General features: G+C 65.5%; 43 protein-coding genes and 10 pseudogenes (1 of these 53 running past the window's edge). 20 read left to right on the top strand and 33 right to left on the bottom strand.

Annotation, left to right across the window (positions count from 1 at the left end):
• The 6 genes and pseudogenes from phaC to OR16_RS00220 all read left to right on the top strand — a co-directional run.
• Positions 1-748, top strand: a pseudogene (gene phaC, locus OR16_RS00240) (class I poly(R)-hydroxyalkanoic acid synthase); it begins 1,057 nt to the left of the window's first position.
• A 118-nt stretch (positions 749-866) separates the two neighbouring features.
• A complete protein-coding gene (locus tag OR16_RS00235) occupies positions 867-2,048 on the top strand; it encodes an acetyl-CoA C-acetyltransferase (RefSeq protein WP_006155940.1) in 1,182 nt (393 codons plus the stop codon).
• Between the two features lie 127 nt (positions 2,049-2,175).
• On the top strand, positions 2,176-2,916 hold the full coding sequence (locus tag OR16_RS00230; RefSeq protein ID WP_006155939.1) for a 3-ketoacyl-ACP reductase: 741 nt from the start codon (positions 2,176-2,178) through the stop codon (positions 2,914-2,916).
• Positions 2,917-3,312: 396 nt separating this feature from the next.
• Positions 3,313-3,864, top strand: a complete 552-nt coding sequence (gene phaR / locus OR16_RS00225) for a polyhydroxyalkanoate synthesis repressor PhaR (protein ID WP_006155938.1) — start codon at positions 3,313-3,315, stop codon at positions 3,862-3,864.
• 169 nt (positions 3,865-4,033) lie between these two features.
• Entirely contained in the window at positions 4,034-4,165 is a 132-nt protein-coding gene (locus tag OR16_RS47130) for a hypothetical protein (protein WP_272942808.1), read from the top strand.
• A 253-nt stretch (positions 4,166-4,418) separates the two neighbouring features.
• The gene (locus tag OR16_RS00220; RefSeq protein WP_043417858.1) at positions 4,419-5,399 is read left to right on the top strand and encodes a tRNA dihydrouridine synthase; all 981 of its coding nucleotides are present in this window, start codon (positions 4,419-4,421) and stop codon (positions 5,397-5,399) included.
• Between the two features lie 46 nt (positions 5,400-5,445).
• Here the strand turns inward: OR16_RS00220 and OR16_RS00215 are convergent, their stop codons facing one another.
• The 9 genes and pseudogenes from OR16_RS00215 to OR16_RS43315 form a co-directional block, all read right to left on the bottom strand.
• The gene (locus OR16_RS00215; RefSeq protein WP_006155936.1) at positions 5,446-7,935 is read right to left on the bottom strand and encodes a TonB-dependent receptor; all 2,490 of its coding nucleotides are present in this window, start codon (positions 7,933-7,935) and stop codon (positions 5,446-5,448) included.
• Positions 7,936-8,054: 119 nt separating this feature from the next.
• Positions 8,055-9,062 (bottom strand): siderophore ABC transporter substrate-binding protein, encoded by a 1,008-nt coding sequence (locus tag OR16_RS00210; RefSeq protein ID WP_043417836.1) that lies wholly within the window; start codon positions 9,060-9,062, stop codon positions 8,055-8,057.
• Complete coding sequence (locus OR16_RS00205; RefSeq protein WP_006155934.1) at positions 9,059-9,724, bottom strand: ABC transporter ATP-binding protein; 666 nt, start codon at positions 9,722-9,724, stop codon at positions 9,059-9,061. Before OR16_RS00205 ends, OR16_RS00210 begins: the two co-directional genes overlap by 4 nt.
• Positions 9,721-10,671, bottom strand: a complete 951-nt coding sequence (locus OR16_RS00200) for an iron chelate uptake ABC transporter family permease subunit (protein ID WP_006155933.1) — start codon at positions 10,669-10,671, stop codon at positions 9,721-9,723. Before OR16_RS00200 ends, OR16_RS00205 begins: the two co-directional genes overlap by 4 nt.
• Positions 10,668-11,609 carry an ABC transporter permease gene (locus tag OR16_RS00195; RefSeq protein ID WP_043417835.1) on the bottom strand — a complete coding sequence of 314 codons (942 nt, stop codon included), beginning with the start codon at positions 11,607-11,609 and terminating at the stop codon, positions 10,668-10,670. The genes OR16_RS00200 and OR16_RS00195 overlap by 4 nt, the downstream gene beginning before the upstream one ends.
• A pseudogene (locus OR16_RS00190) lies at positions 11,609-13,376 on the bottom strand (ABC transporter ATP-binding protein). Before OR16_RS00190 ends, OR16_RS00195 begins: the two are co-directional and overlap by 1 nt.
• On the bottom strand, positions 13,370-14,032 hold the full coding sequence (locus OR16_RS45060) for an ABC transporter ATP-binding protein (RefSeq protein WP_237716865.1): 663 nt from the start codon (positions 14,030-14,032) through the stop codon (positions 13,370-13,372). The pseudogene OR16_RS00190 and the gene OR16_RS45060 overlap by 7 nt, the downstream one beginning before the upstream one ends.
• Before the next feature lie 190 nt (positions 14,033-14,222).
• Positions 14,223-15,092: an ABC transporter transmembrane domain-containing protein gene (locus OR16_RS45055; RefSeq protein WP_237716863.1), complete on the bottom strand. Its 870-nt coding sequence runs from the start codon at positions 15,090-15,092 to the stop codon at positions 14,223-14,225.
• Complete coding sequence (locus OR16_RS43315) at positions 15,089-15,283, bottom strand: hypothetical protein (protein WP_141639807.1); 195 nt, start codon at positions 15,281-15,283, stop codon at positions 15,089-15,091. The genes OR16_RS45055 and OR16_RS43315 overlap by 4 nt, the downstream gene beginning before the upstream one ends.
• 108 nt (positions 15,284-15,391) lie before the next feature.
• On the opposite strand from OR16_RS43315, the gene OR16_RS45050 reads away from it, so the two are divergent.
• The 6 genes and pseudogenes from OR16_RS45050 to OR16_RS00160 all read left to right on the top strand — a co-directional run bounded on the left by OR16_RS45050 (position 15,392) and on the right by OR16_RS00160 (position 20,961).
• The gene (locus tag OR16_RS45050; RefSeq protein WP_237716862.1) at positions 15,392-15,718 is read left to right on the top strand and encodes a TetR/AcrR family transcriptional regulator; all 327 of its coding nucleotides are present in this window, start codon (positions 15,392-15,394) and stop codon (positions 15,716-15,718) included.
• 41 nt (positions 15,719-15,759) lie between these two features.
• Positions 15,760-16,032 carry a hypothetical protein gene (locus OR16_RS45045; protein ID WP_237716861.1) on the top strand — a complete coding sequence of 91 codons (273 nt, stop codon included), beginning with the start codon at positions 15,760-15,762 and terminating at the stop codon, positions 16,030-16,032.
• A gap of 436 nt (positions 16,033-16,468) precedes the next feature.
• Positions 16,469-17,824: a 30S ribosomal protein S12 methylthiotransferase RimO gene (gene rimO, locus OR16_RS00175; RefSeq protein WP_043417857.1), complete on the top strand. Its 1,356-nt coding sequence runs from the start codon at positions 16,469-16,471 to the stop codon at positions 17,822-17,824.
• Positions 17,825-17,927: 103 nt separating this feature from the next.
• Positions 17,928-18,973 (top strand): annotated as a pseudogene (locus OR16_RS00170) (acetyl-CoA C-acyltransferase).
• A gap of 37 nt (positions 18,974-19,010) precedes the next feature.
• Positions 19,011-19,637 (top strand): hypothetical protein, encoded by a 627-nt coding sequence (locus OR16_RS00165; RefSeq protein ID WP_006155930.1) that lies wholly within the window; start codon positions 19,011-19,013, stop codon positions 19,635-19,637.
• A 97-nt stretch (positions 19,638-19,734) separates the two neighbouring features.
• Positions 19,735-20,961, top strand: coding sequence for a cystathionine beta-lyase (locus OR16_RS00160; RefSeq protein ID WP_006155929.1), 1,227 nt, complete (start codon positions 19,735-19,737; stop codon positions 20,959-20,961).
• A 91-nt stretch (positions 20,962-21,052) separates the two neighbouring features.
• Here OR16_RS00160 and serB read toward each other — a convergent pair whose 3' ends face one another.
• Positions 21,053-21,967: a phosphoserine phosphatase SerB gene (gene serB / locus OR16_RS00155; RefSeq protein WP_006155928.1), complete on the bottom strand. Its 915-nt coding sequence runs from the start codon at positions 21,965-21,967 to the stop codon at positions 21,053-21,055.
• A gap of 498 nt (positions 21,968-22,465) precedes the next feature.
• Between serB and OR16_RS00150 the strand changes: the two genes are divergently transcribed.
• Positions 22,466-22,918, top strand: coding sequence for a VOC family protein (locus OR16_RS00150; RefSeq protein ID WP_006155927.1), 453 nt, complete (start codon positions 22,466-22,468; stop codon positions 22,916-22,918).
• Positions 22,919-23,148: 230 nt separating this feature from the next.
• Positions 23,149-24,320: pseudogene (locus OR16_RS00145) on the top strand (MFS transporter).
• Positions 24,321-24,447: 127 nt separating this feature from the next.
• On the opposite strand, the pseudogene OR16_RS00140 reads toward OR16_RS00145, so the two are convergent.
• From OR16_RS00140 to OR16_RS00120, 5 genes and pseudogenes are all read right to left on the bottom strand, one after another.
• Positions 24,448-25,331, bottom strand: a pseudogene (locus OR16_RS00140) (quinone oxidoreductase family protein).
• Between the two features lie 123 nt (positions 25,332-25,454).
• Positions 25,455-26,447 carry a Bug family tripartite tricarboxylate transporter substrate binding protein gene (locus OR16_RS00135; protein WP_006155925.1) on the bottom strand — a complete coding sequence of 331 codons (993 nt, stop codon included), beginning with the start codon at positions 26,445-26,447 and terminating at the stop codon, positions 25,455-25,457.
• A 63-nt stretch (positions 26,448-26,510) separates the two neighbouring features.
• Positions 26,511-27,427: pseudogene (locus OR16_RS00130) on the bottom strand (3-keto-5-aminohexanoate cleavage protein).
• A gap of 55 nt (positions 27,428-27,482) precedes the next feature.
• Positions 27,483-28,331 (bottom strand): TauD/TfdA dioxygenase family protein, encoded by an 849-nt coding sequence (locus OR16_RS00125; protein ID WP_006155922.1) that lies wholly within the window; start codon positions 28,329-28,331, stop codon positions 27,483-27,485.
• Positions 28,332-28,496: 165 nt separating this feature from the next.
• Complete coding sequence (locus OR16_RS00120) at positions 28,497-29,075, bottom strand: RBBP9/YdeN family alpha/beta hydrolase (RefSeq protein WP_006155921.1); 579 nt, start codon at positions 29,073-29,075, stop codon at positions 28,497-28,499.
• A gap of 54 nt (positions 29,076-29,129) precedes the next feature.
• Here OR16_RS00120 and OR16_RS00115 point away from each other — a divergent pair, with 54 nt between their 5' ends.
• Positions 29,130-30,167, top strand: coding sequence for an AraC family transcriptional regulator (locus OR16_RS00115; protein ID WP_043417855.1), 1,038 nt, complete (start codon positions 29,130-29,132; stop codon positions 30,165-30,167).
• 223 nt (positions 30,168-30,390) lie between these two features.
• On the opposite strand, the gene OR16_RS00110 is transcribed toward OR16_RS00115, so the two are convergent.
• The 4 genes and pseudogenes from OR16_RS00110 to mfd form a co-directional block, all read right to left on the bottom strand.
• Positions 30,391-31,779 (bottom strand): amidohydrolase, encoded by a 1,389-nt coding sequence (locus OR16_RS00110; RefSeq protein WP_006155919.1) that lies wholly within the window; start codon positions 31,777-31,779, stop codon positions 30,391-30,393.
• An 81-nt stretch (positions 31,780-31,860) separates the two neighbouring features.
• On the bottom strand, positions 31,861-33,213 hold the full coding sequence (locus OR16_RS00105) for an MFS transporter (RefSeq protein WP_006155918.1): 1,353 nt from the start codon (positions 33,211-33,213) through the stop codon (positions 31,861-31,863).
• Positions 33,214-33,291: 78 nt separating this feature from the next.
• Complete coding sequence (gene argE / locus OR16_RS00100) at positions 33,292-34,497, bottom strand: acetylornithine deacetylase (protein WP_006155917.1); 1,206 nt, start codon at positions 34,495-34,497, stop codon at positions 33,292-33,294.
• A 141-nt stretch (positions 34,498-34,638) separates the two neighbouring features.
• Positions 34,639-38,101, bottom strand: a pseudogene (gene mfd / locus OR16_RS00095) (transcription-repair coupling factor).
• Positions 38,102-38,373: 272 nt separating this feature from the next.
• On the opposite strand from mfd, the gene ispD reads away from it, so the two are divergent.
• A complete protein-coding gene (gene ispD, locus OR16_RS00090; RefSeq protein ID WP_050982835.1) occupies positions 38,374-39,174 on the top strand; it encodes a 2-C-methyl-D-erythritol 4-phosphate cytidylyltransferase in 801 nt (266 codons plus the stop codon).
• Positions 39,175-39,257: 83 nt separating this feature from the next.
• Complete coding sequence (gene ispF / locus OR16_RS00085; protein ID WP_006155915.1) at positions 39,258-39,767, top strand: 2-C-methyl-D-erythritol 2,4-cyclodiphosphate synthase; 510 nt, start codon at positions 39,258-39,260, stop codon at positions 39,765-39,767.
• Between the two features lie 35 nt (positions 39,768-39,802).
• Here ispF and OR16_RS00080 read toward each other — a convergent pair whose 3' ends face one another.
• The 6 genes from OR16_RS00080 to ompR all read right to left on the bottom strand — a co-directional run bounded on the left by OR16_RS00080 (position 39,803) and on the right by ompR (position 45,843).
• Positions 39,803-40,384 (bottom strand): GNAT family N-acetyltransferase, encoded by a 582-nt coding sequence (locus OR16_RS00080; protein WP_006155914.1) that lies wholly within the window; start codon positions 40,382-40,384, stop codon positions 39,803-39,805.
• A gap of 223 nt (positions 40,385-40,607) precedes the next feature.
• The gene (locus OR16_RS00075; protein ID WP_006155913.1) at positions 40,608-41,129 is read right to left on the bottom strand and encodes a carboxymuconolactone decarboxylase family protein; all 522 of its coding nucleotides are present in this window, start codon (positions 41,127-41,129) and stop codon (positions 40,608-40,610) included.
• 141 nt (positions 41,130-41,270) lie between these two features.
• Positions 41,271-41,819: a peroxiredoxin gene (locus OR16_RS00070; protein ID WP_006155912.1), complete on the bottom strand. Its 549-nt coding sequence runs from the start codon at positions 41,817-41,819 to the stop codon at positions 41,271-41,273.
• Positions 41,820-42,118: 299 nt separating this feature from the next.
• The gene (locus OR16_RS00065; RefSeq protein ID WP_043417830.1) at positions 42,119-43,420 is read right to left on the bottom strand and encodes an MFS transporter; all 1,302 of its coding nucleotides are present in this window, start codon (positions 43,418-43,420) and stop codon (positions 42,119-42,121) included.
• A gap of 337 nt (positions 43,421-43,757) precedes the next feature.
• On the bottom strand, positions 43,758-45,107 hold the full coding sequence (locus tag OR16_RS00060; RefSeq protein WP_006155910.1) for a sensor histidine kinase: 1,350 nt from the start codon (positions 45,105-45,107) through the stop codon (positions 43,758-43,760).
• Between the two features lie 13 nt (positions 45,108-45,120).
• Complete coding sequence (gene ompR, locus OR16_RS00055) at positions 45,121-45,843, bottom strand: two-component system response regulator OmpR (protein ID WP_006155909.1); 723 nt, start codon at positions 45,841-45,843, stop codon at positions 45,121-45,123.
• A gap of 256 nt (positions 45,844-46,099) precedes the next feature.
• Here ompR and OR16_RS00050 point away from each other — a divergent pair, with 256 nt between their 5' ends.
• Positions 46,100-46,438, top strand: coding sequence for a hypothetical protein (locus tag OR16_RS00050; RefSeq protein ID WP_237716860.1), 339 nt, complete (start codon positions 46,100-46,102; stop codon positions 46,436-46,438).
• A 104-nt stretch (positions 46,439-46,542) separates the two neighbouring features.
• Here the strand turns inward: OR16_RS00050 and OR16_RS47125 are convergent, their stop codons facing one another.
• From OR16_RS47125 to hpnD, 4 genes and pseudogenes are all read right to left on the bottom strand, one after another.
• Complete coding sequence (locus tag OR16_RS47125) at positions 46,543-47,010, bottom strand: SMP-30/gluconolactonase/LRE family protein (RefSeq protein ID WP_272942807.1); 468 nt, start codon at positions 47,008-47,010, stop codon at positions 46,543-46,545.
• A 7-nt stretch (positions 47,011-47,017) separates the two neighbouring features.
• Positions 47,018-47,332, bottom strand: a pseudogene (locus OR16_RS47120) (SMP-30/gluconolactonase/LRE family protein); the annotation flags it as partial.
• A 203-nt stretch (positions 47,333-47,535) separates the two neighbouring features.
• Positions 47,536-48,810, bottom strand: a complete 1,275-nt coding sequence (locus tag OR16_RS00040; protein ID WP_006155907.1) for a Zn-dependent hydrolase — start codon at positions 48,808-48,810, stop codon at positions 47,536-47,538.
• A 110-nt stretch (positions 48,811-48,920) separates the two neighbouring features.
• On the bottom strand, positions 48,921-49,757 hold the full coding sequence (gene hpnD / locus OR16_RS00035) for a presqualene diphosphate synthase HpnD (RefSeq protein ID WP_006155906.1): 837 nt from the start codon (positions 49,755-49,757) through the stop codon (positions 48,921-48,923).
• A gap of 511 nt (positions 49,758-50,268) precedes the next feature.
• On the opposite strand from hpnD, the gene OR16_RS00030 reads away from it, so the two are divergent.
• Both OR16_RS00030 and OR16_RS00025 read left to right on the top strand, forming a co-directional pair.
• On the top strand, positions 50,269-51,471 hold the full coding sequence (locus tag OR16_RS00030) for an efflux RND transporter periplasmic adaptor subunit (RefSeq protein ID WP_006155905.1): 1,203 nt from the start codon (positions 50,269-50,271) through the stop codon (positions 51,469-51,471).
• A 9-nt stretch (positions 51,472-51,480) separates the two neighbouring features.
• Positions 51,481-54,398 (top strand): annotated as a pseudogene (locus tag OR16_RS00025) (efflux RND transporter permease subunit).
• A 52-nt stretch (positions 54,399-54,450) separates the two neighbouring features.
• Here OR16_RS00025 and OR16_RS00020 read toward each other — a convergent pair.
• The 4 genes and pseudogenes from OR16_RS00020 to OR16_RS00005 all read right to left on the bottom strand — a co-directional run.
• Entirely contained in the window at positions 54,451-54,861 is a 411-nt protein-coding gene (locus OR16_RS00020; RefSeq protein ID WP_006155902.1) for a DUF3830 family protein, read from the bottom strand.
• A gap of 32 nt (positions 54,862-54,893) precedes the next feature.
• Positions 54,894-56,121: pseudogene (locus OR16_RS00015) on the bottom strand (amidase).
• A gap of 103 nt (positions 56,122-56,224) precedes the next feature.
• Positions 56,225-57,208 carry an ABC transporter ATP-binding protein gene (locus OR16_RS00010; protein ID WP_043417846.1) on the bottom strand — a complete coding sequence of 328 codons (984 nt, stop codon included), beginning with the start codon at positions 57,206-57,208 and terminating at the stop codon, positions 56,225-56,227.
• A 67-nt stretch (positions 57,209-57,275) separates the two neighbouring features.
• Positions 57,276-57,671 (bottom strand): oligopeptide/dipeptide ABC transporter ATP-binding protein (locus OR16_RS00005; protein ID WP_006155899.1); only part of this gene is annotated, 396 nt, incomplete at its 5' end.

The following is a 57,671-nucleotide window of genomic DNA, read 5'->3' as shown; positions in this document are numbered from 1 at the left end:
TGCTGACCACGCTGCTCGATTTCGCCGATACCGGCGTGCTGGATGTATTCGTCGATGAAGCCCACGTCAAGCTGCGCGAAAACACCCTGGGCGGCGCGGCGGGCACGCCCTGCGCGCTGCTGCGCGGTGTGGAGCTGGCCAACACGTTCTCCTTCCTGCGTCCCAACGACCTGGTCTGGAACTACGTCGTCGACAACTACCTCAAGGGCAATACGCCGGTTCCGTTCGACCTGCTGTTCTGGAACGGCGACGCCACCAACCTGCCGGGCCCCTGGTATTGCTGGTACCTGCGCCATACTTACCTGCAGAACGAGCTCAAGGTAAGCTCAAGGTGCCGGGCAGGCTGACCGTGTGCAACGCGCCGGTGGACCTGGGCAGCATCGACGTGCCGACCTACGTCTACGGCTCGCGTGAAGACCACATCGTGCCGTGGATGTCGGCCTACGCCTCGACCGCGTTGCTCGAGAACAAGCTGCGTTTCGTGCTGGGCGCGTCGGGCCATATCGCCGGCGTGATCAACCCGCCGGCCAAGAAGAAGCGCAGCCACTGGACCAACGACAAGCTCCCCGCTTCGGCGCAGGAATGGCTCGACGGCGCCACCGAGCATGCCGGCAGCTGGTGGCCGGACTGGGCGGCCTGGCTGGCCAAGCAAGCCGGCGCGCGCAAGGCGGCCCCCGCCGAGTACGGCAACAAGGACTACCACGCCATCGAGCCGGCACCGGGCCGCTACGTCAAGGCGAAGGCATAGGCATAGGCATAGGCATAGGCATAGGCATAGGCATAGGCATAGGATTTGTACGGGCCGGCGCCCTGCGGGGCCGGCCTCTTTCACCCCTTATCTGCATCCAACTCGAGAGGACCTCCCAATGACTGACATTGTCATCGTATCCGCTGCCCGTACCGCGGTGGGCAAGTTCGGCGGCTCGCTCGCCAAGATCCCCGCGCCCGAGCTTGGCGCCATCGTCATCAAGGCTGCGCTTGAGCGTGCCGGTGTCAAGCCCGAGCAGGTCAGCGAAGTGATCATGGGCCAGGTGCTGGCGGCCGGCTCCGGCCAGAACCCGGCACGCCAGGCCGCGCTGAAGGCCGGCCTGCCCGTGATGGTGCCGGCGATGACCATCAACAAGGTCTGCGGCTCCGGCCTGAAGGCCGTGATGCTGGCCGCCAACGCCATTGCCGCAGGCGATGCGGAGATCGTGGTCGCCGGTGGCCAGGAAAACATGAGCGCCGCACCGCATGTGCTGCCGGGCTCGCGTGACGGCTTCCGCATGGGCGACGCCAAGCTGATCGACAGCATGATCGTCGACGGCCTGTGGGACGTCTACAACCAGTACCACATGGGTGTCACCGCCGAGAACGTTGCCAAGGAATACGGCATCACGCGCGAAGCGCAGGACGAATTCGCCGCCGGTTCGCAGAACAAGGCGGAAGCCGCCCAGAAGGCCGGCAGGTTCGACGAGGAAATCGTGCCGGTGCCGATTCCCCAGCGCAAGGGCGATCCGGTCATGTTCGCTACCGACGAATTCGTGCGCCACGGTGTCACGCAAGACGCGCTGGCTGGTCTCAAGCCCGCCTTTGACAAGGCGGGTACCGTGACCGCCGCCAACGCCTCGGGCCTGAACGACGGCGCCGCCGCGGTAGTGGTCATGTCGGCAGCCAAGGCCAAGGAACTCGGCCTGACCCCGCTGGCCACGATCCGCGCCTACGGCACCGCCGGTGTCGATCCCAAGGTGATGGGCATGGGCCCGGTGCCCGCGTCCAAGCGCTGCCTGTCGCGCGCCGGCTGGAGCGTGGAAGAGCTTGACCTGATGGAAATCAACGAAGCCTTCGCCGCCCAGGCCCTGGCCGTGCACAAGCAGATGGGCTGGGATACGTCCAAGGTCAACGTCAATGGCGGCGCCATTGCCATCGGCCACCCGATCGGTGCGTCGGGCTGCCGCGTGCTGGTCACGCTGCTGCACGAAATGAAGCGCCGCGACGCCCGCAAGGGCTTGGCATCGCTGTGCATCGGCGGCGGCATGGGCGTGGCGCTGGCGGTGGAACGCAAGTGACGAGCAAGTGATGATTTGCCTGACTTGCCGCAACGGATAAGCGTGCAAGCTGGTCTGAGGGGTGTGCTGGCGGGGGGAGGGCTTCTCGCCGCCGGCGTCAATAAAAACTAGCCATCAAGGAGTAGATATGACTCAGCGCATTGCATACGTAACAGGCGGCATGGGTGGCATCGGAACAGCCATCTGCCAGCGTCTGGCCAAGGATGGCTACAAGGTCGTGGCCGGTTGCGGCCCGAACTCGCCGCGCCGTGAAAAATGGCTCGAGCAGCAGAAGGCCCTGGGCTTCGATTTCGTCGCCTCGGAAGGCAATGTTGCCGACTGGGATTCGACCAAGACCGCGTTCGACAAGGTCAAGGCCGAAGTGGGCGAGGTCGACATCCTGATCAACAACGCCGGTATCACGCGCGACGTGGTGTTCCGCAAGATGACGCGCGCCGACTGGGATGCCGTGATCGACACCAACCTGACCTCGCTGTTCAACGTGACCAAGCAGGTGATCGATGGCATGGCGGATCGTGGCTTTGGCCGCATCGTCAACATCTCGTCGGTCAACGGCCAGAAGGGCCAGTTCGGCCAGACCAACTACTCCACCGCCAAGGCTGGCCTGCACGGCTTCACCATGGCGCTGGCGCAGGAAGTCGCGACCAAGGGCGTAACCGTGAATACGGTGTCGCCGGGCTATATCGCCACCGATATGGTCAAGTCGATCCGCCAGGACGTCCTGGACAAGATCGTCGGCACGATTCCGGTCAAGCGCCTGGGCGCACCGGAAGAGATTGCCTCGATCTGCGCGTGGCTGGCATCCGAAGAGTCGGGTTTCTCGACGGGCGCGGATTTCTCGCTGAACGGCGGCTTGCACATGGGGTAACGGACGGCGAGCCATCCCGGTTTTCCTGGATGGCTTTTTGTCTTGGGAAGGTCCTCTGCGGAGGACCTTTTTTCATTCTGCGGGCTTTCGGCAAGCCTCTTTCCCCGCAGCAATATTGCATCGCACACACCGCACCGCACCAGAGTGCGGGCGCGGCGCGGGATGGCGGGCCCCAAAACACCCGCAATCCTTTACCCCGTGCGGGTTTTCCTTAACGGGTCCGGCTTTCAATAGTGCCTTGTTGGGCATAGAATCAGGGCAGCGGCTAGCCCGCACCAAAATAGATCATGCGTTGCAGGTCGACACGTTGTATCCCCCGCTGGCGGTCCCTAATTGCGCACCGCACAGCGTGCGGTGCAGCAGCATGCAACAGCGACGATAAAAGGATAGAGCACGATGGCTACCACCAAGAAAGGCGCAGAGCGACTGATCAAGAAGTATCCAAACCGCCGGCTCTACGACACGCAGACCAGCACCTACATCACGCTAGCCGACGTCAAGCAGCTCGTGATGGATACCGAAGACTTCAAGGTGATCGACGCCAAGTCTGGCGATGAGCTCACGCGCAGCATCTTGCTGCAGATCATTCTCGAAGAAGAGACGGGCGGCGTGCCGATGTTCTCCAGCTCCATGCTGTCGCAGATCATCCGCTACTACGGCCACGCGATGCAGGGGATGATGGGCACCTACCTGGAAAAGAACATCCAGGCCTTCATCGACATCCAGAGCAAGCTGGCCGAGAACTCCAAGGGCCTGTACTCCGGCGAGCCCTTCAGCCCCGATATGTGGTCCCAGTTCATGAACATGCAGGGGCCGATGATGCAGGGGATGATGAGCAACTACATCGAGCAGAGCAAGAACCTGTTCGTGCAGATGCAGGAGCAGATGCAGAGCCAGGCCAAGAACATGTTTGGCACGTTCCCGTTCAACCAGCCGGACAAGAAGTAAGCTGGCGCGCGCCGCCGTGGCATGGCGGCGCGATACCGCATGGCAGGGCGACAGCGCAGCTGTTTGGTTGCCCGGGCCTGTCCAGGATGAGCCCAGGCGTCGGGCGCCCCCCCCACGGGCGTACAGTCACTAGCCCCCCCGACACCGCGTATTCCACCATCGGAATTCCATGTGGCCCGCTTTGCTCAAAGCGGGCTTCGTGCCACTTGATTGGCTGGCCGACGTGTCGGCACTCGTGAATATCGATCCGGCTCCCGGCACCCAAGAATTGAAGATCCCGGCCGACGTCTTGATCGGCTGACCTGCCTCGCCCGTCGATCGGTTAAAATCCCCGCATCCGGGTAGCGCGCAGCATCATCACGCTGTCCACCCCTCTCAAATGTGGCGATTCATACAGCGGACTCGCCTAGTACAGCGCGAATCCCAATGCCCTCCGCAATCCAAGACACAGGCCACGCGCCTCCCGCCGAGGCTATGCCCGTCCCGGCGGTCGGTTTCGGGTTCTTTCCCGCCTGTCGCCAGGAAAAGTGCTCGCCAGCCGCGCCCGCTTCCGCATGAGCCGGCTGTTCCTTGCTCCCATGGAGGGGCTTGCCGACTACGTGTTGCGCGACGTGCTGACCGCCACGGGCGCGTACGACGGGTGCGTGTCCGAGTTCGTCAGGGTGACGGGCTCCCTGCTGCCCGAGCGCGTCTACGAGAGAGACACCCCCGAGATCCTCGACGGAGGCCATACCCCCAGCGGCACGCCGATGGTGATCCAGTTGCTGGGGAGCGATCCTGAATGGTTGGCGGTGAATGCCGCCCAGGCAGCCCGGCTATCGCCGCATGGCGTGGACCTGAATTTCGGCTGCCCGGCCAAAGTCGTCAACCGGCACGGCGGCGGGGCCATGCTGCTGGCGGATCCCGAACTGCTGAACCGGATCGTTGCGTCCGTTCGCGCCGCGGTGCCTGCCAGCATTGCCGTGACCGCAAAGATGCGGCTTGGTGTGTCCGATACGGCGCTGGCGATCGACTGCGCCACGGCCCTGGCCGAAGGGGGCGCGGCGTCCCTGGTCGTGCATGCCAGGACCCGGGATCATGGCTACCGGCCGCCGGCCCACTGGGAATGGATCGCGCGTATCGATGCGGCGGTGGACGTGCCGGTCACTGCCAACGGCGAAGTCTGGACGGTGGCCGACTGGGAGCACTGCCGGGCGGTCAGCGGCTGCGCCGACGTGATGATCGGGCGGGGTGCCGTGTCGGATCCATTCCTGGCCTTGCGGATACGCGGGCTGATGGACAGGACGCCCTCTGCCGAGGAATGGCCGTTGGTGCTCCGCCATATCGCTGGCTACCTGAAGAAGCTGCAGGCCAATGACGATTGCGCTCACGAGCACGGACGCGTCAAGCTGTGGCTCAGCTACCTGAAACGGACCTGGCCGCAGGCTGCCGAGCTGCATGCAGCCATCCGGCGCCTGCAAGGGGCGCGGGAGGTTCAGGCGGTGATCGAGAGCGCCCTGGAGGGCATGCTGGCGACATCACCCTCGTTACATTAGGCGCACGAGCAGACGCGACCATCAGAGGCGTATGCGCGCGCATCGTTCAGAAGTCCATCGTGGCCGAGAGAATGAAGGTGCGCGGGGCGCCCAGGGCCAAACTGGACAACAGCGGCATTCCCCAATAGGCCTTGTTTGTTACGTTGGTGACGCTGGCCCGCACGGTCAGCGGATGGCTGGAGACCTTGGTGGCATAGCGTGTGCCCAGGTCATACACCGTGTGGCCCGGCACCGACAGCGAGTTGTCGGCACTGATGTATTGCTTGGATACGGCGGTCGCATTGGCGGTCAGCGTCAAGCCTGGCACGGCGGAGGTGTCCCACTCCACGCCCAGCTTGCCTTGCAGCTTCGGTACACCGGTTGCCTGCTTGCCCTGGTTGATACCCCCGGCAGTCTTGGTGAGCTTGGGGTCCACATAGGCGATGCCACCCATCAAGCGCACGCCGGGCAGCGGCGAGCCGAAGAAGCCCCACTCGACCCCCCGGTTGCGCTGCTCTCCGCCAAAGGAAAAGACGTTGGTGGAAATGTCGGTGTAGCTGCTTGGCCGCTCGATTTCATACAAGCTGACCGTGTGGGCGAATTCGCCGAGATCGAGCTTGAGGCCGATTTCCTTCTGCTTGGTCTTGGACGGCGGAAACAGCTCTCCCGCATTGGCGGCAGTTGCCGGCGCGGTCTGGCCCTTGCTCAACCCTTCAATATAATTGCCGTACACGGAAATATGGTTCGTGGCCTTGACCAGCAGCGCGGCCGCAGGCGTCATGGCGCTTGCGTCATAGCGGGCACTGCGCGCCCCGGTCGTGAGGCTGAAGGTATCGGTGAGCACTTCCTGGTGACGCACGCCCAGCGTCAGTTGCACCCTGTCCTGTGCAAAAGACAGGGTATCCGCTACGCCGTAGCTGGTCAGGCGCGTTTCCGTGTGGAGGGTCGGCGGCCAACGCGTTGCGGCGGCTGGGCCCCAGACCGGGTTGTAGATGTTGGTGGTCCAGTCCGCGCCCGGGACCGATCTGCGGCCATAGTCCCTTTCAGTGTCCGAGTAGTGCGTGACGTTCAAAGCCCATTGATGCTTGACGCTGCCGGTTTGGAACTTGCCCTTCAATCCAGCTTCCCCCGATGTCTTTTCAATATCGAAGGCCAGTTGGCCCATGCTGTGCCGAACATCTCCCGCCGCGTTGAGCACCTGGGCCGACATCGTACCGTTGTACTTGTAGTTGGTCCTGCTGGTGCCGAAGGCTGCATAGGCCGTCAGTTGTTCGCTCACGTCGAATTCGCCGCGGACGATCGCACCCTTGTCCCTGGTGTTGACGAAGGACCAATCCGGGTTCAGCAGGGTTTCGGGCCTGGGTGGCTTGGGCACTGCCACGCCGGGGGCCAGATTGATGCCTCGGGTCACGCCGTCCACGCGGTCATCGCTGCTGTAGAGGTCGGCAGAGACGCGAGCGCGCTCGCCCCGCCAGTCCAGCCCGAGGGATGCGAACTGGGTTTTCTTTTCCTGCAGGTTGACCGCTCCCTCTCCATCCCGATAGACCCCGTTGAAGCGAATGCCGAACTGCTTGTTCTCACCAAAGCGCCGCCCAAGGTCCACGTGTCCGCCGAACTGCGCATTGGACATGTAGGTCGCCGTCAGTCGCGTCAGCGGCTCATCGCCCGCGCGCTTGGGCACCAGATTGACGGTGCCGCCCACCGAGCCACCCGGAGGCATGCCGTTGAGCAGGGCCGATGGGCCTTTCAATACTTCGATACGCTCGAACATTTCGGGGGTGGTGCGGTAGTACGGCGCCATGCCGAACAGGCCGCCGATGGCGATATCGCTGGTGTTGGAGGCGAAGCCGCGGATGGAGTAGTTCTCGCTCCAGGCGCCGGTGACGCCGTTGCTGAACACGGTGGGATCGGTGGCGGCGATCACCTCGGTGATGTCCTTGGCCTGCCGGTCTTCGATGAACTTGTCCGTATAGCCGATGGTGGAAAACGGCGTTTCCATGAAATCCTTGTCGCCCAGCAGCCCCACGCGGCTGCCGGACGCCACCTGCCCGCCGGCGTAGGCGTCGATCGCTGAGCTCGCCTGTACCGTCACCGCCGGTAACGTAACCCCACTTTCAGCTGCTTGACTTTGCGTCTGTTGGGCCGTCCGGCTTAGCGTGTAGCAGCCGTTGGCCTCGCGCACTGCCTGCAGACCGTGCCCGCGTAGCAGTTCGGTGAAGCCCTCGCGCACGCTGTAGCTGCCGGACAGCCCCTGGCTATTCTTGCCTTGGAGCAGGCTCGCATCCACGGTCAGTTCGACACCGGCCGCAGCGGCATAGGCATTGAGCGCCTCGCCCAGCGGGCCGGTCGGCACGTTGAAGCGGCTCCGGGCATCCACCGCCTGGCCGGTGCTTTGTGCGAGTGCCGGCGGGGCGGCCAAGGCCAGGGCGCCCACGGTCAGCCCCAGCAGCAGCATCGTCGGCACGGCGGTGGCGGCGGCGCGGTTCAGGGCAAAGGCGGGATGGGGGCGCACCGCCTGCTGTGCAGGTCGCGTGATGCGATGGTGACGTTTGGTCATTACAAGCTCTTCTCCGTTGAGATTGGGTTGGTTTTCAGCACGTCTTGCGAGTGAGAAAGCTATGGCGAATACGAATCATTACGTTTTTGGCTTAGGGCTAGGGACCGGCCCGGAACAGATCAGTGCTGATAGCCCTTGATGACGTCGTCGATCACGAGCTTCAAGGAGGTCGGGCTGGCGGCGGTGACGTACCACGCTTCGGCATCAACGAAGACCACACGGCCGTTCTTCCAGGCGTTGGTCTGCCGCAGCAGCGGGTTGCCCATGCTCCCGGCATCCATGACCGGACGGCGCTCCATCACGGCCGTCCGGTCCACCACGAAAATGATGTCGGGGTTGGCCTGTTGGATGAATTCGCTGGAAATCGGCTGGCCATGCAGGCCGGTCTCGACAGTCGGGCTGGCCGGTTTCACGCCCAGGGCATTGAAGACGAACCCGTAGCGGGAATGCACGCCAAAGGAACTGAAGGCGCCGTTGTTGTGCAGAACGACAAGCGCCTTCTCGAGACGGCCCTGGGTCATGCGCCTGGCCTCCTCGACCTTGGCGTCCAGTTCAGCCGCTTTCTGCCGGGCGAGTCCTTCCTTGCCAAAGATTCGCCCCAGGGTCATGAGGTGGTCCTTGATGACCTCGATGTGCTTGACCTGGCTATCCCGGTAGTCCACATCGAAATGAATCGTCGGAGCGATCTCGCTCAGTTCCTTGTAGTGGTTCGCCTGGAGCGAGGTGATCAGGATCAGTTCAGGCCTGGCCGCATGAACCCGCTCCAGATTGGGCTGAACGATCGAGCCCAGATCCTGAACGTCCGGGGCGTCCTTGTACCTGGCGAGGAAGTGCGGGACGAAATCCTTCGGCATGCCAACGACAGGGACACCCAGTTGGTCGAGGAAATCGACTTCATTCATGTCGAGGGCGGCCGCGCGTTGCGGAAGGTGCTCGACGACGGTCGTTCCCAGCTTGTGCTGGACCGTGACGGGCGCGAACGCTTCCCGCGCAGGCCGGTTGGCAGAAGCCGGCTGTGCGGTTGCCTTTGGCGGTTCGGCTGGTTTCTGGTCGCACCCCTGCACCGCGACGGTGGCGGCCATCAGCAGGGCTAACGCCCAACGCCTGTTTCTGTGATTCCGGGTCATTTTAGTTCTCCTGATGGATTGAAGTAGTTGCATACGCATCCTCGCTCACTGCGCACGATTTCGAAGTCCAGTCCATACAGTTCCTGCAGCCGTGTCTCGGTCACGGCCTCCACGACGGGGCCGCAGAAGCGAACCATGCCGCCCTTCAATGCGACGATGTGATCGGAGTAGTTGGCAGCGAAATTGATGTCGTGGATCACCAGGATCACGGTGCGCCCGTGCTCGTCACACAAGCGGCGAAGCGCGCGCATGATCTGGACGGCATGCTTCATGTCGAGGTTGTTGAGTGGCTCGTCCAGCAGCAGAACATTGGTCTGCTGGGCAATGGTCATCGCCAGGAAGGCCATCTGGCGCTGCCCTCCGCTGATTTCGTCGATGTAGGTCCCGCGCAGCGCTTCCAGCGACAGGAACGCGATGGCCTCGTCGATCGCGCGGTGGTCCTCGGGGGTGAGCGCACCGCGGCTGTAGGGGAAGCGCCCCCCGATCAGGATGTCGCCCTGGGTCGGCTCCAGCAGGCGCGCGATCATCATCAGCAGCGTCGTTTTGCCTGCGCCGTTGGGGCCGATGAGAGAAGTCACGCGCTGCGCCGGGAATTGCGCGCTGACGCCTGAAAGGACGGACTTGGCGCCGTAGGCCTTGTGAATGTTGTGAACGGTGATCATGCGATGCCTCGGGTGCGAACCATCAGCGCGAGGAAATATGCGCCACACACCAGGTTGACGAGAATGCTGACGGTGGTCTTGTAGTTGAAGACGTGTTCGACCAGGAGCTGGGCCACGATGAAGATGCCGATGGCGATCGCGCAGCCTATGGGCAGCGTGACCCGATGCCTGGAAGTCCGGGCCATCGCATAGGCGATGTTCGCAACGAAGATCCCCATGAAGGCCGTGGGCCCGAGCAGGCTGGTCGAGACTGCCACGAGAGCCGCGATCAGCGCGAAGTAGAGCCTCACGTACCGCTGGTAATCGACCCCTAGGGAAATGGCCTGGTCGCGGCCCAGCGAGAGCACGTCGAGGATCGGCAGGGTCTTCAGCCCTGGCAGGCACACGGCCGCGGCCAGAAGGGCCGAATAGAGCAACTGCTCGGGTTGTGCCCTGTTGAAGGATGTGTAGCTGAAGCCCTGGAGAACGGCGAACTCGCCCGGGCTGATCCTGAGCTGGACGAACTGTGTGACAGTGCCGATCACCATGGTCAGCACCAGTCCCAGCAGGAGGAGGAAATACACGTTGTACCTGCCGTTGCGCAAAAGCCACCGATGGATGGCCCACGAATAGGCGAGCATCAACAGGATGGAGAGGAAAAAGTTGCCGCTCTGGCCGAGTACCACCTGGCCATGCGTGCCCATGGCCAGGATCAGCAGCGACTGCAACAGCAGATAGACCGCCTCGTACCCCATGATCGCTGGCGTCAGAATCCGGTTGCCCGCGATGGTCTGGAACGTGATCGAGGAGAAGGCGACGCAGATTCCGCCGATGACGATGGCGGCCAGCCGGGCGAGCCGTTTGGGAATGACGTAGTCGAGGTCGAATCCGGATCGCACGAGGACGAAAGCCGCGGCCAAGGCGATGACCGCCATCCAGAGGGCATATCGGGGGGGCGCGCGCCTCATTTCTTCTTCCAGATGATGAGCACGAGGAACAGCACGCCGCCGACGCTGCCTGCGGTCAGGCCGATGGGCACCTCGAACGGGTAGATGAGCAGGCGGCCGAGAATGTCGCAGGCCAGCAGCAGCGACGCGCCGCCCAGAGCGACGATCGGCAGCGTCCGGCCCAGGTTGTCGCCGTGATGCAGCGCGACCAGGTTGGGGATGACCAGCCCGACGAAGGGGATCGCGCCGACGGTGATGACCGTAGCGGACACGGTGACCGCCACCAGCATCAGCCCGAGCGCCGCCGTTGCCGAATAGCTCAGCCCCAGGCTGGTGGCCATGCCTTCGCCCATGCCGAGCACGGTGAAGCGGTGCGCATACAGGTAGGCGAGCGCGACGATCGGCAGGATCAGGTAGATGATCTCGTAGTTGCCCTGGACGACCTTGGAGAAATCGCCGAGCAGCCAGCCCTGCATGCTCTGCAGGATGTTGTAGCGGTAGGCGTAGAACTCGGCCACGGCACTCAGCACGCTGCCGTACATGAGGCCGATGACCGGCACGAGGACGGTGTTCCTGAATTTGATGCGGCGGATGATCGCCACATAGGCCAGGCTCGCGGCGAAGCAGAAGACCAGCGCGAACAGCATCCGGCCCATCGTGCCGCCGGCGGGCGCCAGCGTCATCGACACCAGGATGCCGAGCTTGGCCGCATCCAGTCCGCCCGAGGTGGCCGGTTCGACGAACTTGTTGCGCACGATCTGCTGAAGGATCACGCCGCAGACGGACAGGCCTACGCCGGTCAGAACAAGCGCCGCCAAGCGGGGCAGGCGGCTGGCTGTCACCGTCAGCCAGGCATCGCCCGACAGCGAGAACACCTGCGACCATGCCATCTGGCGGGCGCCAACCAGCAGCGAGGCGCCGCAGAGGATGGCGAACAACCCAAGCCAACGTGCGCGCATCAGCAGCGGTCTCCGTTCGACGCCGCCGCGATGCGCCAGCCTCTGGCGGCCCGGGCGCTGGGCAAGGAAGTGCGCGTAGCGCCCCTGGCTCGCGCGCAATGGCGCGGGCGAACCCTGCTCGACGACCTTGCCGCCATCGAGCACCACGATCTGGTCGGCCATTGCCACCGTCGAGAGTTGGTGCGCGATGACGATCAGCGTGCGCTTGCCGCGCAGACGCGCCAGCGCCTCGGCGATGGCGGCCTGGTTCTCCACGTCCAGCGCGGCGGTGGCTTCGTCCACCAGCAGGATGGGCGCGTCCTTGATCAGCGCGCGGGCGATGGCGATGCGTTGGCGCTCGCCGCCCGACAGGCGTGCGCCGCCTTCGCCGACCGGGGTGTCGATGCCCTGCGGCAGGCGCTCGATGATCTCGGTCACGCCGGCCTGCCGCGCAGCGTCCGTGATCTCGACATCGTTGGCATTGGGTTTGCCGATGCGGATGTTGTCGGCAATGCTGCCCGCAAACAGGTAGTTGTCCTGGAAGATCTGACTGATCTGGCCGGCCAACTGCGCGTTGGACATCTGCCGCACGTCCACGCCACCGACGAGTACGCTGCCCTGGCTCACATCGAAGAAGCGTGCGATCAGCCGCACCAGTGTGGTCTTGCCCGACCCGGAGGCGCCAATCAGCGCGGTCATGCTGCCCGGCGCGATGCGCAGGTTCACGCCGTTCAGCACATCGGGTTGATCCGGTGTGTAGCGGAAGCTCACCTCGCGCAGCTCGATCGACGCATCACGCGGTGCCTGCGGCTGGTCCGGTTCCGGCAAGGGCTCGACCGCAAGGATCTCGCGCACCGCGTCGAGCTGGCCGCGCGCGCCGCGCAGGACCTCGCCATAGCCGGCCACGTCCAGCAGCGGATCGATGTAGCGGTTGGCCAGCAGCAGCGCCACGATGACGGCGACGACCGAGTCCGCTTCCAGCGCGCCGCCCAGGTAGGCGTCGAGCCACAACGCGGCGGCGATCAGCAACGCGGCGAAGACGGCCTGCACCACCCAGGCGTTGAGCGCCGTGGACGTCGCCGACAGATAGATCAACCGCGCGCCGGAGTGGCGTTGCTGGTCGATGGCCTGTTCAAGCAAGCGCGTGCTGCCGCCTTCACCGTTGAACGCGCGCAGTACCGACTGGGCTTGGGCGAACTCGACCATGCGCTGGCTGGTGTGGGCGAAGTGGCGATGGAAGGTGTGGTCGGCGCGCCGGCCTAGGCGAGCGGCGCTCAGGAACGCGCCGATCAGGATCGGCAGCGCCACCAGCGCGATCAAGCCCATCGGCCAGTGCCGCGCGAACAGCGCGGCCACGATCACCACCGGTGTCACGGCGCCGCTGATCACCGGCGTGAGCACGTGTGCGGGAAGCTGGGCCACTGCCATCATGCCGTTCGTGATGACATGGCCAAGCCGGGCGCTGTTCTGCGGCGTGAACCAGCCGACGGGCAGGCGGGCAACGTGGTCGCCGATCCGCTGGCGCGCGCCCTGCAGGACGGCAACACCCACGCGCACGCCGGCCTTCTCCACCTTGCGCCGCCAGCCCCAGCAGGCCGTCATGCCGGCCAGCAGCACGATGAGCCACAGCGCCGCGCCGCGCGTATCGCCGGCCAGAAGGCGGCCGAGAATGGGCACCAGCGTGGTGATGGTCAGCCCGCTAAGCAGGCCATAGAACACGGCCATCCAGGCGTAGCGGCGGAAGACGGGCGCATCGTCGCCCAGCAGTTGAATGAAGGTTTTCAGCATGACGGCACCGCCAGCTCCTGGGGTTCTTCATAGCCGCCCAGCGTCCATAGCCGTGCGTAGCGGCCTTTGCGCGCGATCAGCTCGGCGTGGCGGCCTTGCTCGTGGATCGTGCCGTTCTCGATCACGATGATGTGGTCGGCGTGCATCACCGTGTCGAGCCGGTGTGCAATGATCAGCAGCGTGCGGCCTTGCGCGAAGCGCGACAGCGCGTCCTGGATCGCCACCTCGTTCTCGGCGTCGGCGGCCGCGGTGGCTTCGTCGAGCACGAGCACGGGCGGATCGAGCAGCACGGCACGGGCGATGCTCACGCGCTGCTGCTCGCCACCGGAGAGCAGCGCGTCCTCGCCTATCATCGAGTCGTAGCCGCGCGGCAGGCCCAGGATGCGCTCATGAATGTTCGCGGCGCGCGCGGCGTCCTCGATCTCCTGCTGGCTGGCCGAGGGCCGGCCCAGCGCGATGTTCTCGCGTATGCTGGCGTGGATGAGGCGCACCTCCTGCAGCACGAAACCGATGCGCTGGTACAGTTCCGAGGTCTCGATATGCCTCAAATCCACGCCGCCGAGCGTGATGTGCCCATCGGTCGGGTCGAAGAAGCGCAGCAGCAGCCTGGCCAGGGTCGATTTGCCAGCACCGGACGCGCCGACGATGGCGGTCACCGTGCCGGGCTTGAGGGTGAAGCTGACGTCCGACAGCACCTTGTTCCGCGCGTCGTAGGCGTAGCCGACGTGCTCAACGCGGATTTCGGTGCCCGTGGGCGACTGCCGCCTATCGGGCGCCGGCTGCTCCAGCACAGGCGTCCCCAGCAGCGCCTGCACGCGCTGGGCGGCACCGGTGGCATGGCGCAGGTCATGGGTGATGTAGTGCAGCAGCAGCAACGGCGCCGAGAGGCCCGGTGCCACCAGAGCGAACGGCAGCACGTCCACCGGGGTAATCCAGCCCAGGCTCACGAACAGCGTGCCGAAGACCAGCACCACGCCCAGCACCGCCACCGGCGCGATCATCGCGTTGGCGTTGGCCATCGAGCCCACGAGGGGACGGGTGAACCCGATGAAGGCTTGGGCGAAGGCATCGACTGCCTCGCGGTAGGCGCCGTGCGACCAATGCCTTCATGTTCGCCCCGCTGGCGTTCATGGCTCTGCCAAAGAACAGGAAGAAGGCGGGGAACGGCAGGATCGAGACGATGGCCATGCGCCAGTCCATCGCGAACAGGTAGATGACCGAGATCAGGATGGCGCCCACGGCGCGCCCCACCGTCGTATAGAAGTGCGCGGTCAGGCTGTGCAGCGTGCCGATGTCGTCCTGCATGGCCTGCTTGACCTCGCCCGATGCGCGGCTGGTGAACCAGCCCAGCGGCACGCGGGCCAGCCGCTGCGTGGCCGCCAGGCGCAGGTGATGGGTGATGCGGTTGTCGGCCACGTGGGCGGTCAGTTCCCCAGCGGACACCAGCGCCATGCCGACGAACAGGCTCACCACACTGGCAATGACGGTCCACCAGACTTCGCCCTGCACTTGCGCCCGTGCCGCCGCCGCGATGTCGGTGCCGCCGAGGACGATCTTCGCGATATGCGCGATGCCGGCCAGCGGTACCAGCGTGAGCATGGCGCCCACGCCGGCCAGTGCTGCGGCGACGATCAGTTGCCCACGGATGGGGTTCAATACCCGGCTGACCGGGCCGGGTCCCTTGGGTTTGGCCGCAGCCGCGTCACGAGTGTTCATGAAAAAGAAACGTCCAGAGATTCAGAAAGGTGGGATGGCTCTCCCCCTGTCTTGCGAACGAGAAGGCGAGACCCCATCCACGCCGGCCGCTCGGTGGCATCGACCTCGCGCAGGCCACGGTCGTGGTCCGCACCGCGCAGAATGGCGGCCGAGGGGTTGCTGCCTTCCAGGGCACTCGAAGGGTCGGTCATGGAGGACTCCAGGGAATCGAAATGAGAATTAGTTGCATGACTATAAACTAATTGACGAAAGGCTGGCAAGGCGGCTACATGGCTGTCATCAGCGATCAAGGAACAAACATGAAATCGCCACAACAACCTTCGGCGCGCGGGCGCCCTCGTACCATCACGCGCGAACGGATCGCCGACGCGGGCATCGAGATCGGCTTGCCGAACATCACCTTTGTCGGCGTCGCCGCCGCACTCGGGGTCAGCCATATGGCGCTCTACAAGCACGTGCCGAGTCTTGAGGAACTCAAGCGCCTGGTCGCCGAGGAGATCTTCAGCCGCTGGCAGATTCCCCAGGCTTGCGGCAAGGGACGTGGCGGATTGAAGGATTACCTGATCGCGTTCACCACATCGGTACGGGTGTTCGTCAAGGCACACCCTGGGCTGACGCGTACGTGATCCGCAGGTTGCTGCGACACAGCCCATGCTCGCCAAAATCGATGGGCACCAGAGCCATCGCGCGTGCCTACGGCATCTCAAAGGAACAGGCACGTTGGCTGCTTGCGACGGTCGCATTCCACTGCATTGCCGTGGCCGACACGGTGTATTCGGTAGCAGGCCGAGAACCCCTTGTGGAGGCGGACCGCGCGGCGGAAGAAGCCGAGATGGAAGCGGAGCTTGTTCAGGGCATGCACGCGCTCATCGTCGGCGTGCTTGCCATGCTGGAGGAAGACGCCCACCGTGACAGTTCGGCATTGCAGATCAAGTCATAGGTGTCTCAAGATCTTTGATGGCGTCTTGGAAAGATTCATCGTGATGGCGCTGCTGATCCCGAATGTGCTCGTCCGTCGTGCTTGCGTGGTCGCCTGAGCATCTTGAACCCTTCCAGAAGCCACCGTTGACGCTCCGGAACGAGGACTGCGCCAAGCTTGCGCAAGAGGTGCTCAAGATGAGAGGGCAGGGGGGGGCGCGTGATCGTTGCGCATAGCGTTTTGCCGTGGACCGCTTGACGGACGTCGTAGGCGGCATTGGCCCGCGCGATAGCCTGCAGCCGCAAACGGCCTGCCATGTTCATGTCTGCCATGAGGCCCCGGCAAACTCCCGCGAGCGGTTAAAATGCGCGATTGGCTTTGAACCGCCAGGCGGCCATGCCCCGCCTCGCTCGCCCCACATTTGGAAGTAACCGTGAAAAACCCTTTAGAATCAACGATCAAAAAAGACCATATTCCAAATGTGGGATTCGTGAGCCTGGGCTGCCCCAAGGCGCTCGTGGACTCCGAGCAGATCATTACCCAGTTGCGCGCCGAGGGCTATGCCATCAGCGGCACCTATGACGGCGCCGACCTGGTGGTCGTCAATACCTGCGGCTTTATCGACGAAGCCGTGCAGGAAAGCCTGGATGCCATTGGCGAGGCGCTGGCCGAGAACGGCAAGGTCATCGTCACCGGCTGCCTGGGTGCCAAGAAGAATGCCGCGGGCGAGGACATCATCACGTCGGTGCATCCCAAGGTGCTGGCCGTGACCGGCCCGCACGCGCTGGGCGAGGTGATGCAGGCTGTGCACACGCACCTGCCCAAGCCGCATGACCCGTTCATGGACCTGGTGCCGGCCGCCGGCATCAAGCTCACGCCCAAGCATTACGCCTACCTGAAGATCTCCGAGGGCTGCAACCATCGCTGCTCGTTCTGCATCATCCCGTCGATGCGCGGCGACCTGGTCTCGCGCCCGGTGGCGGAAGTCATGCTGGAGGCGGAGAACCTGTTCAAGTCGGGCGTCAAGGAACTGCTGGTGATCTCGCAGGACACCAGCGCCTACGGCGTGGACGTGAAGTACCGCACCGGTTTCTGGGACGGCCGCCCGCTCAAGACGCGCATGACCGAGCTGGTTGGCGCGCTGGGTGAACTGGCTGCCAAGTACGGCGCCTGGGTGCGCCTGCACTACGTGTACCCGTACCCGCACGTCGACGAGATCATTCCGCTGATGTCGCAAGGGCACGTGCTGCCTTACCTGGACGTGCCGCTGCAGCACGCCCATCCGGACGTGCTCAAGCGCATGAAGCGCCCGGCCAACGCCGAGAAGACCATGGACCGCATCCGGGCCTGGCGCAAGATCTGCCCCGAGCTGACCATCCGCAGCACCTTTATCGCGGGCTTCCCCGGCGAGACCGAGGAAGAATTCCAGACGCTGCTGGACTTCATCGCGGAAGCCGAACTGGACCGCGTGGGCTGCTTCGCCTATTCGCCGGTGGACGGCGCCACGGCCAACGACCTGCCGGGCGCCTTGCCCGACGAGGTCCGCGAAGAGCGCCGCGCGCGCTTCATGGAAGTGGCCGAGGAAGTGTCCGCCCGGCGCCTGCAGCGCAAGGTCGGCCAGACCCTGCGCGTGCTGGTCGACGAGATCAACCAGGACGGCGGCATTGGCCGGTCCTCGGCCGATGCCCCGGAGATCGATGGCCTGGTCTATATCGACCCGCCTGCCGAGGGTTCGCCGCGCTACAAGGTCGGCGAGTTCGTCTCGGTGAAGATCACCGGCGCGGATGGCCACGATCTGTGGGGCGAAGTCTGACGCTGGCCATGGCCGCAGGTACGCTTAGGTAAAAGTACGGTCGTTCGTTTTGCCCGGCGCGCCGCTATACTGTGCGCTGCAACATCAGCCCAGGAGACACAAAATGACACGTGAAGTGGTGGTGGTGAGCGGCGTGCGGACCGCTATTGGTACCTTTGGCGGTAGCCTGAAGGATCTTTCCCCGACGCAGATGGGCGCCATGGTCGTGCGCGAGGCATTGGCCCGCGCGCAGGTCAGCATCGACGCGCCGGCACTGACCGTCAACCGGAGAGCATCCTGCTGGGCGATACCGACGTGGCCATCGGCGGCGGCGCGGAGAGCATGAGCCGCGCGCCGTACCTGGCGCAGGCGGCCCGCTGGGGCGCGCGCATGGGCGACGCCAAGATGATCGACATGATGCTGGGCGCGCTGCACGACCCGTTCCACGGCATCCATATGGGCGTGACCGCCGAGAACGTGGCCAAGGAATACGACATCTCCCGCGGCCAGCAGGACGAAGCGGCGCTTGAGTCGCACCGCCGCGCCTCGGCAGCGATCCGCGCCGGCCACTTCAAGGACCAGATCCTGCCGGTCACGCTGAAGGGCCGCAAGGGCGACGTTACCTTTGACACCGACGAGCACGTGCGCCACGACGCGGTCATCGAAGACATGACCAAGCTCAAGCCGGTGTTCGTGAAAGAGAACGGCACGGTCACCGCGGGCAATGCCTCGGGCCTGAACGATGCCGCCGCCGCGGTGGTGCTGATGGAACGCGCCGAGGCGGAGAAGCGCGGCCTCAAGCCGCTGGCGCGCCTGGTGTCCTACGCGCATGCCGGCGTCGATCCCAAGACCATGGGCATCGGCCCCGTGCCGGCCACGAAGAAGGCGCTGGAACGCGCGGGCCTGACCGTGGCCGACCTCGACGTGATCGAAGCCAACGAAGCCTTTGCCGCGCAAGCCTGCGCGGTGACCAAGGCGCTCGGCCTCGATCCGGCCAAGGTCAACCCGAACGGCTCGGGCATCTCCCTGGGCCACCCGATCGGCGCCACCGGCGCGCTGATCACCGTCAAGGCCCTGTACGAGCTGCAACGCGTGCAAGGCCGCTATGCACTGGTGACCATGTGCATCGGCGGTGGCCAGGGCATCGCGGCTATTTTCGAACGGCTCTGACGCCGAGGCTGTCTTGCGGCGCGTAGCGACTCTGTCCTTGTCACTTTCCGTCTCCCTGTCACGGGTAGCCGGGCTGGCCGCGGCAACGCTGGCCGGCGCCGCGCTGGCCGCCGGCGGCACCGAGCTGTCCACGGGTACGCCCGGGGCTGGCACCGACGCCAGCCAGGTGCAGGGTTTCGGGATCAACCAGGCCATCCGAGAGGGTGAGTCGCGCCGCGGCGCGCAGCTTTCCACCGGGCCCGCGCCCAAGGCGCTAGCGCCGCGGCCCGAGTACCAGTCGTTGCCGGTCTACGTGGGCACGCTCGGCGACCAGCCGGTGCGCCTGCGCCTGGGCCCTAAGCCCGATGAGCGCGACAGCGTGCGCGGCGAGTACAGCGTCGGCCGCGCCGGCGGTGTGCGGCTGCTGGCCGGCGAATTCGAGAACGGCGCCTTCCTGATGGAGGAGTCCAACGACGGCACGCATGTCACGGGCAACTGGGAAGGCACCATCGACGGTGCCGGCGTCGTGCATGGCAACTGGACCGATCCGGTCAACCCGGCCATCGTGCTCCCCTTCATGATCCGGCCCCTGGGTGTGCTGGTGATTCCGCCGTTCGACATGACCCCGAACAGCGGTATTACCTACGCGCCGCCCGCGCCGAAGTCCTCGATTTCCGGCCGGTAGCGTCAAGTCGGGGCAGGTCCGGCCAGGTAGGCCAACGCGCACCCGAATGCTGGTAAGCTCGAACGCTCATCGAGTTATCGCCAGACAAGGAATCGCCGTGTCCGACCGCAAGCCACCCGAGCAGCCTGCTTCCCAATCCGCCTTCCTGGCGACCGTGGCCGTCCAGCCAGAACTGGACATCGCGCCCGGCTTCGCTTCTTTTTCCCAAGCTACCCATCGTGGCTCCACCGTGGTGTTCCGCAACCTGGCGGAGCTGCGCGCGCATGGCGACGGCACCACCACCTACTGGCGCTATGGCCTGCACGCCACGCCCACCAGCGAGGCCCTGTGCCAGCACCTCGCACTGATCGAAGGCGCGCGCCATACGCTGCTGTTGCCGTCGGGGCTGGCCGCGATCTCGCAGGTCTACTTCGCCTTGGTCAAGTCGGGCGACGATGTGCTCGTCCCGGATAACGTCTATGGCCCCAACCGCGAGCACGGCGAGTGGCTGGCGCGGGACTTCGGCGTCTCGGTCCGCTACTACGACCCCATGATCGGCGCCGGCATTGCCGGCCTGATCCGCCCCAACACCCGCCTGATCTGGATGGAGTCGCCGGGCTCGGTGACCATGGAGGTGCCTGACACCGTGGCCATAGTGGCCGCGGCCAAGGCGCGCGGCGTGCTCACGGCGATCGACAATACGTGGTCGGCCGGCGTGTATTTCCGGCCGTTCGACAAGGGCATCGACATCTCGGTGCAGGCCCTGACCAAGTACCAGTCGGGCGGCAGCGACGTGTTGATGGGCGCCGTGCTTACCCGTGACGACAAGCTCCACGACCGCATCCGGCACGCCCGCATGCTGATGGGCTGGGGCGTGTCGGCCGACGATTGCTACCTGGTGCTGCGCTCGCTGCCCAGCATGCCGGTCAGGCTCGCGGCGCACGACCGCGCCGCGCGCGAGGTGGCCGAATGGCTGACCCAGCGCCCGGAGGTGGTCAAGGTCTTGCACCCCGCGCTGCCGGATTGCCCCGGTCATGACTTCTGGCGGCGCGATTTCAGCGGCGCCACCGGGCTGTTCTCGATCGTGCTGCATGCGCGCTACACGCGCGCCCAGGTCGATGCTTTTGTCGAGGCACTGCGCCTGTTCGCGATCGGCTGGTCCTGGGGCGGGGCGCATAGCCTGGCGTTGCCATACCACGTCCAGACCATGCGGCCCCAGGGCAGCTGGCCGCCCATTGGCTGGGACAATACCGGCGAGCTGGTGCGCCTTTATATCGGCCTGGAAGATACCCGCGACCTGATTGCCGACTTGCGCGGCGCGATGGAAGCAAAACTGACCGCTTGAGATGAAACGGGCCGCGCCGGACAAGATCCGGCGCGGCCCGTTTGGGGCACCGTGCGGCGCTCTGCTCGCGCGGCTTCCGGCCGCCAGGCGCTTAATGCGGGAACAACTGCAGCAATCCGTCCAGCCCGACGTGGTTGAACGCGACGCTGGCCTGCGCGCGCACCACCGGCTTGGCCCGGAACGCCACCGACAGACCGGCCACGGCCATCATCTTGAGGTCGTTGGAACCGTCGCCCATGACGATGGCCTGGGACGGGTCCGCGCCGATCTGCGCGCACACTTCCTGCACCGTGCGGGCCTTGACGTCGGCATTGACGATCTCGCCCAGCACCTGCCCAGTGAGCTTGCCATCGACGATCTCCAGCGTGTTGGCGCGGGTGACATCGAGCTTCAGCCGCGTCTTGAGCTTCTCGGTGAAATGCACGAAGCCGCCCGACACCAGCAGGGTGCGCATGCCCAGGGCCTGCACCGTCTGCAGCATCTTCTCCGCACCGGGCGACAGGCGCAGGCGCTCCTCATACACGCGGTCCAGCACGCTCGCGTCCAATCCCTTGAGCAAGGCCACGCGGCGGCGCAGGCTCTCGTTGAAATCGGTGATCTCGCCACGCATGGCGGCCTCGGTAATGGCCGAGACTTCCGCCTTGAGGCCGCAGAAGTCAGCGATCTCGTCGATGCACTCGATGGTGATCAGCGTGGAATCCATATCCATCGCCACCAGCTTGAAGTCCGACAGCTTGCGCCCGGCGGGCACAATGGCCCAGTCGATGGCGCGGGGGCCGCAGTAGGCGTCCAGCGCTTCGCGCAGGGCAGGCGTCAGTGGTGCGCTGTTGCTGGCCGTTGCCACGGTTTCGTCACGCGGCGCGAGGGCAGGCGCATGGGCGAGCGTGCGGATGGCGTCGATGTCGGCGGAGGCGAGCGGGGCGAGGGCAGGCGCATGGGCGAGCGTGCGGATGGCGTCGATGTCGGCGGAGGCGAGCGGGGCGAGGCTTTGCAGGATCAGGGGCATGGCGGGGGCGGCGCGCGGCAAGGGCGCGGCGGCGGGTGTGTTGAATGCGGAGACCGTGCCGCGCTAGGCGGCGAAGGACAGTATTGTAACTGGCCCTGTGCCAGGTCCCTTGGAACCAGAGACCGCTGCGCTGCCCGGGGCACGTTGTGCCCCTTTTCCGGAAGTACGCACGTGCGCGACGTGGCTGGGAACGCACCAGGCGCAGACGACCTGGACGAACATCGCCAGATCGTCCAGGTCGAGCGCGATATTTATCCCGAAATGGATTAAACAAATCCTATTTGACCGTCTAGTGTCAGACGACTTCAATCTCCATACTTGAGGTGTCGCACAGTAGGCGGCCATTTCCGGGCCGCCGGCCGCAGCCGCGAGATGCCACCCCAAGGCGCTGGCGGCGCCGGTCGAAAGCACGGGCTGGTTGGCGGATCCGCCACGCGAGCGGACAATGTTGTGATCGAGTTTGTGAACGCTGTCCACTGATTACAAAAGGAGGGCTAAATGGTTAACTCCACAAAGCCGCGCGCCATCGGCTTCAACCACGTAGCGCTCGAAGTCGGCGATATCGAGGAAGCGCTGGCATTCTATGGCCGCATCTTCGACTTTCAGTTACGCAGCAAGAGCAAGACGATGGCCTTCATCGATCTTGGTGACCAATTCATCGCGTTGCAGGCGGGACGCAAACAGCCCGCCGATGACGGCCGGCATGTCGGCCTCGTTGTCGATGACAAGGAGGCGGCGCGCGCCGCCCTCAAGGCGGCGGGGGTCAAGGCGATCGACGGTCCGTTCCTGGATTTCCGCGACCCCTGGGGCAATCGCATCGAGATTGTGGGCTATGACAATATCCAGTTCACCAAGGCTCCGAACGTTCTGCGCGGCATGGGCCTGACGCAATTGACCAAGAACGAGAGCGCGAAAAAGGAGCTGGCGGAAAAAGGGATGGCGGCGAGCTAGAGTCCCTCGTGTGGCGTTGTGAGCTCAATCGTCGGGTGTGGCGTCAGCAGGGATCGGTTTTCCGAGGACGTGCACGTGGTCACCTCATGTCCAAGAACTATCCGGGAGCTGTCGTCCGGGTTGATGGCGAGAGCCCTGCCAACGCTCTACCCGCAGATGTGGCTCCGCGAGCGGTTCTGGTCGGCAAGCCGGAACCGATCGAAATCCAGTCTTGCCGTTAGGCTACGAAAATGCTGGCCGATTCTGGTGGGAATGGTTCCAAGGGCAGCGACCGAACCCTGCTCTATTTCGGTTGGCTGACCCTGTTCATCTATCTGGCAACGCCGGCCGGTATCCTGGTTGATATACAGACGTCGTACATACTCAAGAACCAGTTGCATGCGACGGCGACGCAAATCTCGACATTCCGGCTGGTTACGGGCATACCGGTGTACATTGCGTTCGCCTTCGGCCTCGCGCGCGACCAATGGAACCCGCTGGGATTGCGGGATCGCGGCTTCTTCCTGATTTTCGCCCCGGCGACCGCGGCAGCATACATCTGGATGGCGTTTTCAGGCTTCTCATACTCGCGACTCGTTATCGGGATTCTGCTGGCAATGTTGTCATCCCGGTTTGTCGCCGCGGCCTATCAGGGTTCTTCCTGGTGGCGATGGCCACGTTATTGATTGCGGCGTTTGGGCTCTGGAAGCCCATTTCCGTCTTCGGCAATATCTATGAGAAGCCGCAAGCCAGGGGCGCGGATCTTGTTGGGAATGTCAGGCGGCTGGTGAGGCACAAGGCCGTTTATCCAGCGGTCCTCATCTGCTTTCTGTGGAACTTTGCGCCAGGATCGGCCACTCCGCTGCAGTTCTATCTGACCAATGAGCTGCATGCATCGGATTCCGTTTACTCGTACTACAACGGGATCTTTGCCGCTGCGTTCATCCCGACATTTTTTCTGTACGGCTTTCTGTGCAAGAAAGTATCGCTGAACAAGCTGCTGTGGTGGGGAACGATCGTCGCAGTGCCGCAGATGATTCCGCTGGCATTCATTCACTCAGCCAGCCTCGCGCTCGTACTGGCGGCGCCGATAGGGCTGATGGGCGGTATCGCCACGGCAGCATACTTCGATCTCGCGATGCGGTCCTGTCCGCCAGGCTTGCAAGGAACCTTGATGATGCTGGTGGATGGCGTTCTCGCGCTCTCGGCGCGTGCCGGCGATTTATTGGGCTCGTGGATCTATAACAGCAGTCCAACGCACGGATTCATCTATTGTGTGATCGCGACGACCGTGGTGTACGCACTGATCCTGCCCTTAATCCCGCTGACGCCGAGAGAATTGATCGCTACCAGGGATGGCGAGCCAAACCGGGAGGTCGAGGCCGAGGTGCTGAACGAGATCCGGGAAGCGGAGCGTCCATAGACGCCCGCGGCTTGGACGGGTGCAGCCGGTTGAATCCACAACCCTGAGCGGGCGGCCGAGCCCGCTCAGGGCGGTCAGTCACATCGGACGGCAAGCGCAGGCGTTCGGGATGCCCACCAATGCCCTGTCAGGGCACCAGCACGGTGGAGCCCACTGTCTTGCGCGACTCGAGCGCGCGATGCGCGTCGGCGATTATCGGCCAGGGCAAAGGTCTGCTGGGGTTCGCTCGCGATGCGGCCGGCCAGCACGTGGTCGAATAATTCCTTGGCCATGTCCAGCATGTGCGCGCGCGGCTGGATATAGTGCATCATGGCCGGCCGCGTAAACCAGATCGATCCCTTTGCGGCCAGCGTCTGGGAATCGACGATCACCGCGCCCGACGAGGTGCCGTTACTGATCAGCGAGCCCCGCGGCTGCAGGCAGTCCAGCGAGGCTTCCAGCGTGTCCTTGCCTACCGAGTCCGTTGGCCTTGGCGATCGCGGCCTTCTCGTCGGTACTCACGGTGCCGATCATGGTGACGCCCATTGCCCGCGCCCACTGGCAGGCGATCAGCCCCACGCCACCCGCAGCCGCGTGATAGAGGATGGTCTCGCCACCCTGGAGCGGGTAGACCTGACGAAACAGGTATTGTGCCGTCATGCCTTTCATCATCAGCGTGGCGGCGGTGCGCTCGGAGATACCATCGGGCAGCGGGATCAGCACCGCGGCCGGCATCACGCGCACCTGGGAGTAAGCGCCCTGCGGCCCGATCAGGTAGCCGACGCGGTCACCCACGCGGATGTCCGTCACGCCGGGACCCACGGCCTCGACCACACCGACCGCGTCGGAGCCCAGCCCGTTGGGCAGCGCCAGCGGGTAGCGGCCGGTGCGGAAATAGATATCGATGAAGTTCAGCGCGATATAGCTGTGGCGCACGCGGGCCTCGCCGGGGCCGGGCTCGCCGACCTCGACGTCCTCGAACTTCAGCACTTGCGCGCCGCCGGTTTCGTAGAAGCGAATGGCTTTTGACATGCTTGTATTCCTGTCTATGTTCTGTAGGGTTCCACGCCGCGAATCAGTTGATTGCCAACAGCCCCGCGGCCGCGCAGCGCTGCATGCATCGACTCGCGCGGACGCACGGCCTGGCCCGATCGCTCATTGGTTGAACTTGATGTTGTACGCCTTGACGATCTGCGCGTTGCGCTCGTACTCGGCATGCGTCATTTTGGCCAGCGCTTCGGGGCTTTCGCTGACCATCGGAGAGAAGCTGAGCCCCATCAGCTTCTCACGTACTTTGGGTGTCGAGGCCACCTTGGTAACCACGGCATTGATCCTGTTCACGATGTCGTCGGGCACCTTGGCCGATACGATGACGCCCACCCAGTTCGAGAAATCGATGATCTCGGGGAAGCCCTGCTCCGCCATCGTCGGCACATCGGGCAGTTGCGCCAGCCGCGTTGTCGTCCCGACCCCGAAGGCCTTGAGCTTGCCTGCCTTGATCAGGGGCAGCGAGGTCACGGCACCGTCGAACATGATGTCGACCTGGCCGCCCATCACGTTCTGCAGCGCGGGTGGCGAGCCAGGGAAGGGCACGTGCTGCAGGTCCAGTCCGGACTTCCTGGCAAAGATGGCGCCAGCGTAGTGCGAGCTGGTTCCCGCGGTGTAGGACGCATAGCTTCCCTGGCCACCCTTGGCGGTCTTGAGGTAGCTGATCAACCCTTTCAGGTCCTTGGCCTGCACCGTCGGCGTTGCCACCAGCACCATGGCGGAGCGGGCCACCATCGTCACCGGCTTGACGTCCTTGACCGGATCGAAGCCCGTCTTCATCACCAGCGGAATTTCGGTCAGGATGTTGCTTGCAATGACCATGATCGTTTGGCCATCCGGTGGCGCGAGATTCAGTCCCTGCACACCGATGGCGCCGCCTGCGCCCGGCTTGTTGTCGACGATCACCGGTTGGCCGATCTCGGTCGAGATGGCCTCGGACAGCACCCGCGCCACGACGTCCATCGTGCCGCCGGCGGGCGCCGGCACCACGACCCTGACTGGCTTTTGCGACCATGCGTTTGCCGCCAGAGGCGCCGCGCACAGGGCGAAGGCGACCCCGAGCAGCGTCGCGCGCTGGCGATACCTGATTGCTTGCTTCATCCTTGTCTCCTCGTTGTTGTAGTTTGTTGTAGTTTGTTGTTGTTAGTCAGGGCGTGGCGGCGCTCAGGCGACCTTGCGCAGGTGGCCCTGCTGGCGACCAACGCGGTTTGGCGCGAAGCCGTTGGCCGCCAGGGACTCCTCAACGGTGTCGTAGAACACGCCGATCTTGGAAATCTCGCGCGCCTGCTGCGCAGTGGCGATCGGGCGGCCGAACTCGCGTGAAATGCGCACCAGTTGCTCGACCTGCTGGACCGTGCTGAATTTCCCGGTGCGCTGCTGGTTCCAGAGGTTGTCCTCGATGCCGCAGCGCACATGCAGGCCCATGGCGATGCCCATCATGTTGATCGGCAGCACGTTGAGCACCGAGCTTTCCACCGTCAGCACCGCGCCATCGGGCACGGCGCGCACAATGTTGGCCATGTTGTAGATATTGGGCGCATCCATGCCGCCGCTGATGGCCACCCAGTTCATGACCAGCGGGCCTTTGTAGATGCCCCTGCGCATCAGGCGCTCGACCGACTCGAAGCTGTTGATGTTGTAGCACTGGAAAGCGCTCTGGATGCCGGCGGCAGTCAGGCGGCGGATGTGTTCCTCGACCCAGCCGGGCTGCGAGGGCACTGTCATTTCCTTGTAAGCCTGGAAGATGGCAGGATCTTCCATCGACGTGCCGCGCAGGTCTTCGTAATCGAAGTGCTCAAGCACATTCATCTGCGAGGTGTTCACGGTCACCGTGACCTGGTCGGGCTTGGGATCGAGATCGGCCAGCATGTGGCGCGTATCGTCGGAAAGCCACTTGGCGGCAGCGCCATCGCTCTCTGGTGCGAAGGAGATCGAGCCACCGCCTTCTGGATCTGCGCCTCCATCGTCACCGGGATGTCCTCGGGGAAGTCGGAGGGGACATAGGACGGCGCGTAGGGCGCGGCCGTGATGACGAGGGGCTGCTGGTTTTCGGGGAACAGGTGTCCGTCGAGAAAGTTCATGGTGTGTCTCCTGGGTGGGCGAAGAAGAAGGGGGTAGGGTTGGCGGGAATGAGGCTCAGAACACCTTGTCGCCGACGATGCCGGCGCGTTCCATCTTGCGATGGCAGGGCGGGTAGTCCATCACGGCGTAATGCTGCGTCGAGCGGTTGTCCCAGATGGCGATGCTGTTCGGTTTCCAGCGCCAGCGCACCTGGTATTCGGGGATCAAGGCCTGGCCGATCAGGTACTGCAGCAGCGCCGATCCGCCTTGTGTGAAGTCCTGGCCGTAGCGCACGTTGGCCGCCGTGTGGAAGTTCGTGAAATGGGTGGTGAAGCCGTTGACGAACAGCACCTTCTCGCCGGTTTCGGGGTGGGTGCGCACCACGGGATGCTCGGCATCCGGGTACTGGGCCTTGAGTGCCAGGCGCTTCTCGATCGGCATGGCCGCACCGAACGTGGCTTCGATGCTGTGCCGCGCACGCAGGCCAGCGATCTGGATCTTGACCTGGTCGGGCAGCTTCTCGTAGGCCAGCGCCATATTGGCCCACATGGTGTCGCCGCCCACCGGCGGGCATTCCACGCAGCGCAGCACGCAGCCCATTGGTGGCGACTCGCGCCAGGTGGCGTCGCTGTGCCAGCCGTTCTCGTAGCGGTCGTTGGGGGCGTCTGGCGACTTGTAGATGCGCACCAGGCCCGGGTGATCCGGGTCGCTGCCGACCACGGGGTGGTCCTCGAGTTCACCGAAGCGGCGCGCGAAGCCAACATGCTCGGCGCGCGCGATGTCCTGGTCGCGCAAGAACAGCACCTTGTGCTTGAGCAGCGCGGCCCTGATTTCGGCGAACAGGCCATCGTCGTGCACGGCGTCTGCCAGGTTCACGTTCACGAGCTCGGCGCCTATGGCGCACGTCAGCGGTTCGATATGCATGGATTGTCTCCTTGGTTCTTCTTGTTTTCTTGTTCAGATCACCAGGGCGGACGAGCCCGTGGTCTTGCGGGGCTCGAGGTCGCGGTGAGCATGGCCGGCTATATACGGCGCGTAGCGCTGGTCGGGCCGCTCTTGCGTTGAGAGCTGCCGCTGATACTTGCTTGGTCAGTGGTGCAACGTGGCATCGGAGCGGCTCGAGAGACGCCCTGCGTCAAGCCACTCGATCGACTTTTGGGGCCTTGGGCAGGGGCCATAGCCAGATGCCGGGTTCAGATGACCGACCTCGCCCAGGTCCACTGTGTCACTGCCCCAGGCCTGCGCGAGTTCGATCACCCTCGGCAGTTCACCCAGCGGATCGTTCCGGCTGGTAGCCACCAGGCTGGGAAACGGAAGCCGCCGGCGCGGGACCGGGAGCCAGCCGCTGGCGTGGATCGCGGAAAGTGTCGGGTAGCCTTCCGGCATGGGGCGTTCAAAGTCGGGTGGGCAGGCCAGCAATGCGCCCTTGATACGTGCCGCGTATGCGGTTGTCAGGGCCCAGTGGGCAAGCATGATGCAGCCACCGCTGTGGGCGACCAGCAGGACCGGACCGCCGATGTCTGCCACCGCCTGCTCGATCGCCGCGACACGGCGATAGCAGTCCAGGTTTTCACGCCCCATTGGCGGCACTGTGCGGGCATCGGGCAGTTGCCCGGCCAGCAATGTCTGCCAATGCTCGGCAACCTGGTCACGCAGGCCGGGCTGCAAGATCGAATGCGATGTATTATTTGGGACATTCGATGTCTAAATTGGGACATGCGCATGCCCGGTTACACGCCCTTGATCCGAAGCGCCAGTCTTACCGGCTACATGGAGCTGGCGCGCCGCCATGGACTCAACCCTGAGGCGATGCTGCGCAAGGCGGGGTTGAGTCCTCGGAGCCCTCTCGATCCCGACATGCCGGTCAGCAGCATGGCGGTACGCCAGCTGCTTGAGGAGAGCGCATCGACGGCCGGCGTCGAAGACTTCGGTTTGCAACTGGCCATGGGCCGGCGGCTAGCCAACCTGGGCCCGATCAGTTTTGTGATGCGCGAAGCGCCGAACGCGCGGCAGGCGCTGGACAACCTGTGTCGCTATATGCGCCTGATCAACGCGGCGCTGTTGACCAGCATCGAAGACTTTGGCGACGCCGTCTTGATTCGCGAAGAGATCCTGGCCACCGGCAAGTACCCGGTGCGGCAGTCCATTGAAATGGCCGTGGGCGTGCTATACCGCACGATCCAGGAACTATTGGGGCCAAGCTGGCGGGCCCGAAGCGTCTGTTTCGAGCATCGTCAACCGCACGGTGCCACGTGTCACAAAGCGCTGTTCGGTTCGGTGGTTGAGTTCAATGCAAGTTTCAATGGCATCGTCTGTGCCGCGAAGGACCTCGCCGCGCCCATGCCGGTCAATGACTACCGCATGACGCCCTATGTCCGTCGCTTTCTCGATCAGGCCTTGTCGGGATCCGATGACAGCGCGACGCACACCGTTCGGCAGGTCGTGGTTGCCATGTTGCCTGGGGGCAGGTGTACGTCAGACCAGGTGGCAAAGCACCTCGGCGTGGATCGCCGAACCTTGCATCGCCGTCTCGCGGCAGAAGGCACGCGCTTTTTGTCGCTGCTCCAGTCGGTCCGGGCTGAGTTGGCCTCCCGCCAGATCCTCGACAGCGATCGCTCCCTCGCCGAACTCGCCGATCTGCTCGGCTTCTCAAGCCCCAGCGCTTTCGCTTTCTGGTTCAGGAAACACTTTGGCATGACGGTGTCGAGCTGGAAGCAAACTTCACTGGCTGCCGCGAATGCACTGCCGCAACGTGGCTGATCATAGCGCCTGCGCTGTAGTGCCCGCACGGAGGTGATGTACGGCGCAGGGAGTCAATGAGAAAAAGCGCTGATCCGCCTTGGATGGCCAGTCGCCACTCATCACTCATCACTCATCACTCATCACCGCACGTTCGGCATATGGTCCCCTGACCGCCGCTACTCGGCCGGTCCTGCCGACGCAGACGAAATCACCCCGATCATCGTCTGCCCGGCAATCACCCTTATCGCTGCGCCATCGTCATATAGTCGACCGTCAAACCAGCCAGCGCCCTGACCCCATTCACCAACGCGGCCTCATCCACATAGAACTCCGGCGAATGATTGGAAGGTGCCTTGTTCACATCCGTCCCCTTGGGCGTCACCCCCAGGTTAAAGAACAACCCCGGCACCTTCTCCTGATAGAACGAGAAGTCCTCGGAAGCCGTACCCTTCGGCGTAATCATCCAGTTCCCGTCCCCCGCCACACGCTTGAGCGTGGGTGCCATCGTCTCGGTCAGTGCCGGCTGGTTGACGGTGGCGTTGTATAGCTCCACTACCTTGAAATCCGCCTCGGCGCCGGCGCTGGCGGCGATGGCTTCGGTGGTGCGCTTCATGCGCGCGTGGATGTCCTTCTTCATGCCTTCATCGTAGGTGCGGATGGTGCCCATCATCTCGACCTTTTCAGGCACGATGTTCATGCGGTTGCCGCCGTGGATGGTGCCCACGGTGATGACGGACGGTTCCAGCATGGCGTTGACCTGGCGGCTCTGGATGGTCTGCAGGCCGAGCACGATCTGCGAGGCCACCACGATGGGGTCGATGCCGCCCCAGGGCCGGGCGCCGTGGGTCTGGCGGCCCTTGACGTCGATCCAGAACTGGTCGGCGGCGGCCATGGCGGGGCCGCTGCGCCAGCCGAGCTTGCCGGATTCGATGCCGCTGGTGACATGCAGGCCGAAGATGGCATCCACCTTCGGGTTGTCGAGCACGCCTTCGGCCACCATCTGCTTGGCGCCCCACGTATTGCTGCCGTTGGGCTCGAAATCCGCCGGGCTTTCCTCGGCCGGCTGGAAGATGAACTTGACCGTGCCCGGCAGCTGGTCCTTCATGCCGGCCAGCACCTCTGCCGTGGCCATCAGGATGGCGACGTGCGTGTCATGCCCGCAGGCGTGCATCACGTCCACCTCCTTGCCCAGGAACATGCCCTTGGCCTTGGAGGCGAAGGGCACGTCCACGCGTTCCTTGACCGGCAGCGCATCCATGTCCGCGCGCAGCGCCACCACCGGGCCCGGCTTGCCGCCCTTGAGCACGCCCACCACGCCGGTCTTGGCGACCCCGGTCTTCACGTCCATGCCGAGCTTGCGCAGGTGGTCCGCCACCAGCTTGGAGGTACGGACTTCATAGTTGCCGAGCTCCGGGTGCTGGTGGATATCACGGCGCCAGGCGATCAGTTGCGCTTCGACCGCCTTGGCGCGGGTGTCGATCTGCGCCTGCAGGCTTCCGGCGCCGGCGGCTTGCGCCTGTGCGGCGGGGGCGAGGCAGAGCAGGCCGGCGGCCAGCGAGAGGGCCGACAGGCCGGCACGCAGTGTGGAGCGCGTGGACGTTTGGCAACGATGGGCTTGTTGTGCAGCCATGAAGAAGTCTCCTTGCTTTTGTTGCAGAGCCTGAAAAACGAGGGCCTCCCCCGGCCCCCGCAACCGTATGCGTACCGTGCCTCAGCGGATGCCCAGGCGCGCGCGCGTCTGGCCCAGCGCCACCAGGCTGATTACAGCGCAGGCCATCAGGTAGAAGCTCGGCGCCAGCTTGCTGCCGGTGGCGCTGATGAGCCAGGTAAGGATGAAGGGTGCGAACCCGCCGAACAGGGTCACCGCGATGTTGTACGAGAGCGAGAGGCCCGTGGTGCGCGTCTTGACGGGGAAGATCTCCGATGCCAGCGCGGGCAGCGCGCCGAAGTACAGCGTCATCATCAGCCCTAGCACCACCTGCACCGCCAGCATCACGCCGAAGCCGGGATAGTGGCTGAGCAGCCAGAACAGCGGCCAGATCGACACCAGCAACAGCAGCGCGGCGAGGCGCATGGGCGGGATGCGGCCATAGCGATCCGACCAGTGCCCGACCAGCGGGGCGAACAGCATCTGCACCACGCCGGTGGCCAGCGTGGCGGCAAACGCCGCCGAGGGCGGCAGGCCGAGTTGCTTGACCGCGTAGGTGGGCATGTACAGCACCAGGTAGGTCGAGACCGTGGCCACGATCACCACGCCCATGGCCAGCAGCAGGCGTTCCTTCTGGTGGCTGAGCGTGTCGCGCAGCGGCGTCTCGGTGGTCTCGGCCTGGAGGAATTCGGGGGTTTCGTCAACGTGGCGGCGGATGTAGTACGCCACCGGGCCGATCAGCAGGCCGAACAGGAAGGGCACGCGCCAGCCCCAGGATTGCATCTGGTCGGGGGTGAGCGTGGTGGTGAGCACAGCGCCAAAGCCGGCCGCAAGCAGGGTGGTCAGCCCCTGGCTGGCAACCTGGAAGCTGGAGTAGAAACCGCGCCGGTTGGGCGCGTGCTCGGCCAGGAAGGCGGTGGCGCTGCCGAACTCGCCGCCGGCCGAGAAGCCTTGGATCATGCGCGCTGCCACGATGCCGACGGGCGCCATGAGGCCGATCGCGGCATAGGTGGGCAGCAGCGCGATGATCAGCGTGCCCACCATCATCAGCAGGATGGAGAGCGTGAGCGCGGCGCGCCGTCCCTTGCGGTCGGCATAGACGCCGATCACGATGGCGCCCAGCGGCCGCATGAAGAACGACACGCCGAAGGTGCCAAGCGTCAGCAGCAGCGAGGTGTTCTCATCGTGGTTGGGAAAGAACAGCGTGGAGATGGTGACGGCGAAGAAGCCGTAGACGACCAGGTCGAACCACTCCAGGGCGTTGCCGATGGAGGCCGAGATGACCGCGCGCCAGGGATGGCGCGAGGCGGGCGCGGCGGCTTGTGCCGCACCGCTGGTGTTGTTGTTGTTGTTGTTGTTGTTGTTGTTGCTGCCGCTGTTGTTGCTACCGGATCCGCTTGCCGATACTGCTGTCATGGTGTCTCCCTGTTTTTTTTGGACATGACGCAACCACCGGCCCGCGGTTTTGGCGGGCCGGCTACAACGTGAAACGGCTCAGGCCACGCGCAGGCTGTCGACCACCTTGTGCAGGAAGGCCTCGCAGGCGGCGAGCTGCTCCAGCGCGACGAACTCGTCGGGCTTGTGGGCCTGCTCGATATCGCCGGGGCCGCACACCACGGCCGGGATGCCGGCGCGCTGGAACAGGCCGGCCTCGGTGCCGTAGGCGACCTTGTTGACATCGCGGTCAGCGGTCAGCGCGCGCACCAGTTGCGTGATGGCGGCCTGCTCGGCCACGTCGAGCGAGGGCGCGGCGGCGATCTTGTTGATGGTGAGGCCGGCGTCGGCATGCTCGGCGCGCATTTTCGGCAGCAGCACGTCGTTGGCGTAGCCCTCGATGCGGGCAAAGATGGCTTCCGGGTCGACACCCGGCAGGTTGCGGAATTCGAACACGAACTCGCACAGCGCCGGAATGGTGTTGAGCGCGATGCCGCCGTGGATGGTGCCGGTCTGGGCCGTGGTGAAGGGCACGTCGAAGTCGCGGTCGTAGGGGCCGTTGGCCTTGAACTCGTCGGCGATGTCGCGGATATGGCAGATCAGGCGTGCGGCGTATTCGATGGCGTTGACGCCCTTGGGCGTGAGCGACGAATGCGCGGCCTGGCCCTTGACGCAGCAGCGGTAGGCGTTGATGCCCTTGTGCGCCACGATCACGCGCATGCTGGTGGGCTCGCCGACGATGCAGCCGCCAGGGGTCACGCCGCGCTCGCGCAGTTCCGCCAGCAGGTAGGGCGCGCCCATGCAGCCGATTTCCTCGTCGAAGGACAGCGCGTAGTGGACCGGCTCGCGCAGCTTGGCCTCAAGCAGCGTGGGCAGCAGCGCCAGGCTGGTGCCGATAAAGCCCTTCATGTCGCAGGTGCCGCGGCCGTACAGGCGGCCATCGCGGATCACCGGCTTGAACGGGTCGGTGGTCCAGTTCTGACCATCCACCCGCACCACATCGGTATGGCCCGACAGCACGATGCCGCCATCGGTGCTGCCATTGGCGGCGGGCACGGTGACGAACAGGTTGGCCTTGTCGCCTTGCGGGTTGTAGCTCAGGTGGGGGCGCAGGCCCTTGGCCAGGAAATGATCGCGCACGGCTTCGATCAGGCCGAGGTTGGAGTGGCGGCTGGTGGTGTCGTAGCTGACCAGGCGCTGGGTCCAGTCGAGCGCGCTGCCGCGGGTTGCGGCATCGGCAGGCTTGCTGAGGGTATCGGCTTGCATGGCGGTTGGCTTTTGGTAACGTGTTAAGTGAATGATGCTACACCGTGCTGACCTGCCGGTCCATGCGCGGTGCACCATCCTGGCGCCGCTCTCGGCGGCGCTGCGCCGCGAACGGGTACCGTGGTGCAATGATCAGGCCAATCAGGCCAGCTGGCGCAGGGTGTGCTTGATGGTCTGCGCGCGCACGGCCACATCCAGCATCTTGGCCTCGATGCGCAGCTTGTCCTGGCCGGCCAGCTTGATATGGCGATTCTTCTGTACCAGCTCGATGATCTTCATCGCGTCGATCGGCGGGTTGGGCAGGAACTGCATGCTGATGGCCGCGTCGCTGGCGTCGATCTTGCGCACGCCCAGCGGCACCGCGGCGATGCGCAGCCGGTGGGTTTCGATCAGCGCTTGCGCTTGCGGCGGCAGGCGGCCGAAGCGGTCGATCAGTTCCTCCTGGATATCGTCCACGCGCTCGGCGGCTTCGCAGTTGGCCAGGCGCTTGTACAGCGAGAGCCGCTCGTGCACGTCGGTGCAATAGTCGCTAGGCAGCAGGGCCGGGGTGCCCAGGTTGATTTCGGTGGTGACGGCCAGCGGTGCCATCAGGTCCGGTTCCTTGCCGTTCTTGAGCGACTTGACGGCGGCGTTGAGCATGTCGGTGTAGAGCTGGAAGCCGATCTCGTGGATCTCGCCCGATTGCTTGTCGCCCAGCACTTCGCCCGCGCCGCGGATTTCCAGGTCGTGCATGGCCAGGTAGAAGCCCGAGCCCAGTTCCTCCATCTGCTGGATGGCTTCGAGCCGGCGCTGCGCCAGCTTGCTCAGGCCTTCGACATCGTGCACCAGCATGTAGGCATAGGCCTGGTGGTGCGAGCGCCCGACGCGGCCGCGCAGCTGGTGCAGCTGCGCCAGGCCGAACTTGTCGGAGCGGTGGATCAGGATGGTGTTGGCGGTCGGCACGTCGATGCCGGTCTCGATGATGGTGGTGCACAGCAGGATATTGTCGCGGCGCGCCACGAAGTCCCGCATCACGCGCTCCAGCTCACGCTCGTGCATCTGCCCGTGCGCCACCGCGATGCGCGCTTCCGGCACCAGCTCCGCGAGCTTGGCGCGCTTGTTCTCGATGGTGTCGACCTCGTTGTGCAGGAAGTAGACCTGCCCGCCGCGCTTGAGCTCGCGCAGGATGGCCTCGCGCACCACGCCGTCTTCCTCGCGCCGCACGAAGGTCTTGATGGCCAGGCGCTTTTGCGGCGCGGTGGCGATCACGGAGAAGTCGCGCAGGCCTTCCAGCGCCATGCCCAGCGTGCGGGGGATCGGCGTGGCGGTCAGGGTCAGCACGTCGACCTCTGCGCGCAAGGTCTTCAGCATTTCCTTCTGGCGCACGCCAAAGCGATGTTCTTCGTCGATCACGACCAGCCCCAGCCGCTGGAACTTGACGTCGTCCGACAGCATCTTGTGCGTGCCGATCACGATATCGGCGGTGCCGTCGTTGATCTGCTTGATGGCGCCGTCGATCTCCTTCTTGGTCTTGAAGCGGGACAGCTCCACAATGCGCACCGGCCATTCGGCGAAGCGGTCGGAGAGGTTCTGGAAATGTTGCTCGGCCAGCAGCGTGGTCGGCGCCAGGATGGCCACCTGCTTGCCGCCCATGACGGCCACGAAGGCGGCGCGCAATGCGACTTCCGTCTTGCCGAAGCCCACATCGCCGCACACCAGCCGGTCCATCGGCTTGCCCGAGGTCATATCGGCGATCACCGCGGCGATCGCCGCGGCCTGGTCCGGCGTTTCCTCGAAGCCGAAGCGTCTCGGCAAACTTCTCGTAGTCCTTGGGCGTGAGCTCGAAAGCATGGCCCTGGCGCAAGGCGCGGCGCGCGTACAGGTTGAGCAGCTCGGCGGCCGTATCGCGGATTTGCTGCGCGGCTTTGCGCTTGGCGCGTTCCCACTGGCCGGAGCCCAGCGAGTGCAGCGGCGCGGTGTCCGGATCGGCGCCGGAATAGCGCGAGATCACGTGCAACTGGTGCACCGGCACGTACAGCTTGCTGCCTTTTTCGTAGTCCAGGTGCAGGAATTCCTCCTCGCCCTGGCCCAGATCCAGCGAGACCAGGCCCTGGTAGCGGCCGATGCCGTGCTCGCTGTGCACGACCGGGTCGCCGATCTTGAGCTCGGCCAGGTCGCGCACCATCGAGTCGACGGCGCTGGCCTGTTCCTGCTTGCGCCGGCCGGTGCGGCGCGCGGTCCCGGCATACAGCTCGGCTTCAGTGACAAAGGCCAGCGGCTCGATGCCTTGCGCGCCGGGCACGGCGAAGCCGCTTTGCAGCGGCGCCACCACAATGGAGAAATGCGAATCTCCCGCCAGGAACGCGGCGTAATCGTCGATCGGCTGCGGGCGCAGCCCGCTTTCGCCGAACAGTTGCAGCAGCGTTTCGCGCCGGCCGGCGGAGTCCGCGCACATCAGCACGCGCCGGTCCTTTTTCAGCAGCAAGGCTTCCAGGTTGACCAGCGGATCTTCCGCGCGCCGGTTGACCGAGACATCGGGCAGGGTCTCAGCCAGCGGCACGGTGTCGCCGGTAGCGGTGCCTTGCAGAACGAGCCGCGCCAGCGGCTTCGCGCCCGCGAAGAACTGCTCTTCCGAGAGGAACAGCGCCGAGGGCTGCAGCAGCGGCCGCTCCCGGTCATGGCGCATGAAATTGTAGCGCTGCGTGGTGTCGGCCCAGAAGCGGCGGATGGCGTCGGGCACATCGCCGGCATAGGCGAGCTGGCTGTTGGCGGGCAGGTAATCGAAGACCGTCGCCGAGCTTTCAAAGAACAGTGGCAGGTAGTACTCGATGCCGGCCGACGGCACGCCATTGCCAATGTCCTTGTAGATCGTCGACTTGCTCGGGTCGCCTTCGAACAGTTCGCGCCAGCGGCCGCGAAACGCGGTGCGCGCGGCATCGTCGAGCGGGAACTCGCGGCCCGGCAGCAAGCGCACTTCCTTCACGGGGTACAGGCTGCGCTGCGTATCGGGATCGAAGGCGCGGATGGTTTCGATCTCTTCGCCGAACAAGTCGATCCGGTACGGCAGGGGCGAGCCCATCGGGAACAGGTCGATCAGCCCGCCACGCACGCTGTACTCGCCGGGCCGCATCACGGCGCTGACATGCTCGTAGCCGGCCAGCGTGAACTGGGCCTTGAGCGCGGCTTCGTCCAGCTTCTCGCCCTGCTTGAAGAAGAACGTGTAGGCCGCCAGGAAAGCGGGCGGCGCCAGCCGGTAGAGCGCGGTCTGCGCCGGCACCAGCATGATGTCGCACTGGCCGCCCTGGATATCGTGCAGCGTGGCCAGCCGCTCCGAGACCAGGTCCTGGTGCGGCGAGAAGCTGTCGTAGGGCAACGTTTCCCAGTCGGGCAGCAGGCGCACCCGCAGGCCGGGCGCGAACCACGGGATTTCCTCGGCGAGCCGCTGCGCGTCGACCGCATTGGCGCACACCACCGCCAGCATCGGCATACGCTCCTTGTGCTGGCTGGCGTAGGCGGCCAGCGCCAGGGCGTCGGCGGAGCCGGGCAGGCCGGACACGGTATAACGCTGGCCGGCCTTGACCAAGGGGAGGTTGGCGAAGGGCGTGGGACGATTAGCTTCAGGCATCGGTTACGGGCTGGCTTGTTGACGGCTTTCAGGCGTTGCGGGGCAAAAAAGCGCGGCGATGCAACAGCGACACCCCGCCGGCATTGCGGGCGGGGTGTGGGCGAAGCATGCGGCGCCCGGCGGGCGCTCGCGCTGATCGACGCCCGCATGTCCGCGAGCGAAGGCCGTATTATAGAATGCGCTCCGAAATCCGCGTTTTCAATGCCGCGCTTCCCGTTCCTCGCCCATGGCGGGGGCCTTGAAGCTTTGCGCCATGCCCCGCTTCCCGGGGCATGGCGCCCACCTTGCCCCTAGCGCTATCCGTGTCTGCTCGCCGATTTGCCTTGATTCCCTGTGCCGGTACCGGCAGCCGTGCGGGCGGTAGCCTGCCCAAGCAATACCAGACCGTGGCCGGCCGGCCGATGATCTGGTACGCGCTAGCCGCTTTTGCCGCCTGCGACGCTATCAGCGCCACCGCGCTGGTGCTGGCGCCCGACGATATGCCGCTGGAGTCCCGTTTCGGCGCGGCGGCGTTCGCCGGCCTGCGTTTTGACACGGCCTTCGTGGGTGGCGATACGCGCCATGCCTCGGTGCTGGCTGGCCTGCATCACCTGGCGCAACTCGGCGCCACGGATCGTGACTGGGTGCTGGTGCATGATGCGGCCCGCCCCGGCCTGACGCCTGCCATGATCCACGCGCTGGTACGCGCGGTAGAGGGCGACGGCGGCGACGAAGACGGCCCCGACGCAGCCATCGGCGGCATCCTGGCGGTGCCGGTGCCCGATACGCTCAAGCGCGCCGATGCGCCCCCCGCCGGGCAACCGGCGGCCGTGGTGCGCATCGGCGCCACGGTCTCGCGCGAGGGCTTGTGGCAGGCGCAGACGCCGCAGATGTTCCGCCTGGGTGTTTTGCGGCAGGCGCTGCAGGAAGCGCTGGCCGCAGGCGCCGTGGTGACCGACGAGGCCAGCGCGATCGAGCGGCTGGGCCTGCATCCACGCCTGGTCAACGGTTCGCTGCGCAATTTCAAAGTGACCTACCCCGAGGATTTCGCGCTGGCCGAACTGTTGCTGGGCGAGGGTGCCGGCGAGCCATGAACGCCATCCTCATGCATTACCAGCCATCCCCGCCCATCCCCATCCATCCCCCCCCGTTCCGATCCTGAAGGAGAATTGCTTCCATGACCCCATTCGATATCCGCGTCGGCCAAGGCTACGACGTGCACGCGCTGGTGCCGGGCCGCAAGCTCATCCTGGGCGGCGTGGACATTCCTCATGACCGTGGCCTGCTTGGCCATTCCGACGCGGACGCGTTGCTCCACGCCATCACCGACGCGCTGTTCGGCGCGGCCGGCCTGGGCGATATCGGCCGGCACTTCCCCGATACCGATCCGCGCTTTGCCGGCGCCGACAGCCGCGCCCTGCTGCGCGAGGCCGCGCGCCGCGTGCGTGAGGCCGGCTATGAAATCGGTAACGTGGATGCGACGGTGATCGCGCAGGCGCCGAAGCTGGCGCCGCATATCGGCGCCATGGTGGCGAACCTGGCGGAAGACCTGGGCTTGGCCGCGGCCAGTTGCAACGTCAAGGCCAAGACCAATGAGAAGCTGGGCTTCGAGGGTCGTCAGGAAGGCATCGTTGCGCAAGCCGTGGTGCTGATCTGGCGTGGCACGATCGTTTCCCCGCAGGATTGATGCGCAGTTAGTGCACGGTTGAGCGCAGCGGGCGCTCAGATTTTGGTGGACGCCCCGGCTGCGCCGGCGTTGTCGGGCGGGAGCGCGTAGACGTAGTCGATCAGCCTGGCCATCGGGCCTGAGCGCGCACCGGCCTCGGTGCGTTTGACAAAACCCATCTGCTGGCACAACTGGTTGGCGGATTTCATTTCCGGCATGGTGCGCACCAGCAGCGCGCCGGCGCCGATATCGCGCGCGCGCTGGATGCAGACCTGCATCAGCGTGCGGCCAAGCCCCAGTCCGCGTGCCTGCGGGCTGACCGCCAGCAGCCGGGCTTCCGGCAAGGCGAGCGTGATGGTGCTGCCGTCCAGCGCTTGCAACGTGGCGCCGGGATGGCAGAACAGCACCGCGCCGCTGATGCCGTGATCGGTCTGCGCCACCCACCATTCCATATCCGAAGTCGACGCGGCCAGCACGGCTTTCATGCCTTGCTGGAAGGACTCGCGGCAATCCTCCATGATGTCCAGCTCATATTGGCCATAGGCTTGCTGGGTCACGGCGGCGATTTCGCCCCAGTCCTGCACGGTGGCGAGGCGGTAGTGAAAGCGGGGGGAGGTGTGCGAAGGAAGGGTGCTCATGGCAGAGGGGGGGGCGAAGGCTGTGACCTTGCTGGATTGTAGGCCCTTCGGTGCACAAATGCAGTCAGTGAATTACCGACTAGGCGCGTTGGTAACAGGCTTGCGCTGACGCGCGCTGCATGCTGGGCCAGCCCCGCCGGCCTTGCGCCGCGGGGCCTTCGGGGAAGTGCCGGAACCACCATGCATGGCCGGCGAGTGCCGGCCGCAAGCACGCGATACGGCCTTATTCCGCCGCGATGACGTTGGCGGCTGCGACGACCACGGCGGCAATGCGGCCCACGTCGCGCAGTTGCTGCGCGGTCATGCCTTGCTCGTTCTTGAGCAGTGCATAGTGCGACTTGATACAGAAATGGCATTTGCCGACGATGGACGCAGCCAGCGCGTACATCTCGAAGCGGCGCTTGTCCACGCCGCCGTGCGTGGCGTACGCATTCATGCGCAGGCCGGCCGGTTGCGTTGCGAGATCCTGGTCGTCGGCCATTTCCACGAACGGATACCAGACGTTGTTCATGCCCATCAGCGCGGAGGCGGTGAGCACAGCATTGGTTTCCTCGGGCGACAGCACGCCCGCGTTGCGGATCGCGTCGACGATCACGCGGCTCTTGGCGGCAAACGCTGCGGCCAGCGCCACGGCCACCGCATCGTTGCCCTCGAGCGAGGAGCGGGCGATGGTGCCGTCGAGGTTCAGGCGGATATCCTTGGCGTAGTCAGGAATAAGGCCTTTAATCGTGCTGAGGAATTCCATATAAATCTCCTATCGGTAAGGTCTCAAAAAACCCGCCATGGCGGGTTTTGAGGCGCGGGCCGAAGCCCGGCGCGCAGATCGTCACAAATCGCCGGCAATCTCTCACCGGCAGTTTGTGCAGCATGCCAACTAGTCGACAGCTTACAGCGTGGCGCCGCCAACAGCGCGGTTGCACGGGCACAGCTCGTCGGTTTGCAGGCCGTCGAGGATACGCAGCACTTCTTCCGGGTTACGGCCGACGTTCAGGTTGTTCACCGACACGTGCTGGATGACATTGTCCGGATCGACGATGAAGGTAGCGCGCAGCGCGACGCCGGCAGCACGGTCACGCACGCCCAGCTGGTCGATCAGCGAGCCGGTCACATCGGCGAATTGCCATTGGTCCAGCTTGTTCAGGTCCTTGTGCTCGCGGCGCCATGCCAGCTTCACGAATTCGTTGTCGGTCGAGCCACCCAGCACGATCGCGTCGCGGTCGGCGAAGTCGCCGTTGAGCTTGGCGAAGGCAACGATTTCGGTCGGGCACACAAAGGTGAAGTCCTTCGGGTAGAAGTAAATGATCTTCCACTTGCCTTCGAACGACTTTTCGGTGATGTCTTCAAAGGCCGACTGGCCGTTCTCTTCATGGTTGTTGAAACCCGGCTTGACACCGACGACGTGGAAGGCTTCGATTTTGTCACCAACGGTCTTCATAGACTGCTCCTGGATACGGTTGAAGAGAGATGCTCGCGCTGCAAGCCAGGCCATCACCAACGGATAAGGCCGGGCTGCCGCGCAACGAAGATGGATTATGCGTCATCCCCGGGGGGCGGGGCTAATTGATATTCTCAAAGAGCCCGATAGCCAAGCTCGGGGAGCCGCGCATCCGGCAAGCGCGAGCGCCGCACGGGTGATGGTGGCGCCGGCATATTGCGCAGCGATGTCAGCCACGCTGCTCGGGCAGCCCTGGCGGAACACGGCAGTCTACCCCGGCGGGGGCGCCGCCGCGAACCTCATGCCGTCTTGGCCACGGGTTCGACGTAGGCGTGCTGCCGTCCGCCGCGGAAAATCACCAGCGTGGCGATCAGCCCGCACGCGGCGGCGAACATCAGCCACAGGCCAGGCGCGGCCTTGTTGCCGGTGCTATGGATCAGGTAGGTCGCGATGGCCGGCGTGAAGCCGCCGAACAGGGCCGTGGCCAGGCTGTACGCCAGCGAGAAGCCAGCCGTGCGCACCGCGGGCGGCATCACTTCGGTCAGGGTCACCACCATCGCGCCGTTGTAGCTGCCGTACAGGAAGGACAGCCACAGCTCGACCATCAGCAGGCGGCCGAACGACGGCTCGGCTACCAGCCAGGACACCGCCGGATAGGCCGTGAGCAATGTGAGGATGGTGAAGATCACCAACAGCGGCTTGCGACCCACGCGGTCCGACAAGGCGCCCATCAGCGGCAGCCAGATGAAGTTGGACAGCCCCACGCACATGGTGACGATCAGGTTGTCGACGTCGTCCAGCTTGAGCACGGTCTTGCCGAAGGTCGGGGTGTACGCGGTGATCATGTAGAACGATACCGTCGTCATCACGACCATCATGCAACCGGCCACGATGATGCGCCAATTCTCCAGCATCGAACGATAGATCTCGTTGATGCTGGGGCGATGCTTGCGGGTCTTGAACTCTTCGGTTTCCTCCAGCGAGCGGCGGATCAGGAAGAGGAACGGCACGATCAGGCAGCCGATCAGGAATGGAATGCGCCAGCCCCATTCGCCCATCTCCTCGGGCGACAGCTTGGCGTGCAGCACCACGCCGAGCAGGCCGGCAAAGATCACCGCTACCTGCTGGCTGGCCGATTGCCAGGCCACGTAGAAGCCCTTCTTGCCGGGTTTGGCGATTTCCGCCAGGTAGACCGATACGCCGCCCAGCTCAACGCCGGCGGAGAAGCCCTGCAGCAGCCGGCCCGCCAGCACCAGCAACGGTGCGGCCACGCCGATCGACGCATAGCCCGGCACGCAGGCAATCAGGAGGGTGCCAAGCGCCATCAGGACCAGCGTCATGATCAGGCCCTTGCGGCGGCCGTGATGGTCGATGTACGCGCCCAGGATGATGGCGCCGAGCGGACGCATCAGGAAGCCCGCGCCGAAGGTCGCGAGCGAGAGCATCAGCGAGGCGAACTCGTTGCCGCTAGGGAAAAACGTCTTGGCGATGGCGGCGGCGTAGAAGCCGTACACCATGAAGTCGTACATTTCCAGGAAGTTGCCGCTGACAACGCGGAACACGGTGCGGAACCCGTGTTGCTGGGAAGGGGAGTTTGACATGTTGCTGGTGTCTCTCGCAGTCGCCGCCGGTTGGTTCCGGGGGCTTGATTTTGATCGGGCGCCAGATGGGGGCGGCTTTTTTTTCGGGGAATAGCCTTGGCTGGGCTTGGTCTTGGGGGTGTGCTGCTAACGGCGGCAAGTTTGCGCCGGGGGGGCTGTCATTACGCTGTCAAATGGCTTTCAGTTTGATATCAAACGCTGTCGAAAGCCTGTCAGTGGGATGAAGGGAGGGGGTGGGGCTAGGGTTACTACGGAGGGGGGTGATTTTGCGGTAACTGCTTGGGTGATTTCCGCCTGGGGGCGGAAATCACGGCCGAACACTTGGGATTGGGGGGATCTATGCTCGCCGGAAAAACGCGCTGACCACCAGGCCGGTGGCTGGCGGCGGGCGGTTCGCCAGCATCAGCCTGCCGCCGTTTCGCTGCAGGATCCGGTTGACGATCGACATCCCCAGCCCGGCGCCCTTGGCTTCGCTGCGTGCGCCATCGAGGCGGTAGAAGGGCCTGGTCAGCAAGGGCAGTTGCGCTTCCGGCACGCCGCTGCCGTGGTCGGCCACGGTTAGCACGGCTTCCTTGTCTTCGATGCGGGTGCTGATCTCGACCACGGCTACGCCGTTGTCTTCGTCCTTGGCGTAGCGGCGGGCGTTCTCGACGAGGTTGTCAAGGATCCGCTGGACTTCCATGCGGTTGGCGACGGCCATCACGGGGTCGCCGGCGCGAACGTGGACGCGCACGTCGTCGTGAGCGCCGTAGACGCCGACGGCGTCTTGCACCAGGGCGGAGAGGTCGACGGGTTCGACCGTTTCCAGCGCGGGCCGGGCGTAGTTGAGGAACTGGCCGATGATGGCGTCCATCTGTTCGATGTCGGCGATCATGGCTTCCCGCGTGGTGTTATCGACGGGGGACATCTCGGTTTCCAGCCGCAGCCGCGTGAGCGGCGTGCGCAGGTCGTGCGAGATACCGGCCAGCATGACGACGCGGTCGTCGTCAAGCTGGCGCAGGTCGCGCACCATCTGGTTGAAGCTATGGTTGGCCTGTGCCACTTCGCTGGCGCCATGCTCGGGCAGGGTGGGCGGGTCGCCCCCGCCGCCGATGGCGCGTGCCGCATTGGCCAGCCGCTTGAGCGGGTGGTTGACCAGCGACGTGATAAAGGCCGCGCCGATGATCGACAGCAATAGCGCGGCGATGCTCCACCACAGCCACTGGATGCCGGGCACACGCTCGAACCGTTCTGGGCTGATCGCCACCCAGTAGTCGTCGCCCTCGATCTCGAAACTCACCCATACGCCGGGAATATCGTTCACGGTGGTGGCGATCACGGTCCCTTCGCCCAGCCGGCCGCGAATCTCCTGCTGCACCAGCTGCGTCAGGAAGGGATTCGTGGTGGGCACGGAGAAATCGTCGTCTTTCTCGCGCGGGTAGACCTTGATGCCCTCGTTCTGCACCAGGTCGAGCAGCAGGAAACGCCGCCGCGCGGGATCGGAATAAAGCAGGGCAGCGCGCGTCAGCTTGACCACGCTGACCACCTGCATGGCGATCTGCTGGGCGCGCGGCGCGCGTTCGAAGAGCCGATAGCTCTGGAACCAGATACCCAGCGAGATCGCCAGCAGAAGGGCGATCAACATGAAGGTTCGCCAGAACAGCGAACCGAACAGACGCGTAGCCGCGCGGCCGAAGGCAGTCGCCACGATGCGCGGCGCCTTACTTCACGCCATCGGGGATGAAGACGTAGCCGAGGCCCCAGACCGTCTGGATGAAACGCGGGTTGCCCGGATCAGGCTCGATCAGCTTGCGCAGGCGTGAGATCTGCACGTCCAGGCTGCGGTCGAATACTTCGTACTCGCGCCCGCGCGCCATTTCCATGAGCTTCTCGCGTGACAGCGGCTGGCGCGGATGCCGGGCGAACACCTTGAGCACCGAGAATTCGCCGGTGGTCAGGGTGATCTCTTCGTCATTTTTGGTCAGCGTGCGGGTGGCGAGGTTAAGCACGAAGTCGCCAAAAGCGAAGTTTTCCGGGGTTTCCGAAGGCGCGCCGGGGACTTCGGCGGGGCCCTTGCGGCGCAGCACGGCGTGGATACGCGCGATCAGCTCGCGCGGGTTGAAGGGCTTCGGCAGGTAGTCGTCGGCGCCCATCTCGAGGCCGACGATGCGATCGACGTCCTCGCCCTTGGCGGTGAGCATGATGATAGGCGTCTGGTCGTTGGCGCCGCGCAGGCGCCGGCAGATCGACAGGCCGTCTTCACCCGGCATCATCAGGTCGAGCACTAGCAGGTCGAAACGCTCGCGCAACCAGAGCTTGTTCATCGCGGTGGCGTTTTCGGCTACCAGTACGGTGAAGCCCTGTTCGCCAAGGTAACGGCGCAGCAGGTCGCGCAGACGGGGGTCGTCGTCCACGACGAGAATCTTGTGACTGGTATTTTCCATGGCGGTATCTTAGCGACAAACGCTTTCGGTCAAAATGGCTTAACAAAAGGTTACATACTTTACCCCGAGGTATGACGGCGCGCATCCACCCTGCGTTTAAACTGCCGCATACCGTTTCCGTAGCCAGTCCCCATGGGGTTTTCGTGGGTGTCCGCCGTGTAGTTCACTGCCACGACGTGGCGAGGCGGGGCTACCGGATGTCTGGCTTCCGGCGGTCCTGTAACCACCGTTTCCGAAGCCCAAACCGCCATTATCAATGAAAGTCACCCGCAAGCGCGCCGGGCATACCCTTTCCCGTGCCGGCGCGAGTGTCGCGCTGTTGCTTGCCGCTAGTGTGGGGTACCCGCAATCGCCCGGCATGGCGCATTTGCTCCCGGGCGCTGGCAATGCAGCAGGCCGCGATGCCGCGCCGCGCAACGAGCGCGAGCGCTACAGCCAGGACGAAGCGCGAGCACGCGCCGGAAAGTACCGCGCCGAGCGTGACATGGGCAACCGGCCCCACGCGTCCCCGAACGACAAACTCTCGCCCGACGAGCGGCGCAAGCTGCGCCAGAACCTGTACGAACTCGGGCGGGAGATGTACCAGGGCGGCTAGGCCCCGGGCACGCGCTCATACGGGCAGCTTGCCACGGCGTGCAGCATCCGGGATATCGGCGTCCGTCCTACTTCAGCTTGCGCTTCATTCAGCCTCGTTCAGCCTCACGGCAGGCCGGCATGCGGCACTTCGACCTCCGTCATCAGGATATGGCCCAGGCGCGAAGCGCGCCGCTCAGCCTCGTCGAAGTTAGGCGCGGCGGCCAGGAACAGCGTGGTGCCACGCGGGCCGCCCAGCGCGGCAGCGAAAATTCCCGTCCCGCAGGCAATTTCCTCATCGATCTGACCACCCGGAAGTACCCGCAAGACGCGATTGCCGATGGCGTCGGCCACCCAGAGTGCGCCCTGCGCGTCCTGCGTGCATCCGTCCGGCGCCACTTTCGCGCCGCCCAGCACCTGGACGAGGTCCGATCCAGTGGGCTGGCTGCCGAAGAGGGCCCAGTCGCGGCGCGGGCCGAGCGAGCCATCGGCGCCCAGGTCGAAGGCCGAGATGCGATTGCCGAGGGTCTCGCCCCACCACCAGGGATTTGCCGTCCGGCGTGATGACCGAGCCGTTGGGGAAGAACAGGCCATCGGCCACCACGGTGATCGAGCCGTCCGGGTCGACCCGCGCCAGGCTCGCCGTGCGCATCGGCGCGCCGGCCATCAGGTCGAAACCGAAATTACCTACATAGGCGCGGCCGTACTGGTCCACCACCATGTCGTTGACGTGCCCGCTGGCCACGCCGGACAGGTCGGCATGCACCACCAGGCTGCCGTCCGGCTCGCGGCGCAGCAGCTTGCGGTCGCGCATGGAGACGATCAGCAGGCGCCCGTCCGGCAGCCATCCCATGCCGGATGGCTGTTGCGGCACTTCCGCGATCTGTTCGACGGCGCCGTCCAGGCTCACCGCCATCACCCGGTGGGTGTAGAAATCCGACAGCCAGAGCCGGCCGTCGTGCCAGCGCAGTCCTTCCAGAAAGGTGTGCCCCTTGGTCAGGACCGATAGTTCGCGTTGCGCCATGCCGTGTCTCCGATGTGATCTTTCGATCTTGTGATTGGTGTGCCTACATCCAATACGATTTGTGCCGGGACCGCAAGCGCGCCGCGAAAGGGGCGTCAGGCGCGCGGCTGGAAATGCCGCAGGAAGTCGACGAAGACCTCGGCCGCGAGCTGGGCGTCGTCGGCCGTGATGGTCTCCAGCGGGTTGTGGCTGATGCCGCCGTTGCCGCAGCGCACGAACAACATTGCCACGTCGGTCACGCGCTGCATCATCATGGCGTCGTGGCCGGCGCCCGAGGGCAGCTCGAACGCTTCCAGCCCGCGCTTCTTGAGCACCGCGCCGAACTGGTCCATCAGCCAGCGCGCGCACGGCGCATTGTTGACCGGTGGCACCCGTTCCACGATGGCCGTGAGGCCGCGGCGCTCGGCGATCGCCTGGATGCCGGCCACGATGTCGGCGATGGCGGCCTCGCGGATGCCGTCCTCACCGGCACGGATGTCCATCGAGAACACACACTCGGCCGGAATGACGTTGCTCGATCCGTTCGGCACTTGCAACTGGCCCACCGTGCCGACCAGGGCGGGTACTTGCGCGCAGCGCCGCTCCACCAGCAGCACCATCTCGGCGGCCGCGGCGGCGGCGTCCTTGCGCAGGGTCATGGGCGTGGTGCCCGCGTGGCTGGCCAGGCCCTCCACGCGGACCTGGAAGCGGCTGCTGCCGGCGATCTGCGTGACCACGCCGAGGGGCAGGCCGTGGTGCAGCAGGACCGGGCCTTGCTCGATATGGACTTCGACGAAGCCATGCAGGGTGGCGGGGTTCACCGCCGCGGCCCGCAGTGCGTCGAGGCTGCCCGCGCCCGGCAGGCCAGAGGCCGCCAGCGCCTCGCGCAGTGTCACGCCGTCGGTGTCGGCACGATCCAGCAGGTCCGGGTCGAAGCGGCCGGCCAGCACGCTGCTGGCCAGGAAGCTGGTCTTGAAACGCAGGCCTTCTTCCTCGGCAAAGCCAACTACCTCGAAGTGATAGGGCAGGCGGATGCCGGCCGCGTTGAGCGCCCCAACCACGGCGACGGGCAGCAGGATGCCAAGCCGGCCGTCATAGCACCCGCCGTTGCGTACGGTGTCGAAGTGCGAGCCGGTCATCAGCACGCGCGCGGCATCGCCCACGGCCGGATCGGCGGCGTAGCGGCCAATCACGTTGCCGATGGCGTCGATGCGGATCGTCATGCCCGCGGCCTCCATCCATGCCACCAGCTGGGCTTGCGCGGCGCGGTGGGCCGGGGTCAGGTAGGCGCAGGTCAGGCCGCCTTCCATGTCCGAGAAGCGGGCCAGCGCTGCGGCCTGGTCGAGAAGGGTCTGGCCGAGCGGGAGGAGGGGGGCGGCGGATTGGCTCATGGCAGCTCAGGCTGGTTAGCAGATCGGTAGGCAGGCAGGTAAGCAGGCAAGTAAGCAGGCGCATCGGGACCGGAACGCGGGTAGCGATGCAGGAGGCAAGGGCGCGGTGCTCAGCGGTTGCGCATCCATGTCTTCCACGCGATCCACAGCTTGCGCATGGGCGTGAGCGAGATGCGCTGGTTCAGCACCTGGAATTCGCTGGCCTCCAGCTCGTCGAGCAGTGTCTGGTAGATCGCGCCCATGACCAGGCCAGCGCGCTGGGCGCGGCGGTCGGCAACGGGCAGCAGGGCCAGCGCCTCGCGGTACAGCGTGCGGGCCTGTTCGGCCTGGAAGCGCATCAGCGCAACGAAGCGATCGGAATGCGTGGCCTGGTTGATCTCCGACACCGGCACCTGGAAGCGCTGCAGCGTGTTTACCGGCAGGTAGATCCGGCCACGCCGGGCGTCCTCGCCGACATCGCGCAGGATATTGATCATCTGCAGGGACAGGCCCATCTTTTCGGCGTACTCGAGCGTGCGCGGATCCGTGTGGCCGAGGATACGGGCACTCATGGTGCCGACCACGCCGGCCACGCAATGGCAATAGCGCGTGAGTGCGATCTCATCCAGGTAGCGCGACTGGTTGAGGTCCATCTCCATGCCGTCGAGCACTTCATTGAACATCGACTGGGTCAGCCCATAGGCTTGCGCGTGCGGCTGCAGCGCCTTGATGACGGGATGGGTCGGCGCGCCGTTGAACATCTGGGCGAGCTCGTTGCGCCACCAGGCCAGTTTTTGATAGGCGACGCTGGCGTCCTGGGTGTCGTCCACGACATCGTCGACCTCCCGGCACCAGGCATAGAGTGCGGTAATGGCCTGCCGGCGCTCGGGCGCCAGGAACAGGAAGCTGTAATAGAAGCTGGAGCCGCTCTGCGCGGCTTTCTCTTGGCAATACTGATCGGGCGTCACGCCAGGCTCGGGTCGGTGAAATTGGGGGGCTATTGGGAGGCTAAATGCCTGCGCTGTCGCCGCGGCAACCTGACCGGCGCGGGGCGGTCAGCCTGGCGAGCGCGCGCGATGGCGAAAAGCCAGGGTCCGGCGCCGAGAGCCGTAAACTCCAGTCGTCAAGCCGTTCCACGGCGCTTGCCAAGGCAGTGCGAGCGACGCGCCGGATTGTAACATCGCCCTTCCCGAGGCGGCCGCCGTGGGCGAGGCCGCCTCCCGGGGCTCCGCCACCCCCCGCCCCGCGAATTTCAAACGCTGCGGCATAGCTGCGGCATTTGGTCGCGCCCAGCCCGTCTCCTGCGTCTGACTTGGGCCGCAGGGGCGGCCGCGGATTTGAAAAGTGCGTTTCCGGCATCCCCCTGCGCGTGCCGTTTGACGCCTTCGGTCCCGTCCCGTTACATTACTGACCGGCGAGTTATTAATCTGCCGCCGCTTCGCGCCGTGCCTGCAGTTCCACCGATCTAACGCTTAACTCATGCCAGTGCCTTATCCCGGGCCGGAAGTTGCGGCCATCGAAGTGCCTTTTTCAACGCTTCCTAACGCGAATGCGTTCGCGGCCGGCTTGCACATGCGCGGCCGCGGCGTGCGGGTGGTCCTGCTGGTGCTCGCCGGGGTGGCGATGGCGCTGGCGGGTTGCAGCCGGCAAGCAGAAAAGGCGCCAGAGATCCGCCCGGTGCGCCTGATGCAGTTGCAGCCGGGCGCAGGCAAGACGGAACTCGAATTCTCCGGCGATGTGCGGCCCCGGATCGAGTCGCGGCTGGGCTTTCGCGTGGGCGGCAAGATCGCCGCCCGCCTGGTCGACGTGGGCGCCACCGTGCGCAAGGGCCAGCCGCTCGCCCGTCTTGACCCCACCGACCTGGGCCTGGCGGAAGCCGGCTCGCGGGCCCAGTACGACGCGGCCAAGACCGATCGCGACCTGGCCGAGGCCGATCTCAAGCGTTACAACGAACTGTTCGCCAAGAAATTCATCAGCGCGGCCGAGCAGCAACGCCGCCAGGCCACCTTTGACTCCGCCGTATCCCGCCTGCGCCAGGCCGAGGCGGGGCTGCGCAACCAGTCCAACCAGACTGGCTACGGCGTGCTGACGGCCGACGCCGATGGCGTGGTGACCCTGATCGAAGCCGAAGCCGGCCAGGTCGTGGCGGCCGGCCAGTCGGTGGTGCGGGTGGCGCAAACCGCCGAGAAGGAGGTTGCGGTTGGCCTGCCGGAGGACCAGGTCGAGCGCCTGCGCGGCATCTCCGACGTCACCGTGCGCACCTGGGCCGCGCCCGGCCGGCTGCTGCCGGGCCGCGTGCGCGAGATCTCGCCGATGGCCGACCCGGTGACGCGCACCTACGCGGCGCGCATCAGCGTGCCCAATCCGCCAGCTGACTTCAAGTTCGGCATGACCGCCGTGGTCACCTTCACCCGTACCGGCGACGATGCCGCGCTGCGGGTACCGCTCTCCGCGTTGCTGCAAAAGCAGGGCATCAACCAGGTCTGGGTGTACGACGCGGCGGCCGGCACCGTGCAGCCAGTCAACGTCACGCTGGGCGAGCTCCAGGGTAACGAGATCCAGGTCCGGCAGGGGTTGTCGCCCGGCCAGACCATCGTCACCGCGGGCGTGCACCTGCTCAAGCCCGGCCAGAAGGTCAAGCCGCTGCAGGCCGTGGCGCCCACGCCGGCCGTGCGCAACTAAGGCACCGGCATGGATCATTCCCGTTTCAACCTTTCCCGCTGGGCGCTGGAGCACCAGCCGCTGACCCGTTACCTGCTGGTGGTGCTGTTGCTGGGCGGGCTCTTTGCCTTCTTCCAGCTCGGGCAGGACGAAGACCCGCCCTTTACCTTCCGCGTGATGGTGGTGCAGGCGTTCTGGCCCGGCGCCACCGCCGAGCAGATCGCGGTGCAGGTCACCGACAAGATCGAGCGCCAGCTGCAGGAAGTGCCCTACGCCGACAAGATCCGCAGCTTCTCCAAGCCCGGCGAGACCACGGTGATCTTCCAGCTCAAGGACACCGCGCCGGCCAAGGACACCGCGCAGATCTGGTACACCGTGCGCAAGAAGGTCGGCGACATCGCGCAGGCGCTGCCCCCGGGCGTGCGCGGGCCGTTCTTCAATGACGAATTCGGCGACGTGTACGGTTCCATCTACGCGCTCTCGGCCGACGGCTTCAACTACAAGGAACTGCGCGAGTACGCTGACCTGGTGCGCCAGCAACTGCTGCGCGTGCCGTCCGTAGCCAAGGTGGCGCTGATCGGGCTGCAGGACGAGAAGGTCTATATCGAATTCAACCAGGCGCGCTTTGCCCAGCTCGGGCTGGACATCAATGCGATCGCCGACCAGATTTCGCAGCAAAACAGCATGACCGCCAGCGGCGTGCTGGTGACGCCGGGCGACAACCTGCAGGTGCGCTTGTCGGGCCAGTTCGCCAACGTGGCCGACCTGGAAAACCTGGTGCTGCGCGGCCCCAACGGCATTGCCAATATCCGCCTGGGCGACATCGCGCATGTGTACCGCGGCTATGTCGATCCGCCTGCCAGCAAGCTGATCGAGGCCGTGGTGATCGTGCTGGGCGTGAGCTTTTTTTGGTTGGGGTTGCATACCAAGCCGCTGCGGATTGACGTACGCCCGGGCCTGGTAGTGGCGCTGACCATCCCGCTGGTGCTCGCGGTCACGTTCCTGTTCATGAATATCTTCGGCATCGGCCTGCACAAGATATCGCTCGGGGCGCTGATCGTGGCGCTGGGGCTGCTGGTCGACGACGCCATCATCGCGGTGGAGATGATGGTGCGCAAGCTGGAGGAGGGCTTCTCCAAGATGGAAGCCGCCACCTTCGCCTACACCTCCACCGCGATGCCCATGCTGACCGGCACGCTGATCACCGCCGCCGGCTTCCTGCCGGTGGGGCTGGCGCGCTCCACCGTGGGCGAGTACACCTTCGCCATCTTCGCCGTGACCGCGATGGCGCTGGTGCTGTCGTGGCTGGCCGCGGTCTACTTCACGCCCTACCTGGGTTACCTGCTGCTCAAGGCGCGGCCGGCTGGCGCGGGCGAGCAGCACGAGGTGTTCGATACGCCCTTCTACAACCGCTTCCGCCGCCTGGTGCACTGGTGCGTGACGTGGCGCAAGACAGTGATCGTCATCACGCTGGTGGCCTTTGGCCTCGGCCTCTACGCCTTCAAGTTCGTGGAGAAGCAGTTCTTCCCGGACTCGAGCCGGCCGGAGCTGATGGTGGAGCTGTGGCTGCCGGAGGGCACCAGCTTCGCGCAGACCGAGGCCGAGGCCAGGCGTTTCGAGGCGGCGCTGCGCGGGGACCGCGAGATCGCCAGCCTGACCACCTTCGTTGGCAGCGGCGCGCCGCGCTTCTACCTGCCGCTGGACCAGATATTCCCGCAGACCAATGTGGCGCAGGTGATCGTGATGCCGGCCGAAGTCGCGCTGCGCGACCGGGTGCGCCAACGCGTGGTGGACTTGCTGGCGCGCGATTTCCCGCAATTGCGCGGCCGCGTCAAGCTGCTGCCGAACGGCCCGCCCGTGCCCTATCCGGTGCAGTTCCGCGTGATCGGGCCGGATGCCGCCGGCGTGCGCAAGCTGGCCGATGAGGTCAGGGCGGTGATGAGCGCCAACCCCAACACCGTGGGGGTCAACGACAACTGGAACGAGAACGTCAAGGTGCTGCGCCTGGACATCGACCAGGACAAGGCGCGCGCGCTCGGCGTCAGCACCACTGCCATCGCGCGGGTGACCCAGACTGTCTTGAGTGGCGTGGCGGTGGGGCAATACCGCGACGCAGACAAGCTGATCGATATCCTGATGCGCGCGCCGCACAACGAGCGCGATGCCATGTCCGACCTGCAGAACGTGCAGGTGCCCACCGCCAACGGCCGCGTGGTGCCGCTGACCCAGGTCGCGCGCATCGTTTTTCGCTCAGAGCCGGGCGTGATCTGGCGCGAGAACCGCGACTTTGGCGTGACCGTGCAGGCCGACGTGGCCGAAGGCATCCAGGGCCCCACCGTGACGGCGCAGATCGATCCCAAGCTGGATAAGCTGCGCGCGCAGCTGCCGGCGGGCTACCGCATTACGGTGGCCGGGGCGCAAGAAGAAAGCGGCAAGGCCGGCGCGTCGATCGCCGCGCAGCTGCCGCTGTGCATCTTCCTGATCTTCACGCTGCTGATGCTGCAGCTGCACAGCTTCTCGCGCTCGCTGATGGTGTTCCTGACCGGGCCGCTCGGCCTGATCGGCGCCGCCGCCACGCTGCTGCTGCTCAACGCGCCGATGGGCTTCGTCGCGCAACTCGGCATCACCGCGCTGCTTGGCATGATCATCCGCAACTCCGTGATCCTGGTCGACCAGATCGAGCAGGACATCCGCGCCGGCGAGGCCGTGTGGGACGCCATCGTCGAGTCCGCCGTACGGCGCTGCCGCCCATCATCCTGACCGCGGCGGCGGCCGTGCTGGCCATGATCCCGCTGTCGCGTTCCGTGTTCTGGGGGCCGATGGCGGTCGCAATCATGGGCGGGCTGGTGATCGCCACGGCGTTGACGCTGCTGTTCCTGCCGGCGCTGTATGCGGCCTGGTTCCGGGTCAAGGCGCCGGCGGCGGGCGGGGCGGTGCTGGCGCGCTGAGCACAAGCCCGTGCGTGCTCTGGCGGATAGGCCCGCCGAGCACGCTCTTGTCTCACATCATTTCAAACACAACATCCTGCGCCCCTTCCCACAGCACCTTGGTGCCCAGCGCGCGCAGGTTCTCCTTGCCTTGCACGATCGTCAGGAAATGGTTGCCCGCGAGCTGGCCCATCTTGCTGGCGAAGCAGCAGCTGCCATACGCCAGGATGATCTCGGTCTCGCTGTAGCCGCCGGGATAGAACAGGATGTCGCCTACCGAGGGGTGGCTGGTGTGGTTCTCGAAGTCCACGCCCAGCTTGAACTCGCCCAGCGGGATCCAGCAGCCTTCGCCGCTCCAGCGCACATGGATCAGCTTTTGGCGGTAGGGCAGCAGCTTGGTGAAGGCTGCCACGGTGAGGGGGGCGTCGGGATGGGTTTCGGCGACGAACTGGTAGCCGCCGGCGGTAATGCGGATCTGGGCCATTCAGGCTCTCCTTGGGGAATCGGGGTGGCCGTTCAGCTTAGCGCGGCGACCAGCTTTTCGGCAAATGCAATCAGGCTGCGGTCGCTGCCGGCCGGGCCCATCAGCGAGATGCCCAGTGGTGCGCCCGCGCGGCTGGCCAGTGGCAGGCTCAGGTGCGGGAACCCGGACAGCGGCGCCAGGCACAGCGTTTGCGCGGACAGGTTGCGGTAGGTCTCAAGTTCCTCGCCGGCGGCGTCGGACAGCGGGGCAATGTCGGGCATGGTCGGCAGGATCAGGACGGCGTCGTTGCCGAGCAGCGCAGCCAGGTGGGCGGTAAAGTCGCGGCGAACGGCGCTGGAGGCTTCGAACTGCGCTTCGGTGACGCCCTTGGAAAACGCAAACCGCGCGGCCACGTCGGGGCCGAGCTGCAGGCCGTATTGTTCGATCATGGCGCCGTCGGTCTGCCAGGCTTCCCAGCCCTGCACATAGCGGAAGGCCCACCAGATGTCTTCCAGCGGGCGGTCCGCCACCGTGACGGGCGTGGCTTTGCCGAAGGCGGCTTCGATGCCGCCGACCACCGGCAGCAGCGCGTCCAGCGCGGGGGCGGTGGGCATGCGGAACAGGTCTTCGGCCAGCAACAGGCGCGGGCTGGCGGGCAGGGGCCGGGGGTCGCCGCCAAGCAGCACGTCGGCCACGCGGGCGAAGGTGCGGATGTCGCGCGCGAAGAAGCCGCAGGTATCAAAGCTGTCGCACAGCGCCAGGGTTTGTGCCAGGGAGATCCGCCCAACGGTCGGGCGGATGCCGAACAGCCCGCAGTGGCTGGCCGGCGCGCGCACCGAGCCGCCGGTGTCGGTGCCGAGCGCGAAGTCGCAGAGCTGGTTCGATACCGCAGAGGCTGAGCCGGACGACGAGCCGCCGGTGATGCGCCCCGGCGCGGCACCGTTTACCGGCGCGCCGTAGTGGGCATTCTTGCCGTTCATCGAGAACGCCAGCTCATCCGTGTGGGTCTTGCCCACGAAGGCCGCGCCGTTGTCCAGCAGCCGCTGCACGGTGGGCGCGGTGGTGGCTTTGATGCCCGACATGGCCAGCACATGGGGGTTGCCGCCGCCGGCCCGACATGGCCAGCACAGTGGGGTTGCCGCCGCCGGTTGGGTAGCCGGCCACGTCGAACAGGTCCTTGGCGGCGAAGGTCAGGCCGGCGAGCGGCCCGCTTGCGGCGTTGGCGATGGGTGCAACGGGGTAGGGGAGGAAGGCGTGGGAGGGGTGGCTGGCCAGGGTCATGGGTGCGGTTAGCGGTGAAAGTGAGGGCTAGGGTAGCAATCAGTAAAGGCGATATTGGCGCGCAATGCACGGCAGCCGTGCCGTCACGACGCGTTGACCCAGCTTACGCCAGGGCCTCGGCAGGGGTGACCGGCTCGCTGGCCAGCACGCAGCTCACGCTATGCCCGCCACCCAGCGCCGTAGCCCGCGGCACCGCCTCCAGGCATTGCGCGAGCGCGCGCGGGCAGCGCGGGGCAAAGCTGCAGCCCGGCGGCAGGGCCGACAGATCGGGCGGCGAGCCGGCGATGGTCTGCAGCCGCCGGCCACGGTCCATGCCGTGCTGGCGGCTTTGCAACAGCGCAATCGTATAGGGATGGCGCGCGGCGCGCAGGATAGTGCGGATCGGGCCTTCCTCGACGATGCGCCCGCCATACATCACGGCGACGCGGTCGGCGATCTCCACTGCCGCGCCGATGTCATGGGTGACGAACACGATCGACAGCCCAAGCTCGCGCTGCAGCTCACGCAGCAGGATCAGCACCTGGATCTGCACGGTGGCGTCCAGCGCGGTGGTCGGCTCGTCGGCCAGCAGGACCTTGGGATTGACTGATAGCGCCAGCGCGATCATGGCGCGCTGGCGCATGCCGCCGGACATCTCGTGCGGATAGGCTGCCAGGCGCCGTTCCGGGCTGGGAATGCGCACGGACTCCAGCGCGCGCAGCGCACGCTGGCGCGCCTCGGCGGCGGACACGCGGGCGTGGGTGCGGATGCATTCGATGATCTGCTGGCCGATCGTGTAGACCGGGTCCAGCGCCAGCAGCGGTTCCTGGAACACCATCGCCACCTTGCCACCGCGCAGGCGGGCGAGGCCACGGCCATCGAGGGCGGTGACGTTGGCACCGTCGATGCGGATCTCGCCTTCCATGCGGGTGCGGCGCGGCGGATGCAGGCGCATCAGCGCGCGCAGCGTCACGCTCTTGCCGGAGCCGGATTCGCCGATCAGCGCGAGCGTTTCGCCGGGCGCCACCTGGAGCGACACGCCGTTGACGGCGCGAATGGTCTTGCCGCCGCCGGAGAAGGTCACGCGCAGGTCGCGCACCGACACCATCGGCGCGCTGTCTTGCTGGGTGGTGCTGTTGTTGGGTGCAGTCACGGGTGCAGTCACGATAGGGCCCTCAGAGCGTTGCAACGAGCGGGCCGGCGGCCGCGGGCATCTGCCGGCTGTGGCCGCCGTCCGCGTTAGCCATCAGGCAGGCCACCGGATGTCCGGCCAGTGCGTCGGACAACCGCGGCGCGCGGCGCGTGCACACGTCCTCGGCCATGGCACAGCGCGGGTGGAAGCTGCAGCCGGACGGCGGGTTGATCGGGTTGGGCGGGTCGCCCGCGAGCGGCGCGACCTGGGTTCGGTGATCCGGGTCCAGCGCCGGCATCGAGGCCAGCAGCGCGCGCGTGTAGGGGTGCGCGGGATTGGCGTAGAGCTCGCGCGCGGTCGCGGTCTCGACCACGCGTCCGCCGTACATCACGGCCACGCGATCGGCGTAGCGCGCCACCACGCCCAGGTCGTGCGTGAT

The organism is Cupriavidus basilensis OR16 (assembly GCF_000243095.1).
Lineage (GTDB): Bacteria > Pseudomonadota > Gammaproteobacteria > Burkholderiales > Burkholderiaceae > Cupriavidus > Cupriavidus basilensis_D.
Note: the sequence above shows the minus strand (reverse complement) of the source record. Positions and strands in the feature narration are given on the sequence as shown.

What these genes read in the sequence shown, in the direction of transcription:
- OR16_RS00235 (WP_006155940.1), top strand. Translation starts at nt 867, where the DNA reads ATGACTGACATTGTCATCGTATCCGCTGCCCGTACCGCGGTGGGCAAG.
- OR16_RS00230 (WP_006155939.1), top strand. Translation starts at nt 2,176, where the DNA reads ATGACTCAGCGCATTGCATACGTAACAGGCGGCATGGGTGGCATCGGA.
- phaR (WP_006155938.1), top strand. Translation starts at nt 3,313, where the DNA reads ATGGCTACCACCAAGAAAGGCGCAGAGCGACTGATCAAGAAGTATCCA.
- OR16_RS47130 (WP_272942808.1), top strand. Translation starts at nt 4,034, where the DNA reads ATGTGGCCCGCTTTGCTCAAAGCGGGCTTCGTGCCACTTGATTGGCTG.
- OR16_RS00220 (WP_043417858.1), top strand. Translation starts at nt 4,419, where the DNA reads ATGAGCCGGCTGTTCCTTGCTCCCATGGAGGGGCTTGCCGACTACGTG.
- OR16_RS00215 (WP_006155936.1), bottom strand. Translation starts at nt 7,935, where the DNA reads ATGACCAAACGTCACCATCGCATCACGCGACCTGCACAGCAGGCGGTG.
- OR16_RS00210 (WP_043417836.1), bottom strand. Translation starts at nt 9,062, where the DNA reads ATGACCCGGAATCACAGAAACAGGCGTTGGGCGTTAGCCCTGCTGATG.
- OR16_RS00205 (WP_006155934.1), bottom strand. Translation starts at nt 9,724, where the DNA reads ATGATCACCGTTCACAACATTCACAAGGCCTACGGCGCCAAGTCCGTC.
- OR16_RS00200 (WP_006155933.1), bottom strand. Translation starts at nt 10,671, where the DNA reads ATGAGGCGCGCGCCCCCCCGATATGCCCTCTGGATGGCGGTCATCGCC.
- OR16_RS00195 (WP_043417835.1), bottom strand. Translation starts at nt 11,609, where the DNA reads ATGCGCGCACGTTGGCTTGGGTTGTTCGCCATCCTCTGCGGCGCCTCG.
- OR16_RS45055 (WP_237716863.1), bottom strand. Translation starts at nt 15,092, where the DNA reads ATGAACACTCGTGACGCGGCTGCGGCCAAACCCAAGGGACCCGGCCCG.
- OR16_RS43315 (WP_141639807.1), bottom strand. Translation starts at nt 15,283, where the DNA reads ATGACCGACCCTTCGAGTGCCCTGGAAGGCAGCAACCCCTCGGCCGCC.
- OR16_RS45050 (WP_237716862.1), top strand. Translation starts at nt 15,392, where the DNA reads ATGAAATCGCCACAACAACCTTCGGCGCGCGGGCGCCCTCGTACCATC.
- OR16_RS45045 (WP_237716861.1), top strand. Translation starts at nt 15,760, where the DNA reads ATGGGCACCAGAGCCATCGCGCGTGCCTACGGCATCTCAAAGGAACAG.
- serB (WP_006155928.1), bottom strand. Translation starts at nt 21,967, where the DNA reads ATGCCCCTGATCCTGCAAAGCCTCGCCCCGCTCGCCTCCGCCGACATC.
- OR16_RS00150 (WP_006155927.1), top strand. Translation starts at nt 22,466, where the DNA reads ATGGTTAACTCCACAAAGCCGCGCGCCATCGGCTTCAACCACGTAGCG.
- OR16_RS00135 (WP_006155925.1), bottom strand. Translation starts at nt 26,447, where the DNA reads ATGAAGCAAGCAATCAGGTATCGCCAGCGCGCGACGCTGCTCGGGGTC.
- OR16_RS00125 (WP_006155922.1), bottom strand. Translation starts at nt 28,331, where the DNA reads ATGCATATCGAACCGCTGACGTGCGCCATAGGCGCCGAGCTCGTGAAC.
- OR16_RS00115 (WP_043417855.1), top strand. Translation starts at nt 29,130, where the DNA reads ATGCCCGGTTACACGCCCTTGATCCGAAGCGCCAGTCTTACCGGCTAC.
- OR16_RS00110 (WP_006155919.1), bottom strand. Translation starts at nt 31,779, where the DNA reads ATGGCTGCACAACAAGCCCATCGTTGCCAAACGTCCACGCGCTCCACA.
- OR16_RS00105 (WP_006155918.1), bottom strand. Translation starts at nt 33,213, where the DNA reads ATGACAGCAGTATCGGCAAGCGGATCCGGTAGCAACAACAGCGGCAGC.
- argE (WP_006155917.1), bottom strand. Translation starts at nt 34,497, where the DNA reads ATGCAAGCCGATACCCTCAGCAAGCCTGCCGATGCCGCAACCCGCGGC.
- ispD (WP_050982835.1), top strand. Translation starts at nt 38,374, where the DNA reads ATGGCGCCCACCTTGCCCCTAGCGCTATCCGTGTCTGCTCGCCGATTT.
- ispF (WP_006155915.1), top strand. Translation starts at nt 39,258, where the DNA reads ATGACCCCATTCGATATCCGCGTCGGCCAAGGCTACGACGTGCACGCG.
- OR16_RS00080 (WP_006155914.1), bottom strand. Translation starts at nt 40,384, where the DNA reads ATGAGCACCCTTCCTTCGCACACCTCCCCCCGCTTTCACTACCGCCTC.
- OR16_RS00075 (WP_006155913.1), bottom strand. Translation starts at nt 41,129, where the DNA reads ATGGAATTCCTCAGCACGATTAAAGGCCTTATTCCTGACTACGCCAAG.
- OR16_RS00070 (WP_006155912.1), bottom strand. Translation starts at nt 41,819, where the DNA reads ATGAAGACCGTTGGTGACAAAATCGAAGCCTTCCACGTCGTCGGTGTC.
- OR16_RS00065 (WP_043417830.1), bottom strand. Translation starts at nt 43,420, where the DNA reads ATGTCAAACTCCCCTTCCCAGCAACACGGGTTCCGCACCGTGTTCCGC.
- ompR (WP_006155909.1), bottom strand. Translation starts at nt 45,843, where the DNA reads ATGGAAAATACCAGTCACAAGATTCTCGTCGTGGACGACGACCCCCGT.
- OR16_RS00050 (WP_237716860.1), top strand. Translation starts at nt 46,100, where the DNA reads ATGAAAGTCACCCGCAAGCGCGCCGGGCATACCCTTTCCCGTGCCGGC.
- OR16_RS47125 (WP_272942807.1), bottom strand. Translation starts at nt 47,010, where the DNA reads ATGGCCTGTTCTTCCCCAACGGCTCGGTCATCACGCCGGACGGCAAAT.
- OR16_RS00040 (WP_006155907.1), bottom strand. Translation starts at nt 48,810, where the DNA reads ATGAGCCAATCCGCCGCCCCCCTCCTCCCGCTCGGCCAGACCCTTCTC.
- OR16_RS00030 (WP_006155905.1), top strand. Translation starts at nt 50,269, where the DNA reads ATGCCAGTGCCTTATCCCGGGCCGGAAGTTGCGGCCATCGAAGTGCCT.
- OR16_RS00020 (WP_006155902.1), bottom strand. Translation starts at nt 54,861, where the DNA reads ATGGCCCAGATCCGCATTACCGCCGGCGGCTACCAGTTCGTCGCCGAA.
- OR16_RS00010 (WP_043417846.1), bottom strand. Translation starts at nt 57,208, where the DNA reads ATGGTGTCGGTGCGCGACCTGCGCGTGACCTTCTCCGGCGGCGGCAAG.